The organism is Streptomyces sp. NPDC044003, assembly GCF_056435185.1.
The window spans coordinates 111,415-167,855 of record NZ_JBWKFA010000010.1 but is presented as its reverse complement, the minus strand read 5'-3'; the positions used below and the strand labels follow the sequence as shown (position 1 = coordinate 167,855).

50 protein-coding genes, 1 tRNA gene and 1 pseudogene (2 of these 52 only partly in view) are annotated in these 56,441 nt (G+C 71.7%); 24 read left to right on the top strand and 28 right to left on the bottom strand.

The annotated features are described in order from the left end of the window. Nucleotides 1-572 carry the 5' portion of an SCO6745 family protein gene (locus tag AC07AW_RS32690; RefSeq protein WP_478819169.1) on the bottom strand. 268 nt of this gene lie to the left of the window's left edge, so the window shows 572 of its 840 coding nt (coding positions 1-572); it begins with the start codon at nt 570-572; its stop codon lies off the left edge, out of view. A gap of 119 nt (nt 573-691) precedes the next feature. Here AC07AW_RS32690 and AC07AW_RS32685 point away from each other — a divergent pair, with 119 nt between their 5' ends. Further along, nucleotides 692-1,258 (top strand): TetR/AcrR family transcriptional regulator, encoded by a 567-nt coding sequence (locus AC07AW_RS32685; protein ID WP_478819083.1) that lies wholly within the window; start codon nt 692-694, stop codon nt 1,256-1,258. Between the two features lie 358 nt (nt 1,259-1,616). Beyond that, a complete protein-coding gene (locus tag AC07AW_RS32680; RefSeq protein WP_478819082.1) occupies nt 1,617-2,558 on the top strand; it encodes an SGNH/GDSL hydrolase family protein in 942 nt (313 codons plus the stop codon). A gap of 45 nt (nt 2,559-2,603) precedes the next feature. Here AC07AW_RS32680 and mfd read toward each other — a convergent pair whose 3' ends face one another. Next, nucleotides 2,604-6,146: a transcription-repair coupling factor gene (gene mfd / locus AC07AW_RS32675; RefSeq protein WP_478819081.1), complete on the bottom strand. Its 3,543-nt coding sequence runs from the start codon at nt 6,144-6,146 to the stop codon at nt 2,604-2,606. A 267-nt stretch (nt 6,147-6,413) separates the two neighbouring features. Here mfd and AC07AW_RS32670 point away from each other — a divergent pair, with 267 nt between their 5' ends. Beyond that, the gene (locus AC07AW_RS32670) at nt 6,414-6,659 is read left to right on the top strand and encodes a type II toxin-antitoxin system Phd/YefM family antitoxin (RefSeq protein ID WP_478819080.1); all 246 of its coding nucleotides are present in this window, start codon (nt 6,414-6,416) and stop codon (nt 6,657-6,659) included. Nucleotides 6,660-6,755: 96 nt separating this feature from the next. Here the strand turns inward: AC07AW_RS32670 and AC07AW_RS32665 are convergent, their stop codons facing one another. Continuing rightward, complete coding sequence (locus tag AC07AW_RS32665) at nt 6,756-9,338, bottom strand: ABC transporter permease (RefSeq protein ID WP_478819079.1); 2,583 nt, start codon at nt 9,336-9,338, stop codon at nt 6,756-6,758. Beyond that, nucleotides 9,335-10,123 (bottom strand): ABC transporter ATP-binding protein, encoded by a 789-nt coding sequence (locus AC07AW_RS32660; RefSeq protein WP_478819078.1) that lies wholly within the window; start codon nt 10,121-10,123, stop codon nt 9,335-9,337. Before AC07AW_RS32660 ends, AC07AW_RS32665 begins: the two co-directional genes overlap by 4 nt. 252 nt (nt 10,124-10,375) lie before the next feature. Here AC07AW_RS32660 and AC07AW_RS32655 point away from each other — a divergent pair, with 252 nt between their 5' ends. Both AC07AW_RS32655 and AC07AW_RS32650 read left to right on the top strand, forming a co-directional pair. After that, entirely contained in the window at nt 10,376-11,911 is a 1,536-nt protein-coding gene (locus AC07AW_RS32655) for an MFS transporter (protein WP_478819077.1), read from the top strand. A gap of 92 nt (nt 11,912-12,003) precedes the next feature. Beyond that, nucleotides 12,004-12,342, top strand: coding sequence for a hypothetical protein (locus AC07AW_RS32650; protein WP_478819076.1), 339 nt, complete (start codon nt 12,004-12,006; stop codon nt 12,340-12,342). On the opposite strand, the gene AC07AW_RS32645 is transcribed toward AC07AW_RS32650, so the two are convergent. From AC07AW_RS32645 to AC07AW_RS32635, 3 genes are all read right to left on the bottom strand, one after another. After that, on the bottom strand, nt 12,339-13,022 hold the full coding sequence (locus AC07AW_RS32645; protein ID WP_478819075.1) for an alpha/beta fold hydrolase: 684 nt from the start codon (nt 13,020-13,022) through the stop codon (nt 12,339-12,341). The two genes, AC07AW_RS32650 and AC07AW_RS32645, sit on opposite strands and share 4 nt — an antisense overlap. Nucleotides 13,023-13,132: 110 nt before the next feature. Further along, the gene (locus tag AC07AW_RS32640) at nt 13,133-13,639 is read right to left on the bottom strand and encodes an SAM-dependent methyltransferase (RefSeq protein ID WP_478819074.1); all 507 of its coding nucleotides are present in this window, start codon (nt 13,637-13,639) and stop codon (nt 13,133-13,135) included. Between the two features lie 47 nt (nt 13,640-13,686). Further along, a complete protein-coding gene (locus tag AC07AW_RS32635; RefSeq protein ID WP_478819073.1) occupies nt 13,687-14,670 on the bottom strand; it encodes a tyrosinase family protein in 984 nt (327 codons plus the stop codon). A gap of 425 nt (nt 14,671-15,095) precedes the next feature. Between AC07AW_RS32635 and AC07AW_RS32630 the strand changes: the two genes are divergently transcribed. After that, nucleotides 15,096-15,431, top strand: a complete 336-nt coding sequence (locus tag AC07AW_RS32630; protein ID WP_478819072.1) for an SCO4225 family membrane protein — start codon at nt 15,096-15,098, stop codon at nt 15,429-15,431. Between the two features lie 57 nt (nt 15,432-15,488). Here the strand turns inward: AC07AW_RS32630 and AC07AW_RS32625 are convergent, their stop codons facing one another. Both AC07AW_RS32625 and AC07AW_RS32620 read right to left on the bottom strand, forming a co-directional pair. Beyond that, a complete protein-coding gene (locus AC07AW_RS32625; RefSeq protein WP_478819071.1) occupies nt 15,489-15,677 on the bottom strand; it encodes a DUF397 domain-containing protein in 189 nt (62 codons plus the stop codon). Continuing rightward, a complete protein-coding gene (locus tag AC07AW_RS32620; RefSeq protein ID WP_478819070.1) occupies nt 15,674-16,522 on the bottom strand; it encodes a helix-turn-helix domain-containing protein in 849 nt (282 codons plus the stop codon). The genes AC07AW_RS32625 and AC07AW_RS32620 overlap by 4 nt, the downstream gene beginning before the upstream one ends. Nucleotides 16,523-16,625: 103 nt before the next feature. Between AC07AW_RS32620 and AC07AW_RS32615 the strand changes: the two genes are divergently transcribed. Beyond that, on the top strand, nt 16,626-17,114 hold the full coding sequence (locus tag AC07AW_RS32615) for an ATP-binding protein (RefSeq protein WP_478819069.1): 489 nt from the start codon (nt 16,626-16,628) through the stop codon (nt 17,112-17,114). A 9-nt stretch (nt 17,115-17,123) separates the two neighbouring features. On the opposite strand, the gene AC07AW_RS32610 is transcribed toward AC07AW_RS32615, so the two are convergent. The 3 genes from AC07AW_RS32610 to AC07AW_RS32600 all read right to left on the bottom strand — a co-directional run bounded on the left by AC07AW_RS32610 (nt 17,124) and on the right by AC07AW_RS32600 (nt 20,885). Continuing rightward, nucleotides 17,124-19,391: an FG-GAP repeat domain-containing protein gene (locus AC07AW_RS32610; RefSeq protein WP_478819068.1), complete on the bottom strand. Its 2,268-nt coding sequence runs from the start codon at nt 19,389-19,391 to the stop codon at nt 17,124-17,126. A gap of 110 nt (nt 19,392-19,501) precedes the next feature. Next, entirely contained in the window at nt 19,502-20,014 is a 513-nt protein-coding gene (locus AC07AW_RS32605) for a hypothetical protein (RefSeq protein WP_478819067.1), read from the bottom strand. Nucleotides 20,015-20,222: 208 nt separating this feature from the next. Then, entirely contained in the window at nt 20,223-20,885 is a 663-nt protein-coding gene (locus tag AC07AW_RS32600; RefSeq protein ID WP_478819168.1) for an MFS transporter, read from the bottom strand. Nucleotides 20,886-20,944: 59 nt separating this feature from the next. On the opposite strand from AC07AW_RS32600, the pseudogene AC07AW_RS32595 reads away from it, so the two are divergent. Then, nucleotides 20,945-21,019, top strand: a pseudogene (locus AC07AW_RS32595) (hypothetical protein); the annotation flags it as partial. Between the two features lie 113 nt (nt 21,020-21,132). Here the strand turns inward: AC07AW_RS32595 and AC07AW_RS32590 are convergent. Both AC07AW_RS32590 and AC07AW_RS32585 read right to left on the bottom strand, forming a co-directional pair. Beyond that, complete coding sequence (locus tag AC07AW_RS32590) at nt 21,133-21,507, bottom strand: VOC family protein (protein ID WP_478819066.1); 375 nt, start codon at nt 21,505-21,507, stop codon at nt 21,133-21,135. Between the two features lie 10 nt (nt 21,508-21,517). Then, nucleotides 21,518-22,336 carry an MmyB family transcriptional regulator gene (locus AC07AW_RS32585; protein ID WP_478819065.1) on the bottom strand — a complete coding sequence of 273 codons (819 nt, stop codon included), beginning with the start codon at nt 22,334-22,336 and terminating at the stop codon, nt 21,518-21,520. Between the two features lie 166 nt (nt 22,337-22,502). Between AC07AW_RS32585 and AC07AW_RS32580 the strand changes: the two genes are divergently transcribed. Next, nucleotides 22,503-22,904 (top strand): peptidase inhibitor family I36 protein, encoded by a 402-nt coding sequence (locus AC07AW_RS32580; protein WP_478819064.1) that lies wholly within the window; start codon nt 22,503-22,505, stop codon nt 22,902-22,904. Nucleotides 22,905-22,916: 12 nt separating this feature from the next. On the opposite strand, the gene AC07AW_RS32575 is transcribed toward AC07AW_RS32580, so the two are convergent. The 3 genes from AC07AW_RS32575 to AC07AW_RS32565 all read right to left on the bottom strand — a co-directional run bounded on the left by AC07AW_RS32575 (nt 22,917) and on the right by AC07AW_RS32565 (nt 27,640). After that, complete coding sequence (locus tag AC07AW_RS32575; protein ID WP_478819063.1) at nt 22,917-23,894, bottom strand: cellulose-binding protein; 978 nt, start codon at nt 23,892-23,894, stop codon at nt 22,917-22,919. Nucleotides 23,895-24,009: 115 nt separating this feature from the next. Next, nucleotides 24,010-26,634, bottom strand: coding sequence for an SUKH-4 family immunity protein (locus AC07AW_RS32570; RefSeq protein ID WP_478819062.1), 2,625 nt, complete (start codon nt 26,632-26,634; stop codon nt 24,010-24,012). 7 nt (nt 26,635-26,641) lie between these two features. After that, complete coding sequence (locus tag AC07AW_RS32565; RefSeq protein WP_478819061.1) at nt 26,642-27,640, bottom strand: SMI1/KNR4 family protein; 999 nt, start codon at nt 27,638-27,640, stop codon at nt 26,642-26,644. Between the two features lie 271 nt (nt 27,641-27,911). Here AC07AW_RS32565 and AC07AW_RS32560 point away from each other — a divergent pair, with 271 nt between their 5' ends. Then, nucleotides 27,912-28,424 carry a YwqJ-related putative deaminase gene (locus AC07AW_RS32560; RefSeq protein WP_478819060.1) on the top strand — a complete coding sequence of 171 codons (513 nt, stop codon included), beginning with the start codon at nt 27,912-27,914 and terminating at the stop codon, nt 28,422-28,424. Nucleotides 28,425-28,434: 10 nt separating this feature from the next. Further along, nucleotides 28,435-28,926: an SUKH-3 domain-containing protein gene (locus AC07AW_RS32555; RefSeq protein ID WP_478819059.1), complete on the top strand. Its 492-nt coding sequence runs from the start codon at nt 28,435-28,437 to the stop codon at nt 28,924-28,926. Between the two features lie 4 nt (nt 28,927-28,930). On the opposite strand, the gene AC07AW_RS32550 is transcribed toward AC07AW_RS32555, so the two are convergent. Continuing rightward, nucleotides 28,931-30,259: a sensor histidine kinase gene (locus AC07AW_RS32550; protein ID WP_478819058.1), complete on the bottom strand. Its 1,329-nt coding sequence runs from the start codon at nt 30,257-30,259 to the stop codon at nt 28,931-28,933. Nucleotides 30,260-30,374: 115 nt separating this feature from the next. Between AC07AW_RS32550 and AC07AW_RS32545 the strand changes: the two genes are divergently transcribed. The 8 genes from AC07AW_RS32545 to AC07AW_RS32510 all read left to right on the top strand — a co-directional run bounded on the left by AC07AW_RS32545 (nt 30,375) and on the right by AC07AW_RS32510 (nt 36,982). Further along, nucleotides 30,375-31,232 (top strand): hypothetical protein, encoded by an 858-nt coding sequence (locus AC07AW_RS32545; RefSeq protein WP_478819057.1) that lies wholly within the window; start codon nt 30,375-30,377, stop codon nt 31,230-31,232. Nucleotides 31,233-31,260: 28 nt separating this feature from the next. Beyond that, nucleotides 31,261-31,332 (top strand) — tRNA-Gln (locus AC07AW_RS32540). A gap of 110 nt (nt 31,333-31,442) precedes the next feature. Next, the gene (glmU, locus tag AC07AW_RS32535; protein ID WP_478819056.1) at nt 31,443-32,888 is read left to right on the top strand and encodes a bifunctional UDP-N-acetylglucosamine diphosphorylase/glucosamine-1-phosphate N-acetyltransferase GlmU; all 1,446 of its coding nucleotides are present in this window, start codon (nt 31,443-31,445) and stop codon (nt 32,886-32,888) included. Nucleotides 32,889-33,009: 121 nt separating this feature from the next. Beyond that, a complete protein-coding gene (locus AC07AW_RS32530; RefSeq protein ID WP_030690291.1) occupies nt 33,010-33,984 on the top strand; it encodes a ribose-phosphate diphosphokinase in 975 nt (324 codons plus the stop codon). 245 nt (nt 33,985-34,229) lie between these two features. Then, the gene (locus tag AC07AW_RS32525) at nt 34,230-34,817 is read left to right on the top strand and encodes a 50S ribosomal protein L25/general stress protein Ctc (RefSeq protein WP_478819055.1); all 588 of its coding nucleotides are present in this window, start codon (nt 34,230-34,232) and stop codon (nt 34,815-34,817) included. A gap of 98 nt (nt 34,818-34,915) precedes the next feature. Continuing rightward, nucleotides 34,916-35,512, top strand: a complete 597-nt coding sequence (gene pth / locus AC07AW_RS32520) for an aminoacyl-tRNA hydrolase (RefSeq protein ID WP_389227805.1) — start codon at nt 34,916-34,918, stop codon at nt 35,510-35,512. Between the two features lie 76 nt (nt 35,513-35,588). Beyond that, a complete protein-coding gene (locus AC07AW_RS32515; protein ID WP_478819054.1) occupies nt 35,589-36,032 on the top strand; it encodes a hypothetical protein in 444 nt (147 codons plus the stop codon). 167 nt (nt 36,033-36,199) lie between these two features. Next, nucleotides 36,200-36,982, top strand: a complete 783-nt coding sequence (locus AC07AW_RS32510; RefSeq protein WP_478819053.1) for an LPXTG cell wall anchor domain-containing protein — start codon at nt 36,200-36,202, stop codon at nt 36,980-36,982. Nucleotides 36,983-37,068: 86 nt separating this feature from the next. Here the strand turns inward: AC07AW_RS32510 and ppc are convergent, their stop codons facing one another. Next, on the bottom strand, nt 37,069-39,798 hold the full coding sequence (gene ppc, locus AC07AW_RS32505) for a phosphoenolpyruvate carboxylase (RefSeq protein WP_478819052.1): 2,730 nt from the start codon (nt 39,796-39,798) through the stop codon (nt 37,069-37,071). A 272-nt stretch (nt 39,799-40,070) separates the two neighbouring features. Here ppc and AC07AW_RS32500 point away from each other — a divergent pair, with 272 nt between their 5' ends. The 4 genes from AC07AW_RS32500 to AC07AW_RS32485 all read left to right on the top strand — a co-directional run bounded on the left by AC07AW_RS32500 (nt 40,071) and on the right by AC07AW_RS32485 (nt 45,597). Continuing rightward, nucleotides 40,071-41,054, top strand: a complete 984-nt coding sequence (locus AC07AW_RS32500; RefSeq protein WP_478819051.1) for an acyl-CoA desaturase — start codon at nt 40,071-40,073, stop codon at nt 41,052-41,054. Beyond that, nucleotides 41,054-41,743, top strand: coding sequence for a TetR family transcriptional regulator (locus AC07AW_RS32495; protein WP_478819167.1), 690 nt, complete (start codon nt 41,054-41,056; stop codon nt 41,741-41,743). The genes AC07AW_RS32500 and AC07AW_RS32495 overlap by 1 nt, the downstream gene beginning before the upstream one ends. 211 nt (nt 41,744-41,954) lie before the next feature. After that, a complete protein-coding gene (locus tag AC07AW_RS32490) occupies nt 41,955-43,679 on the top strand; it encodes an FG-GAP repeat domain-containing protein (RefSeq protein ID WP_478819050.1) in 1,725 nt (574 codons plus the stop codon). A gap of 205 nt (nt 43,680-43,884) precedes the next feature. Further along, a complete protein-coding gene (locus AC07AW_RS32485; protein ID WP_478819049.1) occupies nt 43,885-45,597 on the top strand; it encodes an FG-GAP repeat domain-containing protein in 1,713 nt (570 codons plus the stop codon). 236 nt (nt 45,598-45,833) lie between these two features. On the opposite strand, the gene AC07AW_RS32480 is transcribed toward AC07AW_RS32485, so the two are convergent. Next, the gene (locus tag AC07AW_RS32480; RefSeq protein ID WP_478819048.1) at nt 45,834-46,667 is read right to left on the bottom strand and encodes a trans-aconitate 2-methyltransferase; all 834 of its coding nucleotides are present in this window, start codon (nt 46,665-46,667) and stop codon (nt 45,834-45,836) included. A 162-nt stretch (nt 46,668-46,829) separates the two neighbouring features. Here AC07AW_RS32480 and AC07AW_RS32475 point away from each other — a divergent pair, with 162 nt between their 5' ends. Continuing rightward, nucleotides 46,830-47,327 carry a MarR family winged helix-turn-helix transcriptional regulator gene (locus AC07AW_RS32475; RefSeq protein ID WP_392157975.1) on the top strand — a complete coding sequence of 166 codons (498 nt, stop codon included), beginning with the start codon at nt 46,830-46,832 and terminating at the stop codon, nt 47,325-47,327. Here AC07AW_RS32475 and AC07AW_RS32470 read toward each other — a convergent pair. The 8 genes from AC07AW_RS32470 to AC07AW_RS32435 form a co-directional block, all read right to left on the bottom strand. Beyond that, entirely contained in the window at nt 47,286-48,056 is a 771-nt protein-coding gene (locus tag AC07AW_RS32470) for a LuxR C-terminal-related transcriptional regulator (RefSeq protein WP_478819047.1), read from the bottom strand. The two genes, AC07AW_RS32475 and AC07AW_RS32470, sit on opposite strands and share 42 nt — an antisense overlap. A gap of 240 nt (nt 48,057-48,296) precedes the next feature. Next, nucleotides 48,297-49,436 (bottom strand): galactokinase, encoded by a 1,140-nt coding sequence (galK, locus tag AC07AW_RS32465; protein ID WP_478819046.1) that lies wholly within the window; start codon nt 49,434-49,436, stop codon nt 48,297-48,299. Then, complete coding sequence (gene galE / locus AC07AW_RS32460) at nt 49,433-50,404, bottom strand: UDP-glucose 4-epimerase GalE (RefSeq protein WP_478819045.1); 972 nt, start codon at nt 50,402-50,404, stop codon at nt 49,433-49,435. Before galE ends, galK begins: the two co-directional genes overlap by 4 nt. Then, nucleotides 50,401-51,444 carry a galactose-1-phosphate uridylyltransferase gene (gene galT / locus AC07AW_RS32455; RefSeq protein WP_478819044.1) on the bottom strand — a complete coding sequence of 348 codons (1,044 nt, stop codon included), beginning with the start codon at nt 51,442-51,444 and terminating at the stop codon, nt 50,401-50,403. The genes galE and galT overlap by 4 nt, the downstream gene beginning before the upstream one ends. A gap of 113 nt (nt 51,445-51,557) precedes the next feature. Beyond that, complete coding sequence (locus tag AC07AW_RS32450) at nt 51,558-52,241, bottom strand: helix-turn-helix transcriptional regulator (RefSeq protein WP_478819166.1); 684 nt, start codon at nt 52,239-52,241, stop codon at nt 51,558-51,560. Nucleotides 52,242-52,383: 142 nt separating this feature from the next. After that, nucleotides 52,384-54,270, bottom strand: a complete 1,887-nt coding sequence (locus AC07AW_RS32445; RefSeq protein ID WP_478819043.1) for an outer membrane protein assembly factor BamB family protein — start codon at nt 54,268-54,270, stop codon at nt 52,384-52,386. A gap of 13 nt (nt 54,271-54,283) precedes the next feature. Beyond that, nucleotides 54,284-56,137, bottom strand: coding sequence for an outer membrane protein assembly factor BamB family protein (locus AC07AW_RS32440; protein WP_478819042.1), 1,854 nt, complete (start codon nt 56,135-56,137; stop codon nt 54,284-54,286). A gap of 138 nt (nt 56,138-56,275) precedes the next feature. After that, a protein-coding gene (locus tag AC07AW_RS32435; protein WP_478819041.1) for an ABC-F family ATP-binding cassette domain-containing protein crosses the window boundary here: on the bottom strand, nt 56,276-56,441 show its 3' portion. The gene runs 1,640 nt beyond the window's last position; the window shows 166 of its 1,806 coding nt (coding positions 1,641-1,806); the start codon falls outside the window, past its right edge — the gene reads right to left on this strand; the stop codon is at nt 56,276-56,278.

Here is a 56,441-nt window from a genome sequence, read left to right as displayed (position 1 = left end):
CGGCTCTCGAAGACGGGCTCCGGGGCGGCTCCGACGGCGGCGAAGGAGACGAGCGACTCGGCCGGGTCGAGGCCGGCGGCGACCAGGGCGGCGATGTGGCCGTCCCCCCGGTGCTCGCGCAGGATGGTCGCCGCCTGCCAGAGGACGAGGTGCGGGGCGTCGGGCCAGGGCAGCTCGGCGTGGGCGGCGGCGAGCGGGCGGCCTTCGAGGCCGGCGGACTCGGCGGCGCGGCGGGCGAGCCCGGCCGCCTCGGCGAGGGCAGGGCTGTCGAGCGTCTCCCGGCCGAGGAGGGTCCGGTAGATGCGGTCGACGGCGCGGAGCCGGGCGGCGAGCACGTCGGCGGGGGTGGCGACCGTCCAGGCGGCGGGGACGTGCCGGGCGACCTTCTCGGGGCTGAAGCCGTAGAAGGCGGAGGCGACGCGGACCGGTCCGACGGGGCCGAGGGCGGCGGCGCGCCAGGCGAAGTAGGAGGGCCAGCGGTCGGCGGTCTCGTAGCCGAGGGCGGCGGCCTCCTCGAAGGCCTCGGGGGCGTAGTAGAGCACGGAGTGCAGGGGTTCGAGCAGGTGCCACATCTGACGTACGCGAGCGGTGTCCACGGTGTCCTCCCGGCCTCAGCCACATCTTGTCGGTGACTAGATTGCACGCCGAAGCCGAAACTTGTCAATGACTAGATGGCGGCTAGGCTGCTGCCATGACCACGAGCCGGAGCAACTACCACCACGGCGACCTGCGGCAGGCCGTCCTCGCCGCCGCCCTCGACGTGATCGCCGCCGAGGGCCCCGGGGCGCTCAGCCTGCGCGACCTCGCCCGCCGCGCGGGCGTCTCGCACGCCGCCCCCGCCCACCACTTCAAGGACCGCACGGGCCTGCTCACCGCGATCGCCACCGAGGGGTACGAGCTCCTCGCCGAAGCCCTTGCGGGCACCCCGGCCCTCGTCGACCGCGGCGCCCGCTACGTGGGCTTCGCCGTCGGCCACCCGGCCCACTTCCAGGTCATGTTCCGGCCCGAACTCCTCCGCGCCGACGACCCGGACCTCCTCGCCGCCAAGGAGCGCGCCTCCGCCGAACTCCGCGCGGGCGTCGCCGACCTGCGGGGCGCCTCCGACCCCCGTACCGCCGGCATCGCCGCCTGGTCACTGGCCCACGGCTTCGCGACGCTGCTCCTCAGCCACAACGTCGACGAGGCGATGGGCGACCGGACCCCCGAGGCGTACTTCCGGGAGCTCACCGCCCAACTCCCGCACCAGGGACGGGAATAGCCCGCGGGGGCGGGCCCTTGAAGCAGTACACGAAGATCACGAAGCCCCTGCGTCACACCGCCCTCACCCTGGCCACCACCGCCGTCCTCGCCCTGACCCCGCCGCCGTCGCCACCGCCACCGCGCCCGGCCACCACGCCCCCGCGTGGCGCGGCGCCTGGGCCGCCTCCCCGCAGGCGCCGACCGCCCCCTTCGCCCCCAACTGGTCCCCGCAGGGCTTCGCCGACCAGACCGTCCGCCAGGTCGTACGGGTCACCGCCGGCGGCACCAGGGCCCGCGTCGAGCTGACCAACCGCTACGGCACCAGCCCGCTCCGGATCACCGGCGCCACCGTCGCCCGCACCGCCGAGGGCGGTGCGGTGCAGCCCGGTTCGGTGCGCCCGCTCGCCTTCGGCGGCGGCCGGACCTCCGTCACGATCCCCGCCGGCGGCACCCTCCTCAGCGACGGCGTGCCCTTCCACACCGCCGCCCTGGAGTCTGTCACCGTCACCCTGTACCTGGCGGACCCGACCGGCCCCGCCACCTTCCACCACTTCTCCTCGGCCACCAGCTACCGCGCCACCGGCGACCACCGCGCCGACGCCTCCGGCACGGCCTTCACCGAGACCAGCAGCTCCTGGTACTACCTCTCCGGCGTCGAGGTCAGCGGCGGCCGCGACACCGCCCGCCGCGACGGCATCGTCGCCTTCGGCGACTCCATCACCGACGGCGTCGGTTCGACGGCGGGCGCCGACAACCGCTACCCCGACGAGCTCGCCGAGCGCCTCGCCGCCTCCGGCCGGTCCCGCGCCGTCCTCAACCACGGCATCGGCGGCAACCAGGTCACCGACGACACCACGTGGGCGGGCGAGAAGGCCGTCGCACGCTTCGAGAAGGACGTACTGAACGAGAAGGGCGTCAGCACGGTCGTCCTCCTCGAAGGCATCAACGACTTCGGCGGCAGCGGCCCGGCGTTCCCCGGCGGCCCGACCCCCGAGGTCTCCGTGAACCGGCTCATCGAGGGCCACCGCGCCCTCATCCGGCAGGCCCACGCCCACGGCCTGAAGGTCGTCGGCGCCACCCTCACCCCGATCAAGGGCTCCTTCTACTTCACCGAGGCCAACGAGGCCAAGCGGGAGGCCTTCAACACCTGGGTCCGCACCTCCGGCGCGTACGACGCCGTCGTCGACTTCGACCGCGCCGTCGCCGACCCGGCCGACCCGGACCGCATCCTCCCCGCGTACGACTCGGGCGACCACCTCCACCCGGGCGACGCGGGCTACCGGGCGATGGCCGAGGCGCTGGACCTCGACGAGCTGTAGTCCTCCGTGGTGCGGCGCCCCCGCGAGAGGGGCGCCGCCACGACCTCAGCCTCCGAGGATCGTCGTCAGGAACTCGCCCGTCCACGCGAGGAGTTCACGGCCCACCACCGGCTTCCCGCCGATCTTCCCGGTCGTCGGGCGCGGCACCAGGATCTGGTGGACGGCCGGCTTGATGACCGTCTTCGGGTGGAGACGCTTCAGCCGCAGCTCCTGCGACTCGCGCAGTTCCACCGGCGCGAAGCGGATGTTGGAGCCCTGGAGGACGATCTCGCCGACCCCGCACGCGCGCGCGAGCATCCGCAGGCCCGCGACCAGGAGCAGGTTCTCGACCGGCTCGGGCAGCTTGCCGTAGCGGTCGGTGAGCTCCTCGCGTACGGCCCTGATGTCCTCCTCCGAGTTCGCCGAGGCGATCGAGCGGTAGGCCTGGAGCCGCAGCCGCTCGCCCGGCGCGTAGTCGTGCGGCATGTGGGCGTCGACCGGAAGCTCGATCTTCACCTCCAGCGGCGCCTCCTCCTCGACGCCGCCCTCCATCTGCGCCCGGTAGTCGGCGACGGCCTCGCCGACCATCCGTACGTACAGGTCGAAGCCGACGCCCGCGATGTGACCGGACTGCTCGCCGCCGAGCAGGTTGCCCGCGCCGCGGATCTCCAGGTCCTTCATCGCCACGTACATGCCGGCGCCCATCTCGGTGTGCTGGGCGATCGTCGCGAGCCGCTCGTGCGCGGTCTCCGTGAGCGGCTTCTCCGGCGGGTACAGGAAGTACGCGTAGCCCCGCTCGCGGCCTCGTCCGACACGGCCGCGCAGCTGGTGGAGCTGCGACAACCCGAAGTTGTCGCCGCGCTCGACGATCAGGGTGTTGGCGTTGGAGATGTCGATGCCGGACTCGACGATCGTCGTCGACACGAGCACGTCGAACTTCTTCTCCCAGAAGTCGACGACGACCTGCTCCAGGGCCTGCTCGGACATCTGGCCGTGCGCGGTCGCGATCCGCGCCTCGGGCACGATCTCGCGGAGGCGTGCGGCCGCCCGGTCGATGGAGTCGACCCGGTTGTGGATGTAGAAGACCTGGCCCTCGCGCAGGAGTTCGCGCCGGATCGCGGCGCCGATCTGCTTCTCCTCGTACGGGCCGACGAAGGTGAGGACCGGGTGCCGCTCCTCCGGCGGGGTGGTGATCGTCGACATCTCGCGGATGCCGGTGACCGCCATCTCCAGGGTGCGCGGGATCGGGGTGGCGGACATCGTCAGGACGTCGACGTTCGCCCGGAGCTTCTTCAGCTGCTCCTTGTGCTCGACGCCGAAGCGCTGCTCCTCGTCGACGACGACCAGGCCCAGGTCCTTGAACTTGGTCTCGGAGGAGAAGAGGCGGTGGGTGCCGATGACGATGTCGACCGAGCCCTCCCGCAGCCCCTCCATGGTCGCCTTCGACTCGGTCTCCGTCTGGAACCGGGACAGCGCCCGCACCTTCACCGGGAACTGCGAGTACCGCTCGCTGAACGTGCCGAAGTGCTGCTGCACGAGCAGCGTCGTCGGGACGAGGACCGCGACCTGCTTGCCGTCCTGGACGGCCTTGAAGGCCGCCCGTACCGCGATCTCCGTCTTGCCGTAGCCGACGTCGCCGCAGATCAGACGGTCCATGGGGACCGTCTTCTCCATGTCCTCCTTCACCTCGGCGATGGTGGACAGCTGGTCGGGCGTCTCCGCGTACGGGAAGGCGTCCTCCAGCTCCCGCTGCCACGGGGTGTCCGGGCCGAAGGCGTGGCCGGGGGCCGCCATGCGGGCGCTGTACAGCTTGATCAGGTCGGCGGCGATCTCCTTGACCGCCTTCTTCGCGCGCTGCTTCGTCTTCGTCCAGTCCGCGCCGCCGAGCCGGTGCAGGGTCGGCGCCTCGCCGCCCACGTACTTGGTGACCTGCTCCAGCTGGTCGGTCGGGATGTACAGGCGGTCGCCGGGCTGGCCGCGCTTCGCGGGCGCGTACTCGACGAGGAGGTACTCGCGGGTCGCGCCCTGCACGGCCCGCTGGACCATCTCGATGTACCGGCCGACGCCGTGCTGCTCGTGCACGATGTAGTCGCCGACCTCCAGGGTCAGCGGGTCGATCGTCTTGCGGCGCTTGGCCGGCATCCGCTGGCCGTCCTTGCCGGCCGCCTTCTGGCCGGACAGGTCGGTCTCGGTGAGCACGGCCAGCTTGAGCGCCGGGTCGACGAAGCCGTAGTCGATGGAGCCCGTCGACACGTGCACGACCGACGGCGAGATCTCGGCGAGGTCCGCGTCGAGGCGGGCGGCGATGCCCTCGCCGCCGAGGACCTCGACCGTGCGGGACGCGGGGCCGTGGGCCTCCGTCACGTACACCGTGCGCCAGCCGTCGGCCAGCCAGCCCTTGGTGTCGGCGAGGGCCCGGGCGGTGTCGCCGCGGTACGACTCGGGGGCGTGCATGCCGAGGGTCAGCGTGTCGCCGTCGGCCTCGCCCGCGTCCGCCGCGAACGGCGACACCGACCACCAGGCCACGCCGAGCTCGCTCGCCCGGTCCCGTACGTCCGCGATCCCCCACAGGGAGGCCGCGCCGACGTCGATCGGGGCCTCGCCGCCGCCGGCGGTGGCGGCCCAGGAGGCCTGCAGGAACTCCTGGCTGGTGGCCACGAGATCGGCGGCCCGGGTCCGCACCCGCTCGGGGTCGCAGACGACGGCCATGGACCCCTTGGGCAGCACGTCGAGCAGCAGCTCCATGTCGTCGACGAGGACCGGCGCGAGGGACTCCATGCCCTCGACCGCGATCCCCTCGGCGATCCTGCCGAGCAGCTCGCCGAGCTCGGGGTGCTCCTCGGCGAGGGCGGCGGCCCGCTCGCGCACCTCGTCCGTCAGCAGCAGCTCGCGGCAGGGCGGCGCCCAGAGGCCGTGCTCGGCGACTTCGAGGGAGCGCTGGTCGGCGACCTTGAAGTACCGGATCTCCTCGACGTCGTCGCCCCAGAACTCGATCCGGAGCGGATGCTCCTCGGTCGGCGGGAAGACGTCCAGGATGCCGCCGCGCACGGCGAACTCGCCGCGCTTCTCGACGAGCTCGACGCGGGAGTACGCGGCGGCCGCCAGGCCCTCCACGACCTCGTTCAGATCCGCCGTCTGCCCGCTCCTGAGCGCCACCGGCTCCAGGTCGCCCAGGCCCTTGACCTGCGGCTGGAGTACGGAGCGGATGGGCGCGACGACGACGGAGACGGGCCCGGCGGCGGGGTCGTCGTCACGGGGGTGCGCGAGCCGCCGGAGCACGGCGAGGCGGCGGCCGACGGTGTCGGAGCGGGGCGAGAGCCGCTCGTGCGGCAGGGTCTCCCAGGAGGGGTACTCGACGACCGTGTCCGGGTCGAGGAGGGACCGCAGCGCGGCGGCGAGGTCCTCCGCCTCCCGGCCGGTCGCGGTCACCGCGAGCACCGGCCGCCCCGAGTCCCGGGCGAGCGCGGCCACGGCGAACGGCCGCGCGGCCGCCGGCCCGACCAGGTCCACGTGCGGACGGTTCCCGTCGGCGGCGGCCTTCACCGCCTCGGCGAGGGCGGCGTCTTTGACGACTACATCAAGCAGGCCGTGCAGACCGTGCAGGCTCATGGAGCTTCTTCCATCCCGGGTTCGTCCGACGGGGGCGGGCAACGCGAACAGCCCGACACGTCGAACGGGCCGGGTGGTCCCGGGCGCGTACGGCCCGGTGCGCCCCCAGCCTACGACGTGGCACTGTCACTCGCCCCGAGGAACGGGGCCACTCGGGAGACCGGGAGAGCTGGCTCCGGGTGAGCCCGTCGCACTACGCTTGATGCCCACACTCGTTCCACCCCGCACACACCCAGCTGTGAGCCCTCCCCACTGTGAGAGGCCGCTATGGAAGCAGCCCGGCAGTACAACGTCCACGAGGCGCAGACCCACTTCTCCAAGATCCTGGAAACGGTCGCCGGCGGCGAGGAGGTGATCATCAGCAAGTCCGGCGAACCGGTCGCGAAGGTGATCCCGCTCGGGGGAAGGGTCCGGCGCACCGCCCGGTCCTCCCTCACCGCGCCCGTCGTCCTCCACGACGACTTCGACGACCCGCCCGAGGGCTTCGACGAGGCCTTCGGGGCCGACGACTGAATCCCGTCCCCACCGCCCGGTGAACAGCCGTGCGGCCCCGGTGGACCTGGCAGAGTCCACCGGGGCCGCACTCCCCCGTTCCGTCCCGCGCCGCTGCTACTCGCTCGCGATCGCGTTCAGGACGTTCATCCGGCCCGCCCGGAACGCCGGGACCAGGGCCGCGAAGAGGCCGACGAAGGCCGAGCCGACGAAGACCGTCACGATCGTCGGCCAGGGGATCTCCAGGACCCCGAGGCCTTCCAGCGCGAGGAGCTTCTGCGCGGCCGTGCCCCAGCCCATGCCCAGGCCGAGGCCGAGGAGGGCGCCGAAGAGGGCGATGACCACCGACTCCAGGCGGATCATGCGGCGCAGCTGCCGGCGGGAGAGGCCGATGGCCCGCATGAGGCCGATCTCGCGGGTCCGCTCGACCACCGAGAGGGCGAGGGTGTTCACGACGCCCAGGACCGCGACGATGATCGCCAGGGCGAGGAGCCCGTACACGATGTTCAGCAGCTGCCCGACCTGCTTCTGCAGCTCCTCCTTGTAGTCGGCCTGGTTGCTCACCTTGTACTGCGGGTACGGCGCGAGGGCGTCCTTGAGGGCCTGGTAGGCCTGGGTCTCCTGGCCGTCCTTGGCGCTGGCCAGGACGAGCAGGCTGTTCGGGACCCGCTCGGCGGGCAGGTGGCGGGTGACGGTGGAGACGTCGGTGTACATCGCCCCCTTGTCGACCTGGCCGGTGTCCGCCGTGATCGCCGCGACCTTCAGCTCGACCGTGTCGCCGCCCTTGAAGGCGACGGTCAGGACGTCGCCGACCTTGACGCCGTGTTCGGTGGCGTAGTCGCTGCCGACGGACATCGCGTCCTTGCCGTACGCGGCGGTGAGGGTGCCGGCGGTGACCTCGCGGCGCAGGTCCTTCACGTACGACGGGTCGGTGGCGGCCAGGTCGGCCGTGGAGACCTTGCCGCGCGGGTCGGTGACCTTGGCGTCGACCCACTTGTACTCGGTGACGTGGTCCAGGCCGGCGGCCTTCTCCACGGCGGCCTGCGCCTGCGGCACGATCGGCTGCCCGGTGCCGGACTGCACGATGAAGTCGGCGCCGACGGAGCGGTCCAGTTCCTCGGTGGCCGAGGCGACCATCGAGGAGCCGACCACCGACAGGCCGGCGACGAGCGCGAGGCCGATCATCAGGGCGGCGGCGGTGGCGCCGGTGCGGCGCGGGTTGCGGAGCGCGTTCCGCTCGGCCATCCGGCCGACGGGGCCGAAGATCCGCAGGACGACGACGCCGAGGGCGCGGACGACCCCGCCGGCGAGGAGCGGGCCGACGACGACGAAGCCGAGGAGGGAGAGGACGACGCCGAGGCCGAGCCAGAGGGAGCCGGGTCCGGCCTCGTCGGCGCGGGTCGCGACCACCAGGGCGGCGGCTCCGGCGGCGGTGAGGGCGAGCCCGATGCCGCCCCGTACCCGGCCGGCCTTGCCGTCGGCGGGGGTACCCGCGTCGCGGAGGGCGGCCATCGGGGAGACCTTCCCGGCCCGGCGGGCGGGGATGTACGCGGCGAGGACGGTGACGACGATGCCGAGGGCGAGGCCGACGGCGGGGGTCGTCCAGGCGACGGTGAGGTCGCGGGTGGAGAGCTCCATGCCCATCGAGGACATGAGCTTCATGAGCCCGACGGCGAGGCCGACGCCCGCGGCGACACCGGCGACCGAGCCGACGAGGCCGAGGAGGAGCGCCTCGACGAGGACGGAGCGGTTCACCTGCTTGCGGCTGGAGCCGATGGCCCGCATGAGGCCGATCTCGCGGGTCCGCTGGGCGACCAGCATGGAGAAGGTGTTGACGATGAGGAAGATGCCGACGAGGAAGGCGATCCCGGCGAAGCCGAGCATCGCGTACTTCATGACGTCGAGGAAGCCGGCCATGCTCGCGCGGCCCGCGTCGGCGACCTCGGCGGCGGTCTGCAGCTTGTAGTTCCTGGCGTCGGCGCCGAGGGCTGCGACCACGTTCGCCTTGAGGGCGTCGTCGGAGACCCCGGCCTTCGCGTCGGCGGTGACCTGGGTGAACAGCCCTTCCTTGCCGAGGAGTTCACGCTGCGCGGTGGCGGTGTCGAAGTAGACGACGGTGGCGCCCGGGTTGGTGACCTTGAACTCGACGGTGCCGACGATCTTCGCGGTGAAGTCGCCGGTGACGGCGATGGTCCGCAGCTCGTCGCCGAGCTTCAGGCCGTGCTTCTCGGCGGTGGCGCCGTCGACGACGACCTCGGTGGGGCCGCGCGGCTCGTGGCCGGACGCGATCTCCACCGAACGCAGCTCGTTGGGCGTCCAGTTGACGGCGATCGTCGGGGCGCCGCCGGTCGGTCCGACGTTCTTGTTCTTCGCGTCGACGACGGTGATGCTCGTCGACGCGACCGAGCCCTGCGCGTCCTTGACGCCCTCGACCTTCCTGACCCGCTCGACGAGCGAGGCGGGGAGGGACTCGGGGCGGCCGCTCTGCGGGGTCTCGTCGTTGCCGCCCGCGGCCTTCGGGCTGACGGTGACGTCGGACGCGGTCGACGCGAAGAGCTTGTCGAACGTCGTGTTCATGGTGTCGGTGAAGACGAGCGTCCCACTGACGAAGGCGACGGAGAGCAGGACGGCGACGGCCGAGAGCGCCATCCGGCCCTTGTGCGCGAAGAAGTTGCGCAGCGAGGTCTTGAGGACGGTCATGACGTCCGCCCGCGCGCGTCGAAGTCCTTCATGCGGTCGAGTACGGCGTCGGCGGTGGGCCGCTCCATCTCGTCCACGATCCGCCCGTCGGCGAGGTAGAGCACCCGGTCCGCGTAGGAGGCGGCGACGGGGTCGTGGGTGACCATGACGATGGTCTGGCCCAGCTCGTCCACGGACGCGCGGAGGAAGCCGAGGACCTCGGCGCCGGCCCGCGAGTCGAGGTTTCCGGTCGGCTCGTCGCCGAAGATGATCTCGGGCCGGGCGGCGAGCGCGCGGGCCACGGCGACGCGCTGCTGCTGACCGCCGGAGAGCTGGTTCGGCCGGTGCTTGAGGCGCTCGGAGAGCCCGACGGTGTCGACGACCCGCCGCAGCCACTCGGCGTCCGGCTTCCGCCCGGCGATGTCCATCGGCAGCGTGATGTTCTCGATGGCGTTCAGGGTGGGCAGCAGGTTGAACGCCTGGAAGATGAAGCCGATCCGGTCCCGGCGCAGCTGGGTGAGCTTCTTGTCCTTGAGGCCGGTGATCTCCGTCTCGTCGAGGAAGATCTGCCCGCTGGTGACGGTGTCGAGCCCGGCCAGGCAGTGCATCAGGGTCGACTTGCCGGAGCCCGAGGGCCCCATGATCGCGGTGAACCGGCCGCGGGCGATGTCCACGTCGACGGAGTCCAGCGCGACGACCCGGGTCTCCCCCGAGCCGTACGCCTTCACGACCTGACGCGCCCGCGCGGCGACGGCCGTTCCCTCTCCCGTACCCCCGTGCCGGGGGATGGTCAGAGCCGAAGTCACGGTTTTCTCCTTGGAGCGGTGGGTGGGTTTGTAAGTTCAAGTTAAGAAGCCGGAACGGCACTTCACCTCCTCCGCCGGTACGAACGACCCCTGGACCGCATGGGGGAGGAGCCCCTAGGGGTTTCTCCACCCGTGGTGGGAGACCGGCCCCCCGAAGGGGGTGCGACCGGTACCGACGACTATCCGGCGCCGCCTGTGCAGTGAGACCCTGTGCGCGGACATTTAGGTGTACGAAGAAAGGAAGGGTGTGCGGTGACGGAACCGTCGACGACCCGGGCCGGAGCCGGCCCCGCCCCGGCGACCGCCCCCACCGCCGGGCCCCGCGGTCCCGTGGTCATCGCGCTCATGCTCGCCATGGGGCTCGCCGCCCTCGACGGCACGATCGTGTCCACCGCCGTCCCCCAGATCGTCGGCGACCTCGGCGGCCTCTCCGTCTTCTCCTGGCTCTTCTCCGGCTACCTGCTCGCCGTCACCGTCACCCTGCCCGTGTACGGCAAGCTCAGCGACACCTTCGGCCGCAAGCCCGTCCTCATCGCCGGAACCGTCCTCTTCCTCATCGGCTCCGTGCTCTGCGCCGCCGCCTGGAACATGGCCTCCCTGATCGCCTTCCGCATCGTCCAGGGCCTCGGCGGCGGCGCCCTCCAGGGCACCGTCCAGACCATCGCCGCCGACCTGTACCCCCTGAAGGAACGCCCGAAGATCCAGGCGAAGCTGTCCTCCGTCTGGGCCGCCTCCTCCATCGCAGGACCGGCCGTGGGCGGACTCCTCGCCGGCTACGCCGACTGGCGCTGGATCTTCCTGATCAACCTGCCGGTCGGGGTCGTGGCGCTCTGGCTGATCGCCCGCCACCTGCGGGAACCCGCCCGCACCGCACCCCGCGCGCGCGTGCGGATCGACTGGGCCGGAGCCCTCGCGATCTTCGCCACCGGAGCCGTCCTCGTCACCGCGCTCGTCCAGGGCGGCGTCGCCTGGCCCTGGCTCTCCGCCCCGTCCCTCGGCCTCCTCGGCGCAGCCGCCGCCCTCGCCGCCCTGGCCGTCGTCATCGAGCGGCGCGCGGCCGAACCGATCATCCCCGGCTGGGTCTGGCGCCGCCGCACGATCGCCGCCGTCAACCTCTCCCTCGGCGCGCTCGGCCTGCTGATGGTCGCCCCGACGGTCTTCCTGCCCACGTACGCCCAGTCGGTCCTCGGCCTCGGCCCGATAGCCGCCGGCTTCGTCCTCTCCTCGTGGACCCTGAGCTGGCCCATCACGGCCGCGCTCTCCAACCGGGTCTACACCCGCATCGGCTTCCGCCTCACCGCGATCCTCGGCATCTCGGGCGCGCTGCTGCTCCTGCTCGCCTTCCCGTTCCTGCCGTACCCCGGCGAGGCCTGGCAGCCCGCACTGCTGATGCTGCTCCTCGGCGGCACCCTGGGCCTCTTCCAACTGCCCCTGATCGTCGGCGTGCAGTCGACCGTCCCGTACGAGGAACGCGGCACCACCACCGCCTCCGTCCTCTTCTGCCGCCAGGTCGGCCAGAGCGTCGGCGCCGCACTGTTCGGCGCCGTCGCGAACGGCGTCCTCGCCGCCCGCCTCGGCGCCGACACGGACCTCGACTCCCTGGCCCGCTCCCTCGACACCACCGACGACATCCGGCGGGCGGTCGACGCGGCGGTGGACTGGGTCTACCTGGGCGCGGCGGCAGCGGCAGCCCTCGCCCTGCTGGCCCTCCTCACGCTGGCCCCCCGCCGCTTCCCGGTCCTGAAGGAGGAGGACCAGGGGGTGTCCCGTCGAGGCCCGGCCGACTGAGTACGCGCCCGCCCGGAGATGAGCACGCCCGCCCATGCCCGGGCGGCACCCCGGACCCGACGATGGGGTCACCTCGTCCGAAGGAGCCGGCCTTGACCCCCGACACGTACGCGACGCTCTACGGCCCCGCCCGCCCGGCACCACCGCCCCGCCGCGGGACCGGCCTCGCCGTGGTGGCCGGCGTGCTGTGGGCGATCGCCCTCCTGCTGCTCGGGTGTCTGGGCTTCCTGGCCATGTGGGCGGAGGCGGACGCGGGGCCGACCGACGGGATCCCGCTCCTCTGGGTGCCGATCTGCCTCGCCGTCGCGGCCGTACCGATCGCCCTGCTCTGCACGCCCGCCGTCTGCCGCCTGTCCGTCCCGGCCCGCGCGCTCGTCTCCGGCCTCGCGACCTGCTCGCTCGCGCTCGGCCTCGTGGTCCGGGCGGTCTAGACCGATGCCGCAGCGCTGCGGATGACGTCGAGCACGACCTCGGGCTTGGAGAGCATCACGACGTGGGCGGCGTCGGTCTCGACGGTGGTGGCCCCCATGCGGTCGGCCGCGAAGCGCTGGTGCGCGGGCACGACCGCGTGGTCCTGCGTCGCGAGCACGTACCAGCTGGGCTTGGTCTTCCACGCCGGGTCGTCGGTCGTGGCTCCCAGTACCTGCGCGTTGGCGGAGATCTGGGTCGCCCACACCAGCTGCTGGTCCGCCTCGGACAGGTCCCCGCAGAAGTCGGAGATGCCGTCGCGGGCGATCCAGATCCGCCCGTCCTCCTCCTCGAGGTGCGCGAAGAGGGGCGGCGGGTCGAATCTGCCGATCAGGTCCTGCGGGGTCTCACCGGCGTCCGGGGCCAGCGCGGCGATGTAGACGAGCCCGGCGACCCGCTCGTCGTTCCCGGCCGCGGTGATGACGAACCCGCCCCAGGAGTGCCCGACGAGGATCGCGGGCGCGCTGACCCGCGCGAGCGCACGCCGCACGGCGTCGACGTCTCCCTCCAGGGAGTCCAGCGGGTTCTGTGCCGACACGACCTCATGCCCCTCCCGCTGGAGGACGGGGATCAGCTTGCTGTAGCAGGAGCCGTCGGCCCACAGACCGTGGGCGAACACGACACTCGGCTTGCTCGGGGACATCGACGCTCATCTCCAGTCAAAGAGCCCATCCACCCCCCTCGCCTCCCGAGTCCACACCACAATCACCGGCCACACACCCTGGGCGCCCCGAACGGGTAACCCTCCGCGAGTCACCGCCGTGCCCTGACGCAGGTGGCGTGGCGAGAGGTCAGGACCCCGGTCGCGTAGCCGTGGGCGGCCAGGGCCGACGCCGTTCTGGAAGCGGCCTCCCGCGCCCTGTCGGCGTCTTCACCGCTGTACCCGAAGAACAGATGGAGGGGGCCGCCGGGGACGAGCGCGCGCTCCAGGACGGCGAGCTCCGTGGCCGGGGATCGCGTCCAGAACACGTTGACGTTGAAGGCGAACGCCTGGGTGAAGCTCCGCCGCTCGTCCAGGTCCGCGAGCGCCAGGGTGCGGACCTCCGCCCGGCCGGCGGCGATGTGCTCGGCGAGCCGGTGGCGCGCGAGTGCCGTGGCCTTCTCGGACCGGTCGATCGCCACGATCTTCCCGGCCGTCAGACGCGCGCACACCAGGGCGGCCGCCACGCCGCTCCCGCAGCCGACCTCCAGGACGCTTTCGTCCGGCCGGACGTCGAGGACGTCCATCGCCCAGAGGAAACGCGGCGGGATGGTGCTCACGTCCGCACCCTGGGTGTATGGATCACGAGCGTTGTTGACACATACGGCTAGTGCTCGTGGGCGGCGGACAGGGACGCGTGGAGGGCGACGGCGTCCCCGAGTGCATGCCGCAGTTCGTGCAGCTGCTGTGGCGTGAGCGGGCCGTCGCCCACCGGCTGGAGCGTGTCGTACTGCGGCGGGGTGACGATGGTGGGGTGCTGGTAGTCCTTCACCACGCGCTCGCTCTCCGGCCGCACCCAGGGGCGTGTCCTCCCCGAGCCGTCCCAGGGCTGGAGTCTGCGCACGTACCACAGCTGCTCGCCGGGGTCGTCCCCGTACACGGTGGTGGGGTCGAGCCGGGTGGCGGGGTCTTGGTACTGCCACATGGCGAAGAGGCGGTCCACGTTCGAGTGGAGCAGGAAGACGAACGGGTCGCGGAAGGATTTGTGGGGATCGCCGATCGTGCCGCCGATGTAGTTGTGAGCGAAGTTGTGGCAGCTCTCGAGCCGGATCCGCATGCTGAGGTAGTTCGACGAGCGGATGATCGAGCGGTCCGAGAAGGGAAACTCCGGCGGGCCGTCCGGGACCTCGCGCGTGAGGCTGCGCGGCGGGTCGAAGGGATTGCCGTGTGCGACGTCCGAGACGCTCTCGCCGCGGAAGGGATCCGCCTGCGGGTCGTAGATCTCGTTCAGCCACGGGTCTCCCGCATCACCTGATTTCGACCCCATGAACCGGGGGGTGAAGAGCGGGGCGGGATCCGTGGTCCAGTCCCAGTAGTGCAACGACAGCGCTGGATTGACCTCCCGGAGCAGCTGTTCGAAGCGGTTGCAGAGCTCGCGGTGCCACGGCAGGAACTCCGGACCCCCGTGGACGTGCGTCGCCTGGTGGATCTCGTCCTGCTTGAACCATTTACTGACGCCGCCGGGCGGGAACTCGTCCCGGGATCCCGGATAGAAGCTCTTGTTCAGGTCCTTGATCGCCTGGACCATCGCGTCCCGTTCGTCGTCGTCGACTTCAGCGACGTTGCGGCGGATGCCGTCACCTCGGATCACGGGATCAACTTCCTTTCCGGCGCATCAACGTTCAACGCTCAATGGTTGAAGCGATTTCTTCGGTCTGGGGGCTTAACTGCCTTTCCAGTGAGGCATGAACGGCCCTGGTGCGCACATGGATCAAGTGGTGCGGGGATCACCGGTGGGCGGGATCGCAGCGGGCTGGTAGCCGGCAGTCGGCCGTGACACCGCCCGGGGAGGTGAGGTCCCCGGCGTCCTCTGGCCGCAGGCCTCCGGCGCCGATCAGGCACCCCGACCCCCGCCACCGCCCTCACGGCGGCCGCCGCCGCGATCAGCTACGCAGCCCACAACGCGCAGGCCCCCACAACGGTTTGGGTAGCGCTACTCAGGCGCCGAGGGCCGCCTCGCCGCACGATGGAACCGCCGTCGACATACGGAACCGATCCGCGCAGGAGGAATCAATCATGCGAGACAGCCGCTTCCGCACACTCGTCCGGCTCACGTTCGCCAACCCCGCCTCGCTGGTCTACCTCGGCCTGGTGGCCGTGGCGGCGCTCCCCGTGGTGTTCGCCCCAGTGATCACAGACGACAGCTTCGCGTCCGTCTGGCTCCTCCTGATCACTGCGCCGACCAGCATGATCTTGCTCCTCCCCGACTTCGCCAACGGCGACTCGGCCCTGGCGACCGGGTACTTCTTCGCGGCGCCGGCCCTCTCCGCGCTGCTCCACTCCTTCCTCCTCGGCCTCGCATACCGGGGACTCCGGGGAAACCCGACGCGGCAGGCCCGCCCCACCACGTGAGCCCTGCCCGTCCGGCTCGGACGGGCAGGGCTCTCGCACGTACAAGCGGCGGTTGTACTACTCCGCCGAGGCGAGCCCGACGAACCCGGCCCACGCGTCGCGCGAGACCCGGAGGGCCGGACGGGCCACGTCCTTGGAGTCCCGGACGTGCACGGTTCCCGCGCCGGTCGCGACCTCGATGCACTGGCCGCCTTCGGTTCCGCTGTAGCTGCTCTTGAACCAGGCCAGGGATTCCGTGTTGTTCATAGCTCTCCCAGCAACTTCTCGATGAACTCCAGCGACTCTCGCGGGGTGAGAGCCTGCGACCGGATGATCCCATAGCGGGCAGCAGCGAGAACGGTCTGCTCCGGGTCCGTGGCCAACGAGCTCGTATTCTGCGCCTCGACGTACAGGAACTTCTTCGCGTCCTTGCGCGTGACGACCGTGAACGGGCCGTTCACGCCCGCGTTGTCCTCGCAGTCGGTCGGCATGACCTGGAGCTCGACGTTCCGCCGCTGGCCGATCAGGAGCAGGTGCTCCAACTGTCCGCGAAGGACACCCTTCCCGCCGTACCGGTGCCGCAGCACCGACTCGTCCATGACGAAGCTCAGCAGAGGAGCGGGACGTCGGTCGAAGATGTCCTGCCGCGCCAGTCGGGCCGTCACCCGCTGCTCGATCGTCTCCTCGTCCAGCGGCGGGCGCCGCATGGCCAGGAGCGCTCTCATGTACTCCTCGGTCTGGAGCAGGCCGTTGACCATCATCGTGTCGTACACCAACAGCTCTATGGCCTGCTTCTCCAGCTGCGCCATCCCCTGGAAGAACGCCGGGTACTGCGCCCGCTCCAGCTGGTCCTTCCAGACCTTCAGCAGCCCGCCCGCGTCCAGCACCTCATCCGCCCGGTCGATCGCCCTCGGCGGCGGGATCCTCCTGCCCTGCTCGAACGAGGCGATCGTGGACGCCGAGTAGCCCAGCCGCTTGCCCAGCTCCTCCCGCTCCATCTTCGCCCGCAGCCGCAGCGTCTTCAGGCTCTGTCCGAACGCCACCACCACGCCCTGCCCGGACTTGTCCGCCGCGGCGGGCTCCGGGACCGTCCCCGGCTGCTCTTCCGTCATCGCGCCCTGCCCCTCGTACCGGCACCGACACCCCACGTACAACACCGCCGCGTCAGTGCGTCACCACTGGTCACGCTACGCCACCAAGAGGAGCTTGGTGGGCATGACGAGCAACAACGACAGCCCCACCGGCACCACCCAACTCTCGGGCGTCTCCCCTTACTTGGGCAGCAGGGTCTTCACCCTCCGTTTCACGTCGACCGCCCGGGGCGCGCGGCTCGCGCGCCGGCTTGTCGGCGTACGGATGGACGAGTGGGGGATCCCGTACGGGACCGGGGCGCACGACACCGTCGTCCTGGTCGCCGCCGAGCTGGCGGCGAACGCGGTACGGCACGGGCATGTGCCGGGGCGGGACTTCCACCTGCTCCTCCGGGTCATGGACGGGCCCCCGCCCGTCGCCCGGATCGAGGTCAGCGACACCCGCGCCGAACGCGTACCGCCCCGGCCCGGACAGCTCACCGGCCCCGGTCCGGAACTGGCGGACGGGGGCCGGGGGCTGCTGCTCGTCGACGGGCTCGCCGAGCGCTGGGGCTGGTGCCCGAGGCTCGGCGCGCCGGGGAAGACGGTGTGGGCGGAGTGCGCCCTCACTTGAAGGGGCGGGCTAGAAGGCGGTGTTGTACGACGAGTCCTGCGTCAGGGACACGGATACGCCCCGCTTGAAGGGAGCCGACCAGTCGCCCGTGCCCGCGTAGAAGGTCTCGTCGCCGTTCGAGGCGACCAGGTCGGCGCGGCCGTCCCCGTTGGCGTCGCCGACGGCGGTGAGGCCGGTGAAGGAACCCCACCCGGCGCCCACCTTCGTGCGGGCGGCGAAGGTGCCGTCGCCCTTGCCGAGGTAGAGCCAGAGCACACCGGCCTTGTCGCGGGCGAGGAGGTCACCGGCCGGGCCGCCGGCGAGGTTGCCGGTGGCGCTGAGCTGGTTGTAGACGCCCCAGCCGAAGCCGATCTTCTTGCGGAGTGCGAAGGGGGCGGTGGTCGAGCCCGTGCCCTTGTAGAGGTACAGGTCGCCCGCCTTGTCGGTGGCGATCAGGTCCGCCCGGCCGTCACCGGTCAGATCGCTGCCGCCCGCGAGCTGGTCGTACACCTGCCAGCCGGCACCGATCTTCGTACGGCCGGTGAGCGGCTTGTACCGGTCGCCGGTGCCCTGGTAGAGCCAGAGGACGCCGTCCTTGTCGCGGGCCACGGCATCGGGCGCGGTGGTGCCCGCGATGTTCCCGACGGTTTCCAGCCGGTCGTAGATCCCCCAGCCGCTGCCGACGCGCGTGGCGCCAGCGTCCGTCAGGGAGCCGCCGGGCGCGGTGGGCAGGGTGCCGAAGCGCCACAGCACATTGTCGGTGCCCCGGACGAGGAGGTCGGCCGTGCCGTCGTCGTCGAAGTCGTGCGGGGCGGCGGGGCGGGTCACGGTGAACCGGCCGGTGGAGACGAGCTCGGGGCCGATGCCCTCGTCCGGGCGGGCGGTGAGCTTCCACTCGTACTCGCCGTTGCGGGCGGGGCTCCCCCAGTCCGCGTTCTCCAGGTCCTTGCCGTCCCAGTGCCAGGTGAGGTGGCGCGGCATGCCGGCACCGATGCTGGGATACCAGTTGTAGGAGACCGTCTTTCCGCTGCGTACGTGGGTCAGGGTCAGCCAGACCCGGCTGTCGGCCCGGGACAGGTCCCAGCCGAAGTCGACCCCGCGCGCGACCTGGTCGCCGGTGAGCGTCGTGGGGGCGGTGGAGCCGGTGACTGTGACGACGGTCGACTGCCCCGTGGACGCGACGAGTTCGACCTCCGGCCGGCCGCCGTCGACGCGCGGCGAGATCCGGTAGAGGCCCTCCCCCCGCTCAGGGGTGCCACCGCGCACCAGGAGCGAGCCGCTGGGACCGGCGACAGCGGACGAGTAGGCCGTGAGGAGCTGGACCTTCTCACCCGTCTCGACGGACTCGGCGGTGAAGGGCCGCGTCTGGAGCGCGGACGCGCCGTTCGGGTTGCCGGTGGCATCGATGTGGACCTGCTGGCCCTGCGTGATCCAGCCGCCGACGAGCTGGAGCGGGTCGTACGAGGAACCACTCGCCTTGATCAGCTTCCGCTCGGACGTGCCGCGCCGGTGCACACCGAACCACTCTGTGGTCCCGTCGTCCTCCCGCCACACCGCGTACGTGTCGGAGATCGCGTTCTGCCACCCGGGCTGGTGCCCGGCATCCATGGCCTGTGAGAACACCGCGGTCGCTGTGGTGAGGTCGACGACCACCTTGGCCCACGGTCCGTCGGCACGGTCCCAGCAGTCGAAGACCGCGGCCCCGGCGGCGTAGCCGCCTTCGACGCTGGGGACGCAGTCTTCGGGCAGACCGGTGATCGGGCGCTCGGTCAGCTTGCCACCCTCCAAGCCGAAGAGGCGCGTCTGGAAGTTGTCCTCCCCGGTCGGCACGAGGACGGCGAGGGTGGAACCGAAGACCCCACCGAGGCTGTATCCGGTGCCGAGCTCGTCGAGGTTCACGACTACTGGAGATGCGGCCGCCGACGCGGGCGTCGACATGTCGTGGAGCTTCAGGACACGACTTTCCGACAGGTAGTACCGGTCGCCGGTGACGACGAGGTCCGAGGATGCGCCGGCCGAGACGACCCCGGGCAGCACGACCGACGAGCCGTCCGCGTACCAGGTCCAGCGGAACTCCGGAGTGGTGCCGCGGGCCTTCGAGAGGAAGCCGCTCGGGCCCGCGCCGACGACGTCCGCGTTGCGCGGGAACGGCACGGTGGTGGCCTGCTGGTCCTCTTGAACGGCCTCCGGCACGGCCGCCGTGGCCGGGAGTGCGGTCAGCGTGCCGCCCGTGGCGGCGAGGGCAATGGTGACGGCGGCGGCCGCGAGTCTGCGGCCGCGCGTGCGTGCATGGTTCATGTACGGGTTCCCCTCCCTGAGGGGACGACGTTAGCCGCCCCTCAGGTCACACCTCCAGCTGCCCCCGCACCACCACCAGCGCCGATCCCGGCCGGGGCCGACGGACGTCGTCAGACGCTCCAGATCTCCTTCATCGTCTCCACTTCGCCCTTGGCGTTCAGGGTGACGTCATAGACGTTGTTGTAGCAGCCGAAGGGGGCCTCCACCTTGGGGTAGTCCTCGGTGGGAGCCCCGATCTCCTGGGCCAGGCAGCGGTCGATGTGCAGCGCCAGCTGCTCGTGGTCGACCTGCTTCGACTGGCCGGAGCCGAGGGACAGGTACGCCTTGACGTTCTCGGGAAGGACGTAGTGCTTGCTCGGGTCGTCCTGCTCGGCGCCGTAGATCCAGTCGTTCGGCGTGCAGTGCGGCTTGGCCTCCGCGGCCTCGAAGCTGCCGGAGTCACGCATCAGCTGGACCTTCAGCTTCTTGATCCCCTCGGGCAGGACCGGCGGCTTGCCGCAGTCCCCGCCCTTCCCGTCGCCGTCGACGTCGTCGGCCGGGGCACCGCTGCCGGCCTCGCCGGGGTCCGTCGTCCCGGACGCCGTGGCCGACGGCGCCGCGCTGCTGCCGGAACCTCCGGTCACGCCTGTGGCGGTGGGGTCTTCCGGACCGCAGGCGGCGACGCCGCCCAGGGTGGCGAGAAGGGCAATCGCGCTGAGAACACGGCGAGTTGAGGTCATTCTTCCATTCCCCCGAATGAGAGAGCCTTGTGACGTGATCATGATTGATCGACGGAGCTTTCTACCCCGCCGAGTTGACGGAAGACCAATCGGCGCGGCCGACGCCCTCCGGTCACACCTCCCGCCGTCCCCGTAGCGCCGGCAGCAGGGGCACCACCGCCAGCAGTTCGCCCGCGGCTCCGGTCCACAGCGCCGTACGCACCCCCGCGTACTCCCCCACCAGCCCGCCCACCAGTGCGCCCAGCGGCATGCAGCCCCAGACCACGAAGCGGAAGGTCGCCGTCACACGGCCGAGGAGGGGGGCCGGGGTGAGGCGCTGACGGAGGGCCACCGAGTTGATCTTGAAGGTCATGAAGGCGGTCCAGCCGAGCCCCTGGAGCACGCACGCCACCGCGTACCGCCCGTCCGCCTGGAAGAACGGCAGCGCGAGCAGCCACAGCACCCCGCTGACCACCACGGAGGCGCACATCGCGCGCCCCTCGCCGAGGCGCGCCGCGATCCGGGTCGTGAGGAGGCTGCCGAGCAAGCCGCCGAGCGCCTCCGCCGTGAACACCAGCCCGCACAGGAACGGCGACAGGCCCAGGTCACCCGCAAGGAGGACCAGGAGCATGGACGCGCCGATCGTGCCGCACAGGTTGGAGATCGCGGCCGTCAGCGTCAACGCCCGCAGCAACCGGTCCCGGAACACGAACCTCAGGCCCTCGGCGATCTCGTCCCGCAGTCGGGCCCCGGGCGCCCGCACCGGCCTGGGATCCGGGCGGCGGATCCGGGACAGGAGCAGCGCGGAGGCGAGGAAGCTGGCCGCGGCGGCTCCTCGGGCGCAGCAGGGCCGGACTGCTCGGCCGTACGAGCACCCCGACGACCACCACCGGCCTCGCCCTGCAGACCGGCCTGAGCGCCGGCGCGGTCTCGCAGCACCTCGCCGTGCTGCGGGACGCGGGCCTGGTGACCTCGCACCGGTACCGGCGCGAGGTGTACTACCGGGCGAGCGAGCTCGGCGAGGCGCTGCTCGGCCGCACCTCCTAGACGGGCGGGCGCGGGATCGTCAGGCAGAAGGGGTGCCCCGCCGGGTCCAGGACCACCCGCCACAGCTCCGGGCGGGGCTGGACGTCCGGGACGGTCGCACCGAGGGCGACCAGCCGGGCCGTGGCCTCCTCCAGGTCGTCGACGTCGAAGTCGAGGTGCAGCTGCTGGGGAACCTCCTGGCCGGGCCAGGACGGCGGGCGGTAGCCGTCGACGCGCTGGAAGCCGAGGAACATGCCGTCCGCGGCGCGCAGTCCCGCGAACTCGTCGTCGGACCGGTCGGCGAGCGGGATGCCCGTGGCGCGGTGGTAGAACGCGGCCAGGGCCATGGGGTCGGCGCAGTCGAGCGTGATCGCCGTCAGTTTCATGAGCATGGGCGGGAGCCTAGGCGGGTGGATCGGGCGTGTAGACGCTGAGGTTGATGACGGCACCCGGGGCCGTGAGCGGTTCCGCGAGGCAGGTCGTGAGGACGCCGGGGCCGTGGAGGGCGTGGCGGACGGGGAGGGCGGCGCCGTCGGCGTACGAGAGGGGGACGGGGTCGCACGCCCGGTAGAGCGGGCCGGTCACCGGGTCGGCGAGGACGTCCCGTTCGAGCCGGCCGAGCACGGAATCCACCGGGCGCCGCACCACCGCCTGCTTGAAGTGGGTCAGCATCTCCGGCACCCAGCGGGTCTCCCAGTCGACCAGGGTCTCGGTCCGGGCCTCGGCGTCGAGCAGCAGGTACCGCATGATGTTGCGCGGGGCACGTCCCGGCGGGAAGAGACGGACGAACTCCTCGTTGTGAGCGACGATGTCGAACGCGGCGTCGCTGATGTACGCCACCGCGTCGCCGACCCTCTCGATCAGCTGCCCCCACATCCCCGCGACGGACATCCCCGTACTGCCGTGCAGGGTGCCTGGCGGCTCCTCCTTGCGGGTCAGCCACCACAGCAACGTCCACTCCTGCTCGCTCAACTCCAGAATCTTCGCAACCGAAGCGAGCAAATCCGCGCACGGGCGGTCCAGTTGACCGTTCTCGAAGCGGTTGTACGTACCCCGGGCACGCATGAGCAGCTCATCCATCTGCTCCTGGCTGAGCCCAGCCGCGCGCCGGCCGGGACCGGCGGGTCTTCGGACGAACCCCCTGGTCAGCGGGTCGATCGCCGCCCGTCTCGCCTGGAGGACCCGCTTCAGGGCGGCTCGTTCACTGATGTCGATGCGCATGGGTGGGACGTACCTCGTCGCTCGGGCCGCGGGGCGGCGTACGAAACTCGCCGGACGATCGTCCTTAATATCTGCAATTTCTTTGCGTGGAAAGAGAGTTCTCGGACGGACAGACTCTTCACGTCACGCAAGAACGCACTGTGCACACCCTGACCAGGAGGTATCAGTGAACGTGAAGCGCAAGCTGGCGACGATCGCGCTCGCCGGGGGACTGGCCCTGACGGGCATGGCGGCGACGGCGCCGTCCGCGGCGGCGAACGAGGGCAACTGCCCGAATGGCCGAGCGTGCTTCCACGAGAACATCGGCTACTACGACCGCGACGTCGAGACCGGCACCACGAAGACCTGCATCGACCTGCGCAAGTACGGCGAGACCAAGTTCGCGGTCGGTATCGGCTCCTACGTGAACTACCTGCCGGTGAAGGTCGACGTCTACCACCGGAACGGCTACTACGGAGCGCTGGTGTACGACGGAACGATCCGGCCCGGCGGCTTCAGCTCCAACAGCTCCAACGGGGGCTGGTGGGGCGAGTACGGAACGATCTGCACGGGCGGCGCCACCCCGTAACCCCGCCGACGACTAGGAAGGGTCGGCGTCGGACTCCGGCGCCGGCCCCTCCGGCTCCTCCGGCCCCTCCGGGTCGTCCGGGCCGTCCGGGTCGTCCGGGCCGTCCGGGCCGTCCGGGCCGTCCGGCTCTGGGGCAGTCGGACGGCCCGTCAGCGCCGCCAGGGAGTTGCGGATGTGCTCCATGTGGGAGTGGATCTCGTCCCGCGCCTCCCCGTGCTCCCGCACCACCCGCTCCGTCTCGCGCTCGACCCGCTCCGCCTTCATCCTGGCCTCGGCGAGCAGTTCCTCCGCGCGGGCCTCGGCGTCCTCCTGGCCGTGCCGGGCCTGCTCCTCCGTCTCGGCCAGGGACCGCTGCGTCTCCGCGAGCCCCGCCTCCGCCGCCGCGACGAGCTCCTCGTGGCGGGCGTCCAGGGCCGCCGCCCCCGCCTCGGCCGTGCGCTCCGCCTCGTCCCGTACGGTCCGCTGCTCGTCCGACTGCTCCGCGAGCAGCGCCGCCGCCCGGCGCTCCGTCTCCTCGAAGGTCTCCCGCGCCGCGTCCCGGGCCCCCGCCGCGTCCCGGCGGGCGATCACCGCCATCTCCTCGGACCGCGCGCGGGCCTCCTCAAGGGCCGCCCGGGCCGCCGCGTCCGCCGCCGTCCTGACGCCCTCCGCGTACGCCGCGGCGGCCTCCGCCGCCTCCCGCGCCGCCTGCTCGGCGGCCTCCGCGAGGGCCTGGGCCTCGGCCTCGGCGCCCCGGACGAGCCGCTCGTCCTCCTGCTCGGCCAGCTCCAGGATCTTCTGCGCGGCCTCGCCGAGGGGCTCGTACCGATGCGGGACGAGCTGCGAGACGGCCAGGCGGAGCCCGGCGGCCTCCCTCTCCATCTCCTTCGCGAGGACCGTGAGCCGCGCCGCCCGCTCCCAGGCGGCATCGCGGTCGTCGGAGAGCGCGGCGAGGTGGCGGTCGACCTGCTCGGGGCGGTAACCGCGCCCCCGTCCGACGGCGAAACTCATCCCTGGCGCCCCTTCCTTTGGTCTCGAACAACCAGGATGCGCCATCAGAACGGACAAAAGGCGCCCAACGTGCATACACGTCGAGCGCCTTTCATCACATTCGGTTCAGCTACGCCTACAGAAGTCCGTCCCACATCTGTTCGAGCAGCACCGACCACCAGTTCTCCGGCGACGACAGCGCCGCCGGGTCCAGCATCGCCAACTGCGCCTGGAAATCGACCGTCCAGCGGCCCGCCTGCTCCGGGTTCAGCCCGAACCGCAGCCGCCACATCCGGCCGAGAAGCGCCATCGACCGGGTGAACTCCGGCAGCCCCGTGTTCACGAACTGCGGCGCCACCGACTGCCCGCCCGGACCGGCCTCCACCGGCACCGCGACGATGTGCGCGGTCCCGTACTGGACACAGATCGCCCGGCCGAAGTCCGAACCGAGCACCAGATACGAACTCGCGTCCGGCGCCGCCTGGACCTGCCGCTGCGCCGCCAGCTCCGCGAGCGTCGGCACCACCGGGATCGCCGGCTGCGCCCAGAAGAACGGACCGAAGTCCGCCGGAAGACCCGCCCACACCAGCGTCCGCGCGACCGTCTCCGGCACACCCTGCCGGGACACCGCCCGCTGGTCGAACCGGAGCACGCCCGGACCGAACGCCCCCGCCAGCTCCTGCGCGATCCCCTCCGGGGGGATCGGCGGCGCCGGCTGCACCTGCGGCAGCGGCGCCCGCATCGGAGCCGGACGCGCCGGACCGTCCGCGACCTGGTGCAACTCGCCCTGATGGGTCAGGAGTTGCCGCATGCCCTGCTGCCGGCCCGCGTGATCACGGCCGTACGGGGCGATGCTCGTGATCCGCGCCTGCGGCCACGTCTCCCGGATCATCCGCGCGCAGTAACCGCCCGGCAGCTCACAGGACTCCAGCTCCGTGTGGAGTTCGAGCACCTGCTGCGGCGGCACGTTCATCGCCCGCAGCTCGTGCAGGATCTGCCACTCCGGATGCGGGGTGCCCGGCGCCGAACGCCGGATGATCTGCGCCTCGGAACCGTCCGGCGCCCGGTACCGCAGCACCGCCTGATAGCCGGGTCCGACCGTCGGCTGACCGGTCGGCTGCGGATAGCCGTACGCCGGGGGTACGGGACCACCCGGAGACACGGGACCGGGCGGCACCGGACCCGGAGGTACGGGACCGGGCGCGGGCGGCGGCGTGTGCCCGCCGACCGGCGGCGCCGGAGCCGGCGGAGGCGGAGTCCCCGGACCACCCGGTCCACCCGGACCGGGGTGCGCCAGCATCGTCGCGGCATGCGCGATCCCGCCGGCGGGCGTCCCCCCGGGCACACCCGGCGGCGGCGGGGGCGGCGGCGGAGCGCCGGGACCACCCTGGTTCGGATGCGCCAGCATCGTCGCCGCGTGGTGCACCGGCTGCGGCGGCGTCACGGGACCCGGCGCGGCCGGCGGAGGCGGCGGACCGGGCGGCCCCGGCTGCGCCGGCGGCGTGAGCCCCTCGGGGCCGAGCTGCGACACCAGCTGGGTGGGGATGTACGCGTTGGAGCCCGACGAGCCACCCGGCACACCCGGGGCACCCGGCGGCGGAGGCGGCGTCGGACCACGCCCGGCCTTCGGCGGCAGCGCGGCCTTGCTCGTCGCGGCGTCCGCGATGTCCCCGGCAGCCGGCGCCGAGGGCGCGGGCGGCGGAGGAGGCGTCGGCGCACCCGGGCCCGCCTGCGCGGGAGCAGGAGCGGGCGCCGGAGCCGGCGAAGGCTGGGGCGCGGGCGGGGTCGGCGGGGCCGGGGGCACCGCACCCGGGGCCGGCGCGGCCGGGTCCAGGCGCGGAGCGATCGCGGTCGGGGGCAGCGCACTGCCCCCCTTCATCAGCGCGGTCGGCGCGTCCGCGCCCACCGACGGCGGCGGCGTGTCCTCGTCGTCCGTCCCCGACAGCGGCGGCGCGAAGACGGTCGCGGGCAGCGGCACCGCCCCGTCCGCACCCCCGGAACTCGCGTTCGCATCCGCCCACGGACTGCTGGGCGCGGGCGCGGGCACGGGCGCAGGAGCGGGCACGGGCGCGGGGGCAGGCGCGGGGGCGGGCACGGGCGCGGGAGCCGCGGGCTTCGCCGGAACGCCGTCCATCGCCGTGGGCTCGTACGCCTCGGAGCTCGGAGCGCGCTCGGCGGCCGGCACCGGAGCCGTAGCGGCCTCCGCAGAAGAAGAGGAAGCCTCCGAAAGAGACGACGAGACCGACGAAGCAGAGGACGCAGAGGAAGCAGACGAAGCCACCGAAGCCGAAGGCCCCGACTCCCCCGCCCCCACCGCGTCCGACGCGTCGTCCACCGAGACCGACGCACTCGCGCTCTCCTGCGAGGCGTGCGACTCCTCCCGAGGAAGCCCGATCTTGTCCGCCGCGTCCTGCAGCCACTCCGGCGGACTCAGCAGGAACGACGTCTGGTTCAGATCGATCCGCGCCGCCGGCACCGCCGCCTGCGCCGGAACCTCGTCCGTCGCCCCGTACTCCTCCTCGTACCGCCGGATCACCTCACCCACCGGCAGCCCAGGCCACAGCGTCGCCTCACCACTGTCCCGCGCGATCACCAGCCGCTGACGCCCGCCGTCCGACGTCGGACCGCCCTCGCGGTCCTCCGCCCACACCACGAACCCCAGCTCGAACTCCCGCACCCGCACCTCACGGTGCTGATACGACGGCAGGTCGCCGTTGATCCATTCCTCGGCGCGCTCCTGCGCCTGCGCGAACGTCACCACAGCCAGCTCACTCCCCCACCGGGACCACGGGCACGGCGCGCGCGAAGCCGCCGTCCACCATCAGGTTCGCCACCGTCTCCAGCTCCGGCGGATTGCCCGCCAGACGCCCGAGGAACGCGTCGAAGTCCGCGCCGCAGGGCAGCAACAGCCGCTCCACCCGCTCATTCACCGTCCAGCCGGCCGCCACCTCGCCGGAGTCCCGCGCATCGTCGTACGCGCAGAACCACACCGAACCGACCGCCGCACCCCGCACCTTCAGCGCGATCAGACCACCCTGGACGAAAGCCACGCCCAGATAGTCCTTCGTCAGATGGTCACGCAGACACTTGTTGACATAGACGAGGTCATTGATCCCCGCCTCCTCCCGCACCGTGAAGAACGGCTGGTCGACCAGAAGCCCCAGCTCCGCGTCGAGCGCCGCCCCCACCGGGGCACACCCGCCCGCCGCCTTCAGGAACGTGCGGTACGCCCCCGGCAGCCGATAGCCGAGATCCTCCTCGACACCCTGAAGCTGCTGCTCCGACACCGACACCAGACCCTTCGGCAGCCCGAAGTGCACCGGCCGGGTCTCCTGCAGCGGACGCGTCCCCCGCTTCGCCTGGTCCACGGCCGCCGTCGCCACCCCGCCGTGATGGCGCAGCAGCGCCTTCACCTCGACCGGGACCAGCTCCATCCGCCGCGACCGCGCCACGTGATGCCAGGTCCAGCCGTGCGGCGTCGCCACCGCCGGAATCGTGTCCCACAGCTCATGGCCCGTCGCCGCCATCGCCGCGTTCGCCGACACATAGTCCGTCAGCCGCAGCTCGTCGACACCGAAACCCTCCGGCGGATCGGCGATCTCCGCCGCCGCGCGCGCGTACGGCGAGAAATCCGGGTGACCGAACTCGTCCACCCGTACCCCTCTGGGGTGACGGGAGGCACGCACCGGATCCGGAAAATGCACGACCTGCCCGGCGTAGGCCGCGTTCGGTGGCGCGGTGTCCTGCCCGAGCCGACCTGTCGTCATGGCGGTTGCCCCCTGCATGGCGTCACTGACTGCTGCTACCGGCTGCATCGCACAGCCTGATTCCGCACAGCCTATGCGCTGCCACAAGAGGCCGAACCGGACCCGATCCGCCGACGACCGACCGTGACCAACTGTCACGACCCCATGACAGCCGCACCATGATTCCGACACACCGAAGAGCCGTTTCGGCGCCCCAGCTTCCCCATATGGCTCCCTATTTGGCAGGCTGTCCACGCAACTCGGGGGATTGCAGGAGGGGAAGACGAGCACCATGCACGCAGCAACAACGCCCACACAGGGTGACCCACGCCTCAACTGGAGCAGCAGCGCCGAGGCCACGCGCGCACCCTTACTGCGTCACCGTCGCGACGGAATCCTCCCCACCGTAGGAGCCGCACTCTCCGTCCGCGGCGAAACCCTCACGTGCACCGCGGGCCGCGGCGACCGGCCCCCCGTCCTGCACGCCCTCGTCCAGGACTTCCTGGACACCCTCACCAGCAGCCAGCGGGAACGCTTCACCGGACGATGTCCCGAAGCGATCCTCCTCTCCCGGCACCTCACCGCCGCCGAGAACGGCCGCTCCAAACGCGCCCAGCGCAAACCACTCACCCACAGCGAGGCCCGCCGCTCCCTCAAGCAGGCCAAACTCACCGCCCGACGCATCCGGGAGGACGGCGACCCGCTCCACGGCAGCTACGCCGCACCCTGCCGCTCCTGCACGGCGATGCTCGCCCACTTCGGCGTCCGCGCCGTCGACCCCACCACGCCTGTCGAGAACGGCTGACCGCACCCACATGCCCGACCACCTCAGCACCACGCGCTTCCCGGTCAACGTCGACGCCGCCCTCCGCGAGGCCGGCTGGCAGCCCGGCCGCTGGGACATCAAGCTCGCCGAAGAATGGGCCGACACCCTGCGCGCCCACATCTCCCCCGCCGGCCACCGGCACAGCGTCTTCCCCGCCGCCGTCGAGGCCTGGGCCGAATTCGGCGGGCTGCGGATCACCGCACCCGGCCACGGCCGGCAGATAGCACCCGCCGCCGTCCGCTTCGACCCGCTCGCCGGACTCCACCTCTCCCGCACCCTCGCCGACCTCGGCCGCGCCCTCGACACCGAGCTCGCGCCCCTCGGCGAGGAGGGCGAACACCAGGCCGTCCTGGCGATGGACGCCGAGGGCCGGGTCTACAGCCTCGACCACGCGGGCGACTGGTACCTGGGCCGGGACATCGACGCGGCGCTGTCGACCCTGATCACAGGGGCGCAGCCGACACGACTGACGGCGGGGTAGGGCCCTACGCGGCGTCGTCCTGCGCCGCGCCCGTCGGCAGCACCGCCGACACCTTGAACCCGCCCGCGTCCGTCGCCCCCGACACGAACACACCCCCCAGCCGCAGCACCCGCTCCCGCATGCCGACCAGACCGTTCCCGCCGCTCGGCAGCCCCACATCGGCCACCCCGGCATCCGAGGGACCGTTCTCCACCTGCATCGCGACCTCCGCGTCCCGGTGCGCCAGACGCACCACGACCTTCGCACCCGCCGCGTGCTTGTGGACGTTCGTCAGCGCCTCCTGCACCACCCGGTACGCCGTCCGCTCCACCTCGGGGCCGTACGGACGCGCCTCACCCAGCACCAGCAGCTCCACGGCCGCCCCCGCGAGCCGCGACTGCTCGCACAAGGCCTCAAGGGCATCCAGACACGGCCCGTCCTCGGCGGCGGCCTCCGCCGCGGCGGCAGCGGCCCGCCCCACGGCGGCCAGGGGCACGGCGGCCGGCGCGGCGGGAACCCCCTCCTCCCGGAGCACCCCCAACATCTCCCGCAGCTCGGACAGAGCCTGCCGCCCCATGTCACCGACCAGCGCCGCGTTCCGCACGGCCTTCTGCGGATCCTTCAACGCGACCGCCTGCAGCGCCGCCGCGTGCACCACCATCAGCGACACCCGGTGCGCCACCACGTCGTGCATCTCCCGGGCGATCCGCGTCCGCTCCTCCCGCCGCGCCCACTGCGCCCGCTGCTCGGCCCGGTCCGCGAGCAGCGACAGCTCCTGCTCCAGCGAGTCGGCCCGCTCACGCAGGCTCTCCATGAGGCGACGGCGCGCCCCTATGTAGAGGCCGAAGAGCACCGGCGGCGCGTTGAGCCCGAGCGTCATGAAGAGCGCGACGCTCGGCACGTACCAGCCGCTCGGGTCGATGGTCGGCGCCCCCTGGTCGACCTGGGCGACGTCCTGCCGCATCCCCACGAAGGTCACGACGAAGACGGCGAGCGTCGACATCCCCGCGAGAGCGGCGGTGATCCGCCGGGGCACCTCGGAGGCGGCGAGCGAGTACAGCCCGACGATCCCCATGAGGAAGCCCATCTCTGCGGGCGCGACGGCGATCGACACGAGGACGACGACGATGGGCCAGCGGCGGCGGACGACCAGCACGGAGCCGACCAGCAGGCCGAACAGCACGCCCACGGGCACGGGCAGCGAGGCCTTGTCGGCGAAGCCGACGCCCTCGACGGCACACTCCAGCGCGGACACCAGCGCCAGCCCCACATCGAGCACGGCGCTGCGCCGTCTCCCCCACCACCACCAAGTCCCGACGCCCTCGGCGTCCCGGTCTGCCCCCGTTGTGGTCATACCCACCACCCTACGGGCGGGGCCCGCCGTCAACGAGATGGACACCAGTCCCTCGAACTATTGAATCGCCCGCATTTTCGATCCGGACGTCCGCATTCCGGACGATGGTGTTCGTATGACAGCCGAAACGAGCCGGTACGCCGACTTCGAAAGCCTCCGGACCCAGGCCGTCGCCCTCCGCCGCGAGGGCTTCAGCCTCCGCCAGATCCGCGACCGCCTGAAGGTCTACAACAACGACCTCCTCCACCGCCTGGTGAAGGGCGAGCCACCGCCGGCATGGACGAAACGCCCGAACGCGAAGGACGACCTCCGCGACCGCGCCCGCGAGCTGCGCCTCCAGGGCATGACCTACGACCAGATCCAGGTGGAGCTGGGCTGCTCGAAGAGCTCGATCTCGCTGTGGGTCCGCGACCTGCCGAAGGTCGACCACCGGACGCCCGCCGAGCAGGGCAGGGAAGCCGCCCTGAAGCGATGGGCACACGAGGGACCCATCCGCGAGGCTGCGCGCACCGCGACCATCCGCGAAGCGCAGGCCGCGGTCGGGGCCCTCAGCGAAAGGGAGCTGTTCCTGACCGGCGTCGCGTTGTACTGGGCGGAGGGCTCCAAGAGCAAGCCCTATCGTCGCGACGAGACCGTCGCCTTCATCAACAGCGACCCCGGCGTCATCGCCGTCTACCTCGCCTGGCTCGATCTCCTTCGGATCCCGCGCGAGCAGCTCGGCTTCCGGGTGATGATCCACGAATCCGCCGACGTGGCCGGCGCCGAGGCGTACTGGGCGGACCTCGCCGGAGTACCCGTCGAGCGACTGCAGAAGACCACACTCAAGAAGCACAACCCCAGGACCGTGCGGAAGAACACCGGGGCCGAATACCGGGGATGCCTGATCATCCGGGTGGCCGCAGGCTCCCGCCTATACCGTCGCATCGAAGGGTCTTGGTACGGCATAGTGGAGGCCGCCGGCTCGACGGACTAGCCAAATGTCCGTTTCGCGGCATATACCATCCCCTGTGGTGTAATCGGCAGCACTGGGACCTTTGGAGTCCTATGTCCGGGTTCGAGTCCTGGCAGGGGAGCAAGCTCGGTTCGGGTCCTGACCGTCCAGGTCAGGACCCGCACTCATGTCCGCCCCCGCGCCCCCCGGTATCCTTCGTGGGTCCACCACCCAAAGCCGAAGGGCATTCCCGTGAGCGCCAACCGCCCGGCAGCCGTCGTCGTCCTCGCAGCGGGTGAGGGCACCCGCATGAAGTCGAAGACCCCCAAGGTCCTGCACGAGATCGCCGGGCGTTCGCTCGTCGGGCATGTCGTGTCCGCCGCCCGGGAGTTGGAGCCCGAGCACCTCGTCGTGGTCGTCGGGCACGCCCGGGAGCAGGTGAAGGGGCACCTGGAGCAGCACTACGCCGGGACCCGGACCGCCGTTCAGGAGGAGCAGAACGGGACCGGGCACGCCGTCCGGATGGCTCTGGAGGAGCTGGGCGCGGCGCCCGAGGGCACCGTTGTCGTCGTCTGCGGCGACACTCCGCTGCTGTCCGGGGAGACGCTGAAGGCGCTGGCCGACACGCACGCCGCCGACGGCAACGCCGTGACCGTGCTGACCGCCGAGGTCCCGGACTCCACCGGGTACGGCCGGATCGTGCGGGACGCCGACGGGGCCGTCACCGAGATCGTCGAGCACAAGGACGCCTCCGCGGCGCAGCTCGCCATCCGGGAGATCAACTCGGGCGTCTTCGCCTTCGACGGGAAGCTGCTGGCCGAGGCCCTCGGTCAGGTCCGTACGGACAACAGCCAGGGTGAGGAGTACCTCACCGACGTGCTGTCGATCCTGCGTGAGGCCGGTCACCGGGTCGGCGCGTCCGTGGCCGGCGATCACCGCGAGATCCTGGGGATCAACAACCGGGTGCAGCTCTCCGAGGCCCGTGCCCTGCTGAACCGGCGGCTCCTGGAGCAGGCCATGATGGCCGGTGTCACGGTCGTGGACCCGGCGTCCGTGTTCGTGGACGTCACCGTGACCTTCGAGGCCGACGCGGTGATCCTGCCGGGTACGCAGCTGCTCGGGGCCACCCACATCGCCGAGGACGCCGTGGTCGGCCCGAACACGCGTCTGACGGACGTCACCGTGGGCAAGGGTGCCCGGGTGGACAACACCGTCGCGTTCTCCGCCGTCGTCGGCGAGAGCGCGTCCGTGGGTCCGTTCGCGTACCTCCGTCCGGGGACGAACCTCGGCAAGAAGTCCAAGGCCGGTACGTACGTCGAGATGAAGAACGCGACGATCGGCGAGGGTACGAAGGTCCCCCATCTGTCGTACGTGGGTGACGCGACGATCGGCGAGTACACGAACATCGGCGCGGCGAGCGTCTTCGTGAACTACGACGGCGAGGCGAAGCACCACACCACGATCGGCTCTCACTGCCGTACGGGTTCGGACAACATGTTTGTGGCTCCCATCACCATCGGGGACGGGGCGTACACCGCCGCGGGGTCCGTGATCACGAAGGACGTACCGGCCGGTTCGCTCGCCGTGGCCCGGGGCCAGCAGCGGAATATCGAGGGTTGGGTGGCCCGGAAGCGGCCCGGCAGTGCTGCCGCGCAGGCCGCTCAGGTCGCCTCTGAGGAGTCCGCCGGCGAAAGCTGACCGGAAACGGGTACGTCGAACTCGGCGTACCGTGATACGTGCACACAAATTCGGCTGGTTCGCACGCGCGCACGGGAGTGCGAGGGTCGCGGCCAGAGAACACGTCTGAGGAGACAGTGCTGTGACCGGGATCAAGACGACCGGCGAGAAGAAGCTGATGCTCTTCTCCGGCCGCGCCCACCCCGAGCTGGCCGAGGAGGTCGCGCACCAGCTGGGTGTCGGTCTCGTTCCGACCAAGGCGTTCGACTTCGCCAACGGTGAGATCTACGTCCGCTTCCAGGAGTCGGCCCGCGGCGCGGACTGCTTCCTGATCCAGAGCCACACGGCTCCGATCAACAAGTGGATCATGGAGCAGCTGATCATGATCGATGCTCTGAAGCGGGCTTCCGCCCGGAGCATCACCGTGATCATCCCGTCGTACGGCTATGCCCGTCAGGACAAGAAGCACCGCGGCCGTGAGCCGATCTCGGCGCGTCTGGTGGCGGACCTGCTGAAGACGGCGGGTGCGGACCGCATCCTGACCGTGGACCTGCACACGGACCAGATCCAGGGCTTCTTCGACGGTCCGGTGGACCACCTGTCGGCCCTGCCGGTCCTGGCGGACTACGTGGGTGCGAAGGTCGACCGCGAGAAGCTGACGATCGTGTCGCCGGACGCGGGCCGCGTGCGGGTCGCCGACCGCTGGTGCGACCGTCTGGACGCGCCGCTGGCGATCGTGCACAAGCGTCGCGACAAGGACGTCGCCAACCAGGTCACCGTGCACGAGGTCGTCGGTGACGTGAAGGGCCGCGTCTGTGTCCTGGTGGACGACATGGTCGACACGGGTGGCACGATCTGCGCCGCCGCGGACGCGCTGTTCGCGCACGGTGCGGAGGACGTCATCGTGACGGCGACGCACGGCATCCTGTCGGGTCCGGCGGCGGACCGGCTGAAGAACTCCAAGGTCAGCGAGTTCGTGTTCACGGACACGCTGCCGGTGCCGGGCGCTCTCGAGCTGGACAAGATCACGGTGCTGTCGATCGCGCCGACGATCGCGCGTGCGGTGCGTGAGGTGTTCGAGGACGGTTCGGTGACGAGCCTCTTCGAGGAGCACTGAGTCGCTGTAGGCAGCTGAGGAGGGCCGCTTTCCCCGCTCGGGGGAGGCGGCCCTTCCGCGTTCCCCCGGGGTGATCCATTTGGGCGGGCCTCGGGTGGCGGGTAGACTGCCGTAGTTGCTCGGCGAGGGAGGCCGTACCCGTAGAGGGTCACGGCGGTCCGTTATCGACGCGCTCTTCGTAGCAGGCCATCGCCAGTCGTGGCCGGGTGACCACCTTTTTCGTCACCTTCTACGAGGAGTGCAACATGTCCGAGGTCAAGCTCGCCGCTTCCGTCCGCTCGGAGTTCGGCAAGGGTGCCGCCCGCGCCATCCGCCGTGACGCCAAGGTTCCCGCCGTCGTCTACGGCCACGGCTCGGACCCGATCCACGTCACCCTCCCGGCCCACGAGCTCGGTCTCGCGCTGCGTACGCCGAACGTCCTGCTCTCCCTGGACATCGACGGCACCAACGAGCTGGCGATCCCGAAGGCCGTCCAGCGTGACGCCATCAAGGGCTTCCTGGTCCACGTCGACCTGCTCCTCGTGAAGCGCGGCGAGAAGGTCACCGTCGAGGTTCCGGTCCAGGCCGAGGGTGAGCTCGCCGCCGGTGGCAACCTGCTGGAGCACGTCCTCTCCACCCTCTCCGTCGAGGCCGAGGCCACCCACCTCCCCGAGGCCGTCACGGTCTCCGTGGAGGGCCTGGAGGCCGGTGCCTCCGTCGTCGCCGGTGCCATCACCCTTCCGGCCGGCGTGACCCTGGTCACCGAGGCCGACGCCGTCGTCCTGCAGGTCCTGGCCGCGCAGGCCGAGGAGCCGGCCGCCGAGGGCGAGGCCGCCGAGGGCGCCGAGGCCTGAGCCGTAGGCTCTGCCTGACGTGACGGGGTGATGGGCCGTACGGGCCCGTCACCCCGTTTCTCTTGTACGGATACGCGGATACGAGGAGAGCTGCGCACATGACGGACGACGCGAACGCGCCCTGGCTGATCGTCGGTCTCGGCAACCCGGGGCCCGAGTACGCGGCCAACCGCCACAACATCGGTTTCATGGTCGTGGACCTGCTCGCGGACCGGATCCGGGGTTCGTTCAAGCGGGCGCAGAAGGCGCAGGCGCAGGTCGTCGAGGGCCGGATGGGTCCTCCGGGGCCGGAGAACCGTCGGGTGATCCTGGCGAAGCCGATGTCGTACATGAACCTCTCGGGCGGTCCGGTGACGGCGCTGCGCGATTTCTACAAGGTGCCGACGGCGCACGTGGTGGCGATCCATGACGAGCTGGACATCGACTACGGGGTGCTGCGGCTGAAACTGGGCGGCGGCGACAACGGGCACAACGGTCTGAAGTCGATGACGAAGGCGATGGGCGCGGAGTACCACCGGGTGCGGTGCGGGATCGGGCGTCCGCCGGGCCGGATGCAGGTCGCGGACTTCGTTCTGAAGGACTTCTCGTCGACGGAGCGCAAGGACCTGGACTGGTTCGTGGACCGGGCGGCGGACTCGGTGGAGTGTCTGGTGGCGGAGGGTCTGGAGCGGGCCCAGTCGGCGTACAACTCCTAGGTCCTGGCGACGGTCCTGGTGGTGGCCTCGGTGGTGGCCCCGGCGATCGGGACGTACGACTGTACGATCGCGGGTCATGACGCACGTCCGTACCGCAGCCATGGCCCTGGTCTCCCTGCTCCTCGTCGTCGCGGGCGCCTGGGCCTCGTGGAACTCCGCCCAGCACGTCCTGCTCGCGAAGGGCCGTGAGCACGGGACGCTGACGGTGACCGCCTGCACCGACGAGACGTGCAGCGGGCGTTACGCCCCGGAGGATCCTTCGTCGACGCGTCGGACGCTGACGATCGCGCGTTCGGTGGCGGCGGAGAAGGGCGCGACGATCCCGGTGGTGGTGAAGCCGGGTACGGACGAGGGTGTGCGGACGGGCTGGGGCGGCGGGTTGCACGCGTGGCTGCCGTTGGGCGGGGCGCTGTTGCTGGCGGCACCGTTGGTGGGTGGCGGGATGCGGCTGACGCGGACGGCGTGGTCGCTGGCGGGGGTTGGCGGGGCGGTTCTGGTGGCGGCGTTCTTCGCACTCTGACCCGTTTAAACCCAATTCCTGGGCCAATCGTTATGGACTGCTGGCTTAAAGGCGACTTAAGCCGACGGATAGGCTGCCCCAGCCACCTCCCACGGCATCCTCATCCCACAGATGGACGACTGCACATGCGACGCTCCTTCATTCCCGCAGCCGCTCTTGTCGCGGCCATGGCGGGTTCTCTGTCCCTGGCCCCCGCCGCCTTCGCGTCGGACGGCTCCCACACGTACCCGCTGCACCAGCCGACGCCGATCGTCGCCTCGGACGCGCCGCACGACGGTGACTGCCCGACGATCCCGGCCGACAAGGACGGCTGGCACTTCGTCATCCCCGGCAGCACCGTGAACTTCACCAAGCTGACGGTGACCTTCGAGCCGGGCGGCGAGCAGGTCATCACGACCTTCGGTCCGCCGTCCGACAAGCACGCGTACGTGGCCTCCGAGCCGGGCGCGAAGCTGGTCTCGGCCGAGGCCGAGGTCGACGGCGTGATCAAGCAGGGCTGGTTCAACCTGTCCCACACCTGCGTGGCCGAGTCCGGCACCACCGGTGGTTCGACGACCGGCGAGCAGACCACCGGTGGTTCGACCACCGGTGGTTCGACCACCGGTGAGCAGACCACGGGCGGTTCCACCACGGGCGAGCAGACCACCGGTGGTTCGACCACGGGCGGTTCCACCACGGGCGAGACCACCACGACCGGTGGCTCCACCACGGGTGAGACCACCGCCACCGGCGGCTCCACCACGGGCGAGACCTCGGCCACCGGCGGTTCGACGACCGGCGAGCAGGCCAACGGTGGCTCCACCACCGGTGGCGAGGTCAAGGACGAGAGCGGCAACCTCGCCGAGACGGGCTCCAGCGCCCCGGTCGGCATCCTCGCCGCCGCCGCTCTGGCCCTCGCGGCCGTCGGCGCGGTCCTGGTGACCCGTCGTCGCAAGGCCGCGCAGAACTAAGGCCCTGCGGCAGCGACTTGCGCCGTCACGGCAGAGCCCCCGCCGGTTTCCCCGGCGGGGGCTCTGTCGTACGCGGTGAAGGACCGTCAGCCGGTGTTGCGGAGACCGGCCGCCACGCCGTTCACCGTGAGGAGCAGGGCCCGTGCGAGCAGCGGGTCCGGGTCCTCGCCGCGCTCGGCGTCCGCGCGCTGGCGGGCGAGGAGGGCGACCTGGAGGTAGGAGATCGGGTCCAGGTAGGCGTCGCGGATGGCGAAGGTCTGCTGGAGGACCGGGTTGGAGTCGAGGAGCTTCTCGCCGCCGGTGACCTTGAGGACCTCGGCGACGGTCAGCGCGTGCTCGGCCTCGATGGTGTCGAAGATGTGCTTGAGGTCGTCGGGGACGAGGGTGTCGACGTAGTGGCGGGCGATCCGCAGGTCCGTCTTGGCCAGCGTCATCTCGACGTTGGAGAGGAAGTTGCGGAAGAAGCCCCAGCGTTCGTACATCTCGCCGAGGACGGCGTCGAGGCCGGCCTCGCGCAGGGCCTTGAGGCCGGAGCCGACGCCGTACCAGCCGGGGACGATCTGGCGGGACTGGGTCCAGCCGAACACCCAGGGGATGGCGCGGAGTCCGTCGAGGGAGACGCCGGAGCCGGGGCGGCGAGCGGGCCGTGAGCCCAGGTGCAGGTCGGCGAGCTGGTCGACGGGGGTGGAGGCGAGGAAGTACGTCGGCAGGCCGGGGTCCTCGACGAGCTTGCGGTACGCGGTGTGGGCGGCTTCCGAGACGGTGTCCATGGCCGCGTCCCAGCGGGCGAGGGCGTCGTCGGACTGGCGCGGCGCGGTGTGCAGGGCGGAGGCCTGCAGGGTGGCGGCGACGGTCAGTTCGAGGTTCTCGCGGGCGAGGGAGGGGATCAGGTACTTGTCGGAGATGACCTCGCCCTGCTCGGTCACCTTGATCTCGCCCTCCAGGGTGCCCCAGGGCTGGGCGAGGATCGCGTCGTGCGAGGGGCCGCCGCCGCGGCCGACGGTGCCGCCGCGGCCGTGGAAGAGCCGCAGCCGGACGCCGTAGCGGTGGGCGACGTCGCGGAGCCTCCGCTGGGCGCGGTGGATCTCCCACTGGGAGGTGGTGATGCCGCCGAACTTGGAGGAGTCGGAGTAGCCGAGCATGACCTCCTGGACGTCGCCGCGGAGCGAGACGAGGCGCCGGTAGGAGGGGTCGGCGAGCATGTCGTCGAGGATGACGTCGGCGGCCTTGAGCTCGTCGGTGGTCTCCAGGAGCGGCACGATGCCGATCTTGGCCCAGCCGGCGTGGAGGTCGATCAGGCCGGCCTCGCGGGCGAGGACGGCGGCGGCGAAGACGTCGTCGGCGCCCTGGCACATCGAGATGATGTACGACTCGATGACCTCCGGGCCGAAGCGCTCGAAGGACTCCTTGATGGTGTGGAAGACGCCGAGGGTCTTCTCGCCGGCGGCGTCCAGCGGGGCCGGGGTCGGGGCGAGCGGGCGGCGCGAGCGCAGCTCCTTGGCGAGCAGCTTCTGCCGGTAGTCGCGGGGCATGTCCGCGTACCGCCAGGACTCCTCGCCGAGGCGGTCGAAGAGCTGGCCGAGGGCGTGGTGGTGGGCCTCGGCGTGCTCGCGGACGTCCATGGTGGCGAGCTGGAGGCCGAAGGCGGAGAGGGTGCGGATGACCCGGTCCATGCGGCCGTCGGCGAAGAGCGCGCCGCGGTGCTCGCGCAGCGAGGTCTGGATGAGGGTGAGGTCGCGGATGAGTTCGGCGGTGCCGAGGTAGTCGCGGCCGTCCTGGTGCGGGGTGCCGTGGGCGAGGCGCTCGCGGGTGTTGACGAGCTTCTGCCGGATACAGGTGGCCTTGAGGCGGTACGGCTCCTCGGCGTTGAGGCGCTTGTAGCGGGGGCTGATCTCCGGGAGGAGTTCCAGGTCGCGCTGGAGGGAGTCCAGGAGTTCCTGGGTGGCTCCGGTGTAGCGGATGGAGTTGGAGAGCAGTCCGCGGAGGAAGTCGACGAGTTCGAGGGCGTCGGTGATGCCGTGCTCGTGCTGGAGGATCAGGACGTCCCAGGTCACCTGCGGGGTGACGTTGGGGTTGCCGTCGCGGTCGCCGCCGATCCAGGTGCCGAAGGTGAGGGGGCGGGTGCCGGCCGGCAGTTCGACGCCGACGCGCTCCAGTTCGGCGGCGAGGTCCTCCAGGACGTCGCCGACGGCGTTGGCGTGCAGCTCGTCGAGGTAGTAGATGGCGTTGCGGGCCTCGTCGGCGGGCTCGGGGCGGACCACCCGGAGCTCGTCGGTCTGCCAGATGAGGTCGATGTTCTCGGCGAGCCGCAGGTCGGTGCGGCGCCGCTCGGACTGGCTGACCGGGGTCTCCAGGAGGGCGGCGATGCGGCGCAGCTTGTTGAGGACGGAGCGGCGGGCGGCTTCGGTGGGGTGCGCGGTGAAGACGGGCCGTACGTTGAGGTTCTTGACGGTCTCGCGGACGTGCTCGGGGTCGCCGTCCTTGAGCATGTCGGCGGTGCGGGCGAGGAGGCCGCCCTCGGCGGCGCGCTTCTCGCGCATCTCGCGGCCGCGGTGGACCTGCTCGGTGACGTTCGCGAGGTGGAAGTAGGTGGAGAAGGCGCGCACGAGCTTGGCGGCCGTCTCGAGTTCGACGCCGCGGAGCAGCTCGGCGGCGGCCTCGCCGTCCTCGCGGGTGAGGCGGCGGACCTTCTCGACGAGGTCGAGGAGCTCGTGGCCTTCCTGGCGCACGAGGGTCTCGCCGAGGAGGTCGCCCAGTCGGCGGATGTCGGCGCGCAGCTCGGTGCTGGCGGTGGAGGTCTGGTCGGCACTGCTCACAGGTGCGGCTCCTTGCAGTGTTTGAGCACGTCTGGAGGGGTTCTGGAGGCTTGCGGACCGCGCTGTCCGACGCCCCCAGGATAGGTGTCCACATGGTGGGCGGCAGGCAGGGCCCGCCTTTCGGACGCGAAGGGCGGGCCCTGCCCCTCTTGTGCCCTCTTGCCGCGCGCCACGGCGCTGCCATACTTACGACGCCGTAGGTTACGGAGGCGTAGCCACGGCTTCGTGCTTCGACGCGTTTCCCCTTTTTTCACTCACCCCCAGGGACACCCATGACCATGAGCCCCGAGATGACGTCGGCGACCGAGGCGCCGGACGACACCGCGGCCCTGCCCTCCGCCACGCTGGGCGGGGACAGCAAGCGTTCGGTCGAACAGATCACCCTGATGCTGTTCATCACGGTGCCGTTCCTGGCGCTGCTGGCGGCGGTGCCGCTGGCCTGGGGCTGGGGGGTGAGCTGGCTGGATCTGGGGCTGATGGTGGCGATGTACTACATCGGCTGTCACGGGATCACGATCGGTTTCCACCGGTACTTCACGCACGGTTCCTTCAAGGCGAAGCGGCCGCTGCGGATCGCGCTCGCGATCATGGGTTCGCTCGCCGTGGAGGGCCCGCTGGTCCGCTGGGTGGCGGACCACCGCAAGCACCACAAGTTCTCGGACGCGGAGGGCGACCCGCACTCGCCGTGGCGGTTCGGCGAGACGGTGCCGGCGCTGATGAAGGGCCTGTGGTGGGCGCACATCGGCTGGATGTTCGACGAGGAGCAGACGCCGCAGCACAAGTACGCCCCCGATCTGATCAAGGACCCGGCGATCCGGGCGATCTCGCGCCAGTTCGTGCTGTGGACGATCGTGTCGCTGGCGATCCCGCCGCTGGTGGGCGGTCTGGTGACGATGTCGTGGTGGGGCGCGTTCACGGCGTTCTTCTGGGGCTCGCTGGTGCGGGTGGCGCTGCTGCACCACGTGACCTGGTCGATCAACTCGATCTGTCACGCGGTCGGCAAGCGTCCGTTCAAGTCGCGTGACCGCTCGGGCAACGTGTGGTGGCTGGCGGTGCTGTCCTGCGGCGAGTCCTGGCACAACCTGCACCACGCGGACCCGACCTCGGCCCGGCACGGGGTGCTGCGCGGCCAGCTCGACTCCAGCGCCCGCCTGATCCGCTGGTTCGAGCAGCTGGGCTGGGCGAGCGATGTCCGCTGGCCGGCGAAGTCCCGCATCGAAGCCCGCCGCCAGAGCGCGTCCGCAGACGCGGCATGATGGAAGACGTGGCGATCGAGGGCAGGACCGGCGGTACCGGCAGCAGCGGCGGAGAGACGAAGCCCCGGCGGGGGCGCCGGGTGCGGATGACGGGCGCGGAGCGCCGGGAGCAGCTGCTCGACATCGGTCGCGCCCTCTTCGCGGAGAAGGGCTTCGAGGGCACGTCCGTGGAGGAGATCGCGGCGAAGGCCGGGGTCTCCAAGCCGGTGGTGTACGAGCACTTCGGCGGCAAGGAGGGGCTGTACGCGGTCGTCGTCGACCGGGAGATGCGGCAGCTCCTGGACGGGGTGACGGGGGCGCTGACGGCGGGGCATCCGCGGGAGCTCCTGGAGCAGGCGGCGTTCGCGCTGCTCGACTACATCGAGAAGTACACGGACGGGTTCCGGATCCTCGTGCGGGATTCGCCGGTGGCGCAGTCGACCGGCACGTTCGCGTCGCTGATCAGTGACATCGCCACGCAGGTGGAGGACATCCTGGGTCTGGAGTTCAAGGCCCGGGGCTTCGACCCGAAGCTGGCGCCGCTGTACGCGCAGGCGCTGGTGGGCATGGTGGCGCTGACGGGCCAGTGGTGGCTGGACGTCCGCAAGCCGGGGAAGGCCGAGGTCGCGGCGCATCTGGTGAACCTGGCGTGGCACGGTCTGGACGGCATGGAGCAGAAGCCGCGGCTGATAGGGCACCGCAAGAACTGAGGCCGGTGGCCGGGTGTCGCAAGGGCGGGGTCCGGCAATCAGGCGGGGCGCCGGCTGCCGGGGATATTCGTTGATCGGCTGTCGTACCGGGGCGGTACGCTCCTCTCACCTCCGGGAGGGTGTCCGCCCTTCGTGCGCGTCTGCCGCCTGCGACGGCGTCGCGGACCCCTGGACCCGGCCGTTGTCTCTGCGATCCCTGGGGGGGATCTCTTTGCGTTCCGCATTCTCCGGGCGTGCTCGTCGTGTCACCACCTGCACCGCGCTCGCCCTCTCCGCCGGCATGCTGCTGGCGTCTCCCGCCGTGGCCGACACCGCGTCCCGGCCGCCGCGTCCCGTCGTGGAGCAGCCGCAGCGCGCCGACACGACGACGCCGAAGCTGGACATGTCGCAGCCGGCCGTCGGGACGGGCACCGCCCGTGCCGCCGAGGCGACGGCCGTCGTGCCGGCCCGTTTCGACGTGGACGGTGACGGCAGGACCGATCTGATCCACCGCAAGCAGGACGGCCGGACGTACATCGCGCCGACCGGCGCGGGTGCGGCCACCCAGTTCGAGGCCGCCGACTCGCTCCTCAACCAGAACCTCGACCTCGTTCCGCTCGGGGACCAGGACGGCACGGGCAAGCCCGAGGTGCTCGCCCTCTCCCGTTACGGCGTGCTCCGGCTGTACGCGGAGGCCACCACGACCTCCGGCTCGCTCACCTGGTCGGGCAACGGCTGGAACATCTACAACAAGGTGTTCTCGCCCGGTGACGTCGACGGTGACGGCAGGGCCGACGTGCTGGCCCGCCAGTACAACGGCGATCTGTACTACTACCGGGCGACCGGCGTGCCGACGGCGCCCTTCGCCGCCCGTGCGAAGGTCGGCTACGGCTGGGGCGGCTACGACCAGCTCGTGGGCATCGGCGACAACGACGGCGACGGCCGCGGTGATGTCGTGGCCCGCGCCACGGACGGCCGGCTCTACTTCTACGGCAGCACCGGCGACCCGGCGGCGCCGTTCAAGCCGCGCCAGGACATCGGCAGGGGCTGGAACGCGTACAACCAGATCGTCGCCCCCGACGACCGCGACGGTGACGGCAGGGCCGATCTGCTCGCCCGGGACCAGAGCGGTGCGCTCTGGGCCTACAGCGGTCTCGGCAACGGCGCGTACTCGACGCCGGTGAAGCTCTCCGGCAGCTGGCTCAGCGTGGACCAGTTCGCCGGGGCGGGCAACATCCCCAGCGCCGGCAGGAGCGGGCTCCTCGGCCGCGACAAGGCAGGGACGCTCTTCTGGTACGGCGACCAGAACAACGGCACGCTCACCGCACGCGCGCAGTGGGGATCCAGCGGCGGCTGGGCCGGCGCGAACCTCTCCTACGTCTCCGCCCTGGACGAGGGCGCGTTCGCCGACCTCCTGGAGATCTACCAGGGCCACCTCTACAACGCCGACCGTGACCTCGGCGGCGGCTGGCAGATCTACAACCTGCTCGTCGGCCCGGGCGACCTGAGCGGCGACGGCAAGGGCGACCTGCTGGCGCGTGACGCCTCCGGTGTCATGTGGCTGTACCCGGGCAACGGCCAGGGCACGGGTGTCGCCCCGCGGATCCGGATCGGTTCCGGCTGGGGGGCGTACAACCGGACCTTCGGCGCGGGTGACTTCTCCGGCGACGGGCGCGCGGACCTCGTGGTCCGCGACGGCTCCGGCAACCTCTGGCTGTACAAGGGCACCGGCTCGGCGACCGCTCCGTTCGCCGCGCGCGTGAAGATCGGCACGGGCTGGGGCATCTACACCAAGCTGGTGGCGCCGGGCGACGTGAGCGGCGACGGCAAGGCCGACCTGCTCGCGGTGGACGCGGCGGGAGACCTGTACCGGTACCTCGGTACGGGCACCGGCGCCGCCCTCACGCCCCGGGTCAAGATCGGCTACGGCTACCAGACCTACTCCATCATGTACTGACGGCGCCTCGGGCGCCCCGCACCGGACTCCGGTGCGGGGTCGCCCCGGCTCCGTGAGTAGACTCCCGTTCGACCCTCCGAGGGGCGCTCCGGCCCGCGAACGAGGTCGTCTCCGTGTGGCCCCACCGGCCCGCGCCGACGCCGTTCCGCGCTGTGCCAGCCCCCTCTCCGGTTCTCTCACACCTCTGATCCCTGGGGGGGATCCCATGTCCTTCCGTTCCTCCACGCGCGCGCGTCGGCTCGCCGCCTGCACCGCGCTCGTCCTCTCCGCCGGCATGCTCCTCGCGGGCCCGGCGTCCGCCGGCACCCCGTCGCCGGTCCCGGTCGCCGAGAAGCCGGCGGCCGACTTCACCCCGCCGTCGCTGACGCGCCCGGCGAGCGGCGCGGTCCGTGCCGGTACCGCGGAGGCCTCCGCGGTCGGCGCCTCTCCGCTGCTGTCGGACTTCGACGGTGACGGCGGCGGCGACCTGATCTACCGCACCTGGGGCGGCGACCTCTACACGGCCACGACCTCCGGCGAGGGCGGCCTGTTCAACGGGGAAACGTCGGAGCCCGTGAAGGACGTCATCCCGATCGGCAACCAGGACGCGGACCCGAGCGGCCCGGAGGTCCTGACGCTCTCGCAGCAGGGCCAGCTCCGCCTCTACACGGACGCCACCCCGTACAACGCGTCGTACGCCTGGACGGGCAACGGCTGGGGCATCTACAACAAGGTCGTCGCGCCCGGCGACGTGAACGACGACGGCCGCGCGGACCTGGTGGCCCGCGACAAGGACGGCGTCCTGTGGCTGTACTACGCCACCGGGAACCGCACCGCGCCGTTCTCGGCGCGGGTGAAGATCGGCGCCGGCTGGAACATCTACGACCAGCTCTTCGGCATCGGCGACAACAACGGCGACGGCTGGGCGGACCTCCTCGGCCGTGACACGGCCGGCAACCTGTGGCTGTACGCCGGTACGGGCGACAAGGCCAACCCGTTCGCCGCCCGGAAGCAGATCGGCGTCGGCTGGGGCATCTACAACGCGATCTTCCCCGTCGGCGACGACAACGGCGACGGCAACGGCGAGCTGCTCGCCCGCGACATGAACGGCACGTTCTGGTACTACACCGGCAAGGGCGACGGCACCCTCGCCCCGCGCGAGCAGTCCAGCGACGTGGGCGGCTGGGCCGGGATCCCGCAGTTCGGCGGGTCGGGCGGCCAGTCGGTCCTGGGCAAGGAAGGCGTCCTGGCCCGGGACAACTCCGGCACGATGTGGTGGTACGGCGCCCGGACCACCGGCCTGCTCGCCTCCCGTTCCCAGTTCGGCGACCCGGGCGACTGGGCGGGTCTGAACTTCACGCACCTGTCCTCGATGAACGCGGACGGTTCCTCCGACATCGCGGTCGTCTACCAGGGCCACCTCTGGATCGAGGCCTCGGACCTCGGCAGCGGCTGGGGCGTCTTCAACGCGCTCGTCGGCCCCGGTGACCTGACCGGCGACGGCAAGGGCGACCTGCTTGCCCGCGACGGCTCCGGCTACCTGTACCTCTACCAGGGCAACGGCCAGGGCACGGCCGTCGGCTCCCGGGTGAAGATCGGGGCCGGCTGGGGCGGGTACAACAAGCTCGTCGGCGCCGGCGACTACACCGGCGACGGCCGCGCCGACCTCATCGCCCGCACCTCCGGCGGCGACCTGTACCTGTACGCCGGCACCGGCGTCGCCGCGACGCCGTTCAAGGCGCGGGTGAAGATCGGCTACGGCTGGAACACGTACTCCAAGGTGGTCGCCCCCGGCGACCTCAACGCCGACGGGAAGGCCGACCTGATCGGCATCACCTCCGGCGGCGACGTGTACCGCTACCTGAACACCACCCCGGGCAAGTTCGCCCCGCGGGCCAAGATCGGCTACGGCTACGGGATCTACAACAGCATGTCCTGACACCACGGGATCCCACGGACGCCCCGCACCGGCCTTCCGGTGCGGGGCGTCCGCGCGTAGGGCCTGTCTGACGATTCGCGTCGGATCAGGCCGGGTCGTTCGGTGCGTGCGATCGGCGTGCGGCCGGGACGCCCTCGTAGCGGAGCTACTTGGGCGTTTCGGCCGTGCGGCGAGCGTGCGTGCCGGGCGGGCCGGACCCGACGGGAATCGTCAGACAGGCCCTGGCACGATGGCGTTCACGACTTCTTGCGGGCGACGGCGAAGATGCGGCGGAACGGGAAGACCGTGCCGTGCGGGCCGGGCGGGTAGGCCTCGCGGAGCAGCGCGCGGTACTGGGCGAGGAAGGCGTCGACGGCCTCCTGGTCGTCGCCCAGGGTGGTGAGGACGGGCCGCAGCGCGGTGCCCTTGACCCAGTCGAGGACGGGGTCCTCGCCCTGGAGCAGCTGGCAGTACGTGGTCTCCCAGACGTCCGTCTCGCAGCCGAGGTCGGTGAGGCGGGCGAGGTAGTCGGCGGTGTCGAGGATGTGGACGTAGCGGCGGCCCTGGTCGCTCAGGCGGGACCGCCACTCGGGGGTCTCGCAGAGCCGGCCGAGCAGGGCGTGGCTGGGCGAGGTGAAGTTGCCGGGGACCTGGAAGGCCAGGGTGCCGCCGGGATGGAGTCCGTCGATCCAGGCGGCGAAGGACTCGGGATGGTTGGGCACCCATTGGAGGGCGGCGTTGGAGACGATCAGGTCGTAGGGCTCGCCGGGGGTCCAGTGGGCGGCGTCGGCGGGCCGGAAGTCGAGCCAGCCGCCGCCCCGGGTGGTGCCGGACCAGTCCTTCTCGGCGCGCTCCAGCATCTCGGGGGAGAGGTCGAAGCCGGTGATGTGCGCGTCGGTCCACCGGTCGGCGAGGAGGACCGTCACGTTGCCGGGTCCGCAGCCGAGGTCGGCGATGCGGGCGGGCCGGTCCTGGGCCGGCAACTGCGGTATTCGGGCGAGCAGATCGAGGAACGGTCGGGTGCGGTGGCCGGAGTGACGGAGGTACTGCTGCGGATCCCAGGTCGGTGCGGCAGAGTCGACGGAATGCATGTTCGAAGCCCCCTTGCTGGCACGAGTTGCCGAAGCGGAACGAGTTCCGGCGGGGTCCCTTCCCCATAGTCCAGGGAAATATATCTTGATCTCAAGATACTCGATGTCGAGAAACTCGAATACAAGAGACTTTATGTCAACAGACCCTCTACACTGATCGTCATGGAGGACGAGGTCGACCGACTGGTCGCAGCATGGCGCCGTGAGCGCCCCGACCTCGACGTGGAACCGCTCGAGGTGCTCAGCCGTGTCTCGCGGCTCGCCCGCCACCTCGACCGCGCCCGTCGGCTCGCCTTCTCCGAGCACCAGCTGGAGCCCTGGGAGTTCGACGTCCTCACCTCGCTGCGCCGCGCCGGAGCTCCGTACCAGCTCTCCCCCGGCCAGCTCCTCACCCAGACCCTGGTCACCTCGGGCACCATGACCAACCGCATCGACCGGCTCACCAAGAAGGGCCTCGTCGAGCGGCTCCCCGACCCCAGCGACCGGCGCGGAGTCCTGGTCCGGCTCACCCCCGAGGGCCGCGACCGCGCCGACGAGGCGCTCGCCGGACTCCTCGCGCAGGAGCGCGCCATCCTGGCCCAGCTCTCCGGCGCCCAGCGCGGCGAACTGGCCGGACTGCTACGCCGGCTGACCGCCCCGTTCGACAACATCCCCGGGTAGCACCGGCTCCGCGGGGCCCACGCCCGCCCGGCGGGCCAGCGCCACCGCCGCGAGCGTCGAGTGCACACCCAGCTTCCCCAGCACGTTCTGCATGTGCGTACGGACGGTGTGCGGGGAGAGGAAGAGCCGCTCGGCGACCGCCTTGCGGCCCAGGCCCGCGACCATGCAGCGCAGCACCTCCCGCTCGCGCGGGGTCAGCGACTCCACGAGCCGCTCGCTGTCCGTCCGGTGCCTGCGGGCCTCCGTCAGCTCCCGCAGCACCCCGGTGAGCAGCGCCGGCGGCAGATGCGTCTCGTCCCGCAGCACACCCCGTACGACCGCGAGGAGCCGCTGCAGCGAGCAGTCCTTCGCGACCCAGCCGGAGGCCCCGGCCTGGAGCGCGAGCGCGGCCCGGCGCGGGTCGTCCTTCTCCGCGAGGACGACCGTACGGAGCGCGGGCTGCAGCCGTCGTACGCCCGTGACCAGCGAGATCCCGTCCACGGCGCCCTCCGCGTCCGCGGGCACCACGCGCGCCACCGCCGCCCCGGCGGGCCCCGCGCCCAGCTCGGCGTCCACGAGCAGCACGTCGAACCTGCGGCCCTCCGCCGCGCCGCGCTCCAGACAGCGCAGGGCCGCCGGGCCGCTGCCTGCGGCGGCGACGTCGACATCGGGCTCCGCCGCCAGGGCGGCGGCCAGCGATTCGGCGAAGATGCGGTGGTCGTCCACCACCAGGACGCGGATGCGTGCCACGGACACTCCCAAGTGTCGAGGAACGGACCGACGCGGGTACGGCGCCGGAGGCGGGTCCGCCGAAGGCACGGCCGCCGCCGTGCGTTGACTGTTACCCCGCTTCTGGCGCCGTACCCGACGGGTCTCGCCCCCTGAACAGCACCGGCCCCCACCGGCGCTGCCCCTCAGAGTAGGGGCGGGGCGCCGCGGTGGGGGCCGATTCGCGGAACTGTCCGAAGCCGTCCGGGTGTGTGCGGTGATTCAGAGGCGGCGCGCGCCCGCCGACGGGACGGCGGGGAAGATCCCCGGGGCCGCGTACCCGGCCTCGGCGAAGGCCTTCCCGACGGCGGCGGACACCGCCTCCGCCCGCTCGGTCTCCACGAGGACGACGGCGGAGCCGCCGAAGCCGCCGCCGGTCATCCGGGCGCCGAGCGCCCCGGCGGCGTTCGCCGCCTCGACGACGAGGTCCAGCTCGGGGCAGGAGACCCGCAGATCGTCCCGGAGGGAGGCATGGCCCTCGGTGAGCACCGGGCCGACGGCACGGGTGGCGCCGGCGTCGAGCAGCGCGATGGTCCGCTCCACCCGGGCGTTGTCGGAGACGACGTGCCGCACGTACCGCAGAATCGTCTCGTCGCTCAAACGCCCGAGCGCTTCGGGTAGATGCGCGGCGCTCACTTCGCGCAGGGTGCGCACGCCGAGCGCCCGCGCACCCGCTTCACACCCGGCGCGCCGCTCGGCGTACGCGCCGTCTCCGAGCGCGTGCTTCACGCGGGTGTCGACGACGAGCAGCCGGAGCCCCTCGTGCGCCAGGTCGAAGGGGACCTGACGGTACGAGAGGTCCCGGGTGTCCAGATGGAGCGCGTGGCCCTCCTCGGCGCAGGCGGAGGCCATCTGGTCCATGACGCCGCAGGGCACGCCGACGAAGGCGTTCTCGGCGCGCTGGGCGAGCCGGGCGAGCTCGGGTCGGGAGAGCCCCAGCTCGAACAGGTCGTTCAGGGCGAGCGCGGTGACGACCTCCAGGGCCGCCGAGGAGGAGAGACCGGCGCCGGTCGGCACGGTCGAGGTGAGGTGGACGTCGGCCCCGGCGACCGGGTGCCCGGCCTCCCGCAGCGCCCAGACGACCCCGGCGGGGTAGGCCGCCCAGCCGCCGCCGGAGAGCGGCTCCAGGGCGTCGACGTCCAGTTGGACGATCCCGCCGTCGATGTCGGCGGAGTGCAGGCGCAGGACGCCGTCGTCGCGGCGGGAGACGGCGGCGACGGTGGTGTGCGGCAGCGCGAGCGGCAGCACGAAGCCGTCGTTGAAGTCGGTGTACTCCCCGATGAGGTTGACCCGGCCGGGGGCGGCCCAGACACCGTCGGGCGCGGCGCCGTACAGCGCCTCGAAGTCGGCGGCGACGCTCACGGACGGACTCCTGCCTGCTGTCGGGCGAACGCCCAGGCGTCGGCGACGACATCGGCCAGGTCCGGGCGGGACGGCGTCCAGCCGAGCCGCTCGCGGGCGGCCTCGGCGGAGGCGACCAGGACGGCGGGGTCGCCGGGGCGGCGCGGGGCGGTGATCTCGGGGATCGGGTGGCCGGTGACCTTGCGTACGGTCTCGACGACCTCGCGGACGGAGAAGCCGTTGCCGTTGCCGAGGTTGCAGATCAGGTGCTCGCCGGCCGTCATCGCGTCGAGGGCCAGGAGGTGGGCCTCGGCGAGGTCGGCGACGTGGATGTAGTCGCGGACGCAGGTGCCGTCCGGGGTCGGGTAGTCCTCGCCGTACACGGAGATCGCCTCGCGCCGGCCCAGGGCGACCTGGAGGACGAGCGGGATCAGATGGGACTCGGGCTCGTGGCGCTCGCCGAGCGCTCCGTACGCCCCGGCGACGTTGAAGTAGCGCAGCGAGACGGCGGCCAGGCCGTGGGCGGCGCACTCCCCGCCGATCATGTGGTCGACGGCCAGCTTGCTCGCCCCGTACGGGCTGGTGGGGGCGGTCTGCGCGGTCTCGGTGATCGGCACGGTCTCCGGCTCGCCGTAGGTGGCGGCGGTGGAGGAGAAGACCAGCCTGCGGACGCCGGCGGCGCGCATCGCGGCGAGCAGGGCCATGGTGCCGCCGACGTTGTTCTCCCAGTACTTCTCGGGCCTGGCGACGGACTCGCCGACCTGGGAGAAGGCGGCGAAGTGCAGCACGCCGTCGTAGGAGCCGTCGAGCCACTCCGCGGCGTCCTGGATGCGGCCCTCGATGAACTCGGCGCCCTCGGGGACGGCTTCGGCGAAGCCGGTGGAGAGGTCGTCGAGGACGGTGACCCGGTGGCCCCGCTCCAGGAGGTGGGCGGCGACCACGCTGCCCACGTAGCCCGCCCCGCCCGTCACCAGATACTTCAGCGTCATGCGCCTGCCACCTCTCGGATGCGCCGGGCCGCGTCCTCCGGCCGTACGTCGTTCATGAACGCGCCCATGCCGGACTCGGTGCCCGCGAGGAACTTCAGCTTGCCAGAGGCCCGTCGGACGGTGAAAAGCTCCAGGTGCAGTCCGAGGTCCTCACGCCGCTCGTCCGTGAACGGCGCCTGGTGCCAGGCGGCGATGTAGGGCGTCGGCGGCTCGTCCGGGCCGAAGATCCGGTCGAAGCGCCTCAAGAGTTCCAGGTAGACCTGTGCGCACTCTGTGCGCTCCGCCGTGTCCAGGGCAAGCAGGTCGGGCACCCGGCGCTTGGGGTGGAGGTGGACCTCGTACGGCCAGTGGGCGGCGTACGGCACGAAGGCGATCCAGTGCTCGGTCTCCAGGACCACCCGCTCGCCGTCGGCCCGCTCGCGGGCGACGAGGTCGTCGAAGAGGTTCCGTCCGGTCGCCGCGCGGTGCTCGTCGGCGCGGCGGCGCATGGCGGCCGTGCGGGGCGTGACGTACGGGAAGGCGTAGATCTGGCCGTGCGCGTGGGGCAGGGTGACGCCGATCTCCGCGCCGCGGTTCTCGAAGCAGTAGACCTGCTCGACGCCGGGCAGGGCGGAGAGTTCGGCGGTCCGGTCGGTCCAGGCGTCGAGGACGAGTGCGGCGCGCTCCTCGGTGAGGTCGGCGAAGGAGTCGGTGTGGTCGTCGGTGAAGCAGACGACCTCGCAGCGGCCGACGCCGCCGGAGAGGGAGGGGAAGCGGTTCTCGAAGACCGCCACCTCGTAGCTCTCCTCGGGGATCTCGCTCTCCCGGCCGTCCTTGGCGGGGCAGAGCGGGCAGGCGTCGGCCGGCGGGAGGTAGGTGCGGGACTGCCGGTGCGAGGCGATGGCGACGGGGTCGCCGGTGAGCTCGTCGTACCGGATCTCGGAGCGGGAGACGACGGGGGTGAGCGGGCGGGGGTCGACCGCGGTGCGGACGGTGTCGTCGCGCGTGTCGTAGTAGATCAGCTCGCGCCCGTCGGCGAGCGTGGTGACGGTCTTCTTCACGGGGTGCCTCCGGCGGACCAAACAGAACCACGCACAAACAATCACATTCCAACATCGCCGTCAATGCCGAAGCCCGGCCCCTCACACGGAAGGGGCCGGGCGGACAAGCAACCTCAGTGCGGGCCGCGCTGCCCCGGCACCGCCCGGTCCAGCAGCCCCGTACGCGCAGCCAGCGCCGCCGCCTCCAGGCGCGAACCGACCCCCAGCTTCATCAGCACCCGCTGCACATGCGTCCGCGCCGTGCTCGGCGCGATCCCCATGCCCGCCGCGATCAGCCGGGTGTCCTCGCCCTCCGCGACCCGGACCAGCACCTCCACCTCCCGGTGGGTGAGCAGCCGCAGCAGCCGCTGCGCCTCGTCGTCCGGCTGCGCCGAAGGGTGCAGCAGCTCCGCGAACGCCCCCTGGAGCAGCTGCGGCGCCACCGCCGACTCCCCCGCCCGCGCCTTCATCAGGGCGCGCTCCACGCCCTCGATGCGCTCGTCGTGGCGCACGTACCCCGAGGCCCCGGCCGCGAACGCCGCCGCGATCCCGCGCGGCGACGGCACCGGGCCGAGCACCACCACGGCGATCTGCGGCCGCTCCTTCTTGATCCGTACGACCGGGTCGAAGGCCCCGGGCGCGTCCGGCGCCGCCGTGCCCAGGAGGCAGACCTCCGGCGCCCGGCTCACCACCAGCTCCGCGGCCCCCGCCACCGGCGCCGCCGCCGCGAGCACCCGGTGCCCGCGCAGCTTCAGCGCCGAGGCGAGCGCCTCCGCGAGCAGGCGGTGGTCGTCCACCACCACGAGGCGTACGCCCATCCCGGTCATCCCCCCTCCTCCTGGCCGGCCGGATGCCCCGGCGGCCTGACCCGGAAAGCTACACGCTCCCCCGCTCCGCGCGCCGACATGCGCGTGGGCCCCTCCGGATCACCGGAAGGGCCCACGGGCGGACGGCGGGTGGTCAGTGCCCGACGGAGAAGGAGACGATCAGGTACTCCTTGATGTCGTTGGCCGAGGAGTTCTCCCGCGGCTTGCTGACCAGGGTCTCCGAGATGAAGAACCGGCCGTTCCCGTAGACGAGTTCGGCACCGTTCAGGCTGAAGCTGCTCTCGGCGTTGTGGATCGACTTGTCCGCCGGGTTCTCCAGGAGCAGCGTCTCCTTCATCGTGCCGCCGTCGACGGAGACGATCCGGCCGCCCTGGTCGTAGGGCGGGGCCTTGTAGACGATGAGGTTGCCGCCGTCCATCCGCAGCGGGACGAAGGTGAACTTGTCGCCGGCGTCGGCCTTCTCGGGCACGGTGCGCCCGGTGGCCAGGTCGAAGGCGATGATCTCGTTGGTCTCGCTGCCGTACTCGCCGGTGCTGCCCTCGTGCTCCTCGGTCGGCACGTACAGCCGGCCGTTGCCGACGAGCGCCTGGGTGCAGGACTCGACCTCGGTGGCGCGGCAGCGGGCCGCGTACTGGTCCGCGTCCGCCGTGATCTTCGCCTTCAGCTTCCCGGTCTTCTCGTCGATGGAGAAGAAGTCCGAGATGCCGCTGCCGTCACCGGCGGTCTCGCCGACGTCGGCCGCGACGACCAGCGGCTTGGTGGAGACGACCGAGGCGTACTTCACGCCGGGCGGCATCTTGTACTGCGAGAGCGGGGCGCCCGTGGTCGGGTTGAGGTTCTGGATCAGCACGTTCGGGTTGTCGTACTGCCCGCACTTGCGGACCGCGACGAGGCCCTCGCCGCCGCCGTAGCCCATGTCGTAGCAGTTCTGGTCGTTGGCCTGCGGCTTCCAGCGCGGGTTGCCGTTGGCGAGGTCGAAGGCGGCGCCGCCGTCGGTGCCGCCGGCCGCGACGGTCGCCCCGCTGAGCGTGACCTCGGTGAACCGGGCCTTCTGGTCGCCGGCGGAGCCGCCGGTGACCGAGGTGGACCAGAGGAGCTTGCCGGTGTTCAGGTCGACCACGCCGACCTCGGTGCACGGCTGGTAGTAGCGCGGCCCCACCCGCTTGGTGGCCTCGAAGAGGATCGGCGCCTTGTTGTCGGCGGTGATGTGCCGCGAGGCGCCGCAGACCTGGCCGGTCAGCGGCAGCGTCCACAGGACGCTGCCCTTGTCCAGGTCGTAGCCCACGAGCGAGTTCACGCCGGGCTTCACGAACGCCTTGTCCGTGATCCAGGAGCCGGAGACGTCGGTGATGTCCGCGACCTTCGGCTGCGCGATCTGGAAGGACATCTTCGACTTGGTGTCGGCCGGCGGCTTCTCCTTGCCACCGCCGCCGAGGCCCTTGCCGCCGGTGTCGCCGCCGCCCGTGGCGGAGCCCTGCGAGGTGCCGCCCGAGCCCTTGGCCTCGTTGCCGCCGTCACCGCCGCCGGAGTTGGCGTACCAGATGCCGACGCCGATGATCAGGACGACGGCGACGGCCGCCGCGATGACGATCTGCAGCTGCGCCGACAGCTTCTTGCCGCCGGGTGCCGGCGGCGGGGTGGGCTGGGCGTAGCCGCCGTACTGCGGCTGCTGCGGCTGCGTCGGGTAGCCGTACGGGGGCTGGACCGGCTGCTGGCCCGGCTGCTGGTAACCGCCGTACTGCGGGGCCTGCTGGGGCTGCTGGGGCGCGGTGGGGTACCCGTACGGCTGCTGCGGGTAGCCGTAGCCGGGCTCCGGCTGCGGCGCCGGCTGCTGCGGGTAGCCGTAGCCGGGCTCCGGCTGCGGCGCCGGCTGCTGCGGGTAGCCGTAACCGGGCTCCGGCTGCGGCGCCGGCTGCTGCGGGTAGCCGTAACCGGGCTCCGGCTGCTGCGGCGTCGGGGCGCCGAAGCCGCCCTGCGGGTCCGGGGGTTGGTTCGGCGGCGGCGGGGGTGGCTGCGTCATCGGTCCGTGTACCTCACTTGCTGAAGGCCATCATCGTCTTGACCTGCATCTCGTCCTTGTCGTTGGACGCCGACACACGTCCGCTCGCCACCACGAAGGTGCCGCTGCCGTAGGCGAAGCTCGCGTCGTAGAAGTTGCTCTCGATCTCGGCGGTCGAGGCCGGGTGCTGGAGCAGGATCTTCGGCTCGCCGCCGGTCGGGGCGAGGGTGGCGACGGCGCCGCCCTTGTCGTACGACGGGTCCACGTACAGCAGGAGCTGGCCGCCGTCCATGCGCAGCGGCGTCATCGGCTGGTCGCCGGGGGCCTTGGAGCGCCACTTGGCCTTGCCGGTGTTCAGGTCGAAGGCGACGACCTCGTTGCCCTTGCCGTAGCCGGTCTCCGTGGCCATGTAGAAGGTGTTCGCGTCGGCGGCGACACCGGTGCAGCCCTGGAGGTTCTTGCCGAAGATGACGAAGCTGCCGCCGCACGAGGGCGCGAACTTGTCGTTGCCGCCCTGGATCTGCGAGCGCAGCTTGCCGTTGGCGTTCAGCGCGAAGATGGACCACTTCTTCTGGTCGCGCTGGGTGGCCGAGACGACCAGCGGGTCGACCGAGTAGACCTTGTCGACCTCCCAGTTCGCCTCCAGCTGGAAGGTGAACTTCGGCTTGCCGGTGTTGGGGTCGACCTCGCCGATCGCCTGGAGCTTCTTGGTGGTGCTGCCCGAGGGGCAGTCCATGGCGGCGATCAGCTTGCTGCCGCCCGCGTAGGCGAAGGGCTTGCAGCCGGTGTCGGCGCCCTTGAAGAGCTGGTGCCCGTCGGCCATCGAGAAGCCGTACGCGCTGCTGGAGCCGGCCGCGGTGACCGTGTTGCCGCTGATGGAAAGGGTGTTGTCGGAGAAGGCGAAGAGGCCGGTGGCCTTCGGGACGGCCTTCTTCCAGCCCGCCTTGCCGGTCTTGAGGTCGACCTTCTGGAGCTGGGTGCACTTGGCGCCGTCCTTGGCGCTCTCGGCGTAGCCGAAGACCATGGAGCCGTCGGCGGCGGGCTCCGGCGGGACCGCGCACAGCTCGAACGGCAGGTCGACGTGCCACTTGGGCTTGCCGTCGGTCAGGCCGTAGCCGTCGACGCCCTTGTACATCGCCTTGACGACGGTGTCGCCGACGATCCACGGGCCGAAGACGTCGGAGCCGTTGCGGGGCAGGTCGACGGTGTTCTTCAGCAGCCAGTTGACCTTCGCCTCGCCGGCCTGGCGGCCCGCGTTGAGGTCCTCCTCGCCGTTGCTGCCGTCGCCCGTGCCGTCGCCCTGGTCCACGGACTCGGTGGGCTTCGGGGCGCCGGAGGAGGTGGCCGTGGCGGTGGGCTGGGCGACCGGGTCCTTGTCGTCGTCCCCGCCGACGACGGCCCAGGTCGTGACCGCGGCGACCAGGACGGCCGCGGCGGCGATGCCGGCGACGACACCGGTCCTGCCCTTGAACGGGCCGCCGCCACCGGGGGCCTGGGGCGGGGTGGGGGCGCCCGGGTACATGGGCTGGTTGGGGTAGCCGCCGTAGGGGTTCGGCTGCTGACCGTACGGGCCGGGCTGGCCGGGCTGGCCGGGCTGGCCGGGCTGCGGGTATCCGTAGGGCTGCTGCGCGGGCTGCCCGTACGGACCGGGCTGGCCGTACGGACCGGCCTGCGGGGCCTGACCCGGCTGGCCGTACGGACCCGGCTGCGGCGCCTGGCCCGGCTGCTGCGGGTATCCGTAACCGGGCTGCGTCGCCGGCGGGGTCGGCGGTGCCTGCGGCGGGACCGGCGGAGCCTGCGGAGGCACGGGCGGCACGGCCGGGCCCTGGTTCGGGTCCTGGGGGGCTCCGAAGCCCCCCGGCGGCTGGTTGCTGGGCGGCTGGGTCATCAGCGGTTCCCCCTTGACGTGAACGGGTTTTCTTTCTACCACTCACGCGCTGACGCAAAAGCGACCGGTCCGCCCCTTGTACCCAAGGGAGGACCGGCCTGTAATGCCCTCGTTATGCGTCGCGGACGCGAACGACGCCTACGCGTCCTCGGCCAGCTCCAGCCAGCGCATCTCCAATTCCTCGCGCTCCCCCGCGAGTTCCCGGAGCTCCGCGTCGAGCTTCGCCACCTTCTCGAAATCGGTGGCGTTGTCGGCGATCTGCGTGTGCAGCTTCGCCTCCTTGTCGGAGAGCTTGTCGAGCTGA

What these genes read in the sequence shown, in the direction of transcription:
- AC07AW_RS32685 (WP_478819083.1), top strand. Translation starts at nt 692, where the DNA reads ATGACCACGAGCCGGAGCAACTACCACCACGGCGACCTGCGGCAGGCC.
- mfd (WP_478819081.1), bottom strand. Translation starts at nt 6,146, where the DNA reads ATGAGCCTGCACGGTCTGCACGGCCTGCTTGATGTAGTCGTCAAAGAC.
- AC07AW_RS32670 (WP_478819080.1), top strand. Translation starts at nt 6,414, where the DNA reads ATGGAAGCAGCCCGGCAGTACAACGTCCACGAGGCGCAGACCCACTTC.
- AC07AW_RS32665 (WP_478819079.1), bottom strand. Translation starts at nt 9,338, where the DNA reads ATGACCGTCCTCAAGACCTCGCTGCGCAACTTCTTCGCGCACAAGGGC.
- AC07AW_RS32645 (WP_478819075.1), bottom strand. Translation starts at nt 13,022, where the DNA reads ATGTCCCCGAGCAAGCCGAGTGTCGTGTTCGCCCACGGTCTGTGGGCC.
- AC07AW_RS32630 (WP_478819072.1), top strand. Translation starts at nt 15,096, where the DNA reads ATGCGAGACAGCCGCTTCCGCACACTCGTCCGGCTCACGTTCGCCAAC.
- AC07AW_RS32625 (WP_478819071.1), bottom strand. Translation starts at nt 15,677, where the DNA reads ATGAACAACACGGAATCCCTGGCCTGGTTCAAGAGCAGCTACAGCGGA.
- AC07AW_RS32620 (WP_478819070.1), bottom strand. Translation starts at nt 16,522, where the DNA reads ATGACGGAAGAGCAGCCGGGGACGGTCCCGGAGCCCGCCGCGGCGGAC.
- AC07AW_RS32615 (WP_478819069.1), top strand. Translation starts at nt 16,626, where the DNA reads ATGACGAGCAACAACGACAGCCCCACCGGCACCACCCAACTCTCGGGC.
- AC07AW_RS32610 (WP_478819068.1), bottom strand. Translation starts at nt 19,391, where the DNA reads ATGAACCATGCACGCACGCGCGGCCGCAGACTCGCGGCCGCCGCCGTC.
- AC07AW_RS32590 (WP_478819066.1), bottom strand. Translation starts at nt 21,507, where the DNA reads ATGCTCATGAAACTGACGGCGATCACGCTCGACTGCGCCGACCCCATG.
- AC07AW_RS32585 (WP_478819065.1), bottom strand. Translation starts at nt 22,336, where the DNA reads ATGCGCATCGACATCAGTGAACGAGCCGCCCTGAAGCGGGTCCTCCAG.
- AC07AW_RS32575 (WP_478819063.1), bottom strand. Translation starts at nt 23,894, where the DNA reads ATGAGTTTCGCCGTCGGACGGGGGCGCGGTTACCGCCCCGAGCAGGTC.
- AC07AW_RS32565 (WP_478819061.1), bottom strand. Translation starts at nt 27,640, where the DNA reads ATGACGACAGGTCGGCTCGGGCAGGACACCGCGCCACCGAACGCGGCC.
- AC07AW_RS32560 (WP_478819060.1), top strand. Translation starts at nt 27,912, where the DNA reads ATGCACGCAGCAACAACGCCCACACAGGGTGACCCACGCCTCAACTGG.
- AC07AW_RS32555 (WP_478819059.1), top strand. Translation starts at nt 28,435, where the DNA reads ATGCCCGACCACCTCAGCACCACGCGCTTCCCGGTCAACGTCGACGCC.
- AC07AW_RS32550 (WP_478819058.1), bottom strand. Translation starts at nt 30,259, where the DNA reads ATGACCACAACGGGGGCAGACCGGGACGCCGAGGGCGTCGGGACTTGG.
- AC07AW_RS32545 (WP_478819057.1), top strand. Translation starts at nt 30,375, where the DNA reads ATGACAGCCGAAACGAGCCGGTACGCCGACTTCGAAAGCCTCCGGACC.
- AC07AW_RS32525 (WP_478819055.1), top strand. Translation starts at nt 34,230, where the DNA reads ATGTCCGAGGTCAAGCTCGCCGCTTCCGTCCGCTCGGAGTTCGGCAAG.
- pth (WP_389227805.1), top strand. Translation starts at nt 34,916, where the DNA reads ATGACGGACGACGCGAACGCGCCCTGGCTGATCGTCGGTCTCGGCAAC.
- AC07AW_RS32515 (WP_478819054.1), top strand. Translation starts at nt 35,589, where the DNA reads ATGACGCACGTCCGTACCGCAGCCATGGCCCTGGTCTCCCTGCTCCTC.
- AC07AW_RS32510 (WP_478819053.1), top strand. Translation starts at nt 36,200, where the DNA reads ATGGCGGGTTCTCTGTCCCTGGCCCCCGCCGCCTTCGCGTCGGACGGC.
- AC07AW_RS32500 (WP_478819051.1), top strand. Translation starts at nt 40,071, where the DNA reads ATGACCATGAGCCCCGAGATGACGTCGGCGACCGAGGCGCCGGACGAC.
- AC07AW_RS32495 (WP_478819167.1), top strand. Translation starts at nt 41,054, where the DNA reads ATGGAAGACGTGGCGATCGAGGGCAGGACCGGCGGTACCGGCAGCAGC.
- AC07AW_RS32485 (WP_478819049.1), top strand. Translation starts at nt 43,885, where the DNA reads ATGTCCTTCCGTTCCTCCACGCGCGCGCGTCGGCTCGCCGCCTGCACC.
- AC07AW_RS32480 (WP_478819048.1), bottom strand. Translation starts at nt 46,667, where the DNA reads ATGCATTCCGTCGACTCTGCCGCACCGACCTGGGATCCGCAGCAGTAC.
- AC07AW_RS32475 (WP_392157975.1), top strand. Translation starts at nt 46,830, where the DNA reads ATGGAGGACGAGGTCGACCGACTGGTCGCAGCATGGCGCCGTGAGCGC.
- galE (WP_478819045.1), bottom strand. Translation starts at nt 50,404, where the DNA reads ATGACGCTGAAGTATCTGGTGACGGGCGGGGCGGGCTACGTGGGCAGC.
- AC07AW_RS32450 (WP_478819166.1), bottom strand. Translation starts at nt 52,241, where the DNA reads ATGGGCGTACGCCTCGTGGTGGTGGACGACCACCGCCTGCTCGCGGAG.
- AC07AW_RS32445 (WP_478819043.1), bottom strand. Translation starts at nt 54,270, where the DNA reads ATGACGCAGCCACCCCCGCCGCCGCCGAACCAACCCCCGGACCCGCAG.
- AC07AW_RS32440 (WP_478819042.1), bottom strand. Translation starts at nt 56,137, where the DNA reads ATGACCCAGCCGCCCAGCAACCAGCCGCCGGGGGGCTTCGGAGCCCCC.